The 54,091-nt window shown below is 71.6% G+C and carries 60 protein-coding genes and 1 pseudogene (1 of these 61 cut by a window edge); 33 read left to right on the top strand and 28 right to left on the bottom strand.

Features of this window, described 5'->3' with window-relative positions; genetic code table 11:
- On the bottom strand, positions 1-185 hold the 5' portion of the coding sequence (locus ACZ7EC_RS18490) for an RsiG family protein (protein WP_471063745.1). Its footprint begins 442 nt before the window's first position; only the first 185 of its 627 coding nucleotides appear in the window; its start codon is at positions 183-185; its stop codon lies off the left edge, out of view.
- A 157-nt stretch (positions 186-342) separates the two neighbouring features.
- Between ACZ7EC_RS18490 and dtd the strand changes: the two genes are divergently transcribed.
- A complete protein-coding gene (dtd, locus tag ACZ7EC_RS18485) occupies positions 343-768 on the top strand; it encodes a D-aminoacyl-tRNA deacylase (protein ID WP_471064257.1) in 426 nt (141 codons plus the stop codon).
- A gap of 22 nt (positions 769-790) precedes the next feature.
- Here dtd and ygfZ read toward each other — a convergent pair whose 3' ends face one another.
- The 7 genes from ygfZ to ACZ7EC_RS18450 all read right to left on the bottom strand — a co-directional run bounded on the left by ygfZ (position 791) and on the right by ACZ7EC_RS18450 (position 5,496).
- On the bottom strand, positions 791-1,756 hold the full coding sequence (ygfZ, locus tag ACZ7EC_RS18480; RefSeq protein ID WP_471063743.1) for a CAF17-like 4Fe-4S cluster assembly/insertion protein YgfZ: 966 nt from the start codon (positions 1,754-1,756) through the stop codon (positions 791-793).
- 10 nt (positions 1,757-1,766) lie between these two features.
- Positions 1,767-2,204, bottom strand: a complete 438-nt coding sequence (locus ACZ7EC_RS18475; protein WP_145485803.1) for a Fur family transcriptional regulator — start codon at positions 2,202-2,204, stop codon at positions 1,767-1,769.
- A gap of 69 nt (positions 2,205-2,273) precedes the next feature.
- Entirely contained in the window at positions 2,274-2,849 is a 576-nt protein-coding gene (locus tag ACZ7EC_RS18470) for a heme-binding beta-barrel domain-containing protein (protein ID WP_471063741.1), read from the bottom strand.
- A 327-nt stretch (positions 2,850-3,176) separates the two neighbouring features.
- Positions 3,177-3,464, bottom strand: coding sequence for a DUF1416 domain-containing protein (locus ACZ7EC_RS18465; protein ID WP_397985257.1), 288 nt, complete (start codon positions 3,462-3,464; stop codon positions 3,177-3,179).
- Positions 3,465-3,494: 30 nt separating this feature from the next.
- Positions 3,495-4,340: a sulfurtransferase gene (locus ACZ7EC_RS18460; protein WP_471063739.1), complete on the bottom strand. Its 846-nt coding sequence runs from the start codon at positions 4,338-4,340 to the stop codon at positions 3,495-3,497.
- 122 nt (positions 4,341-4,462) lie between these two features.
- Positions 4,463-4,543, bottom strand: a complete 81-nt coding sequence (locus ACZ7EC_RS18455) for an Ms5788A family Cys-rich leader peptide (RefSeq protein ID WP_350751515.1) — start codon at positions 4,541-4,543, stop codon at positions 4,463-4,465.
- A gap of 206 nt (positions 4,544-4,749) precedes the next feature.
- Positions 4,750-5,496 (bottom strand): LmeA family phospholipid-binding protein, encoded by a 747-nt coding sequence (locus ACZ7EC_RS18450; protein ID WP_471063737.1) that lies wholly within the window; start codon positions 5,494-5,496, stop codon positions 4,750-4,752.
- Between the two features lie 365 nt (positions 5,497-5,861).
- On the opposite strand from ACZ7EC_RS18450, the gene ACZ7EC_RS18445 reads away from it, so the two are divergent.
- Positions 5,862-6,125: a DUF3099 domain-containing protein gene (locus ACZ7EC_RS18445; protein ID WP_471063735.1), complete on the top strand. Its 264-nt coding sequence runs from the start codon at positions 5,862-5,864 to the stop codon at positions 6,123-6,125.
- 10 nt (positions 6,126-6,135) lie between these two features.
- Here ACZ7EC_RS18445 and ACZ7EC_RS18440 read toward each other — a convergent pair whose 3' ends face one another.
- Genes ACZ7EC_RS18440 through ACZ7EC_RS18430 form a run of 3 tightly spaced genes read right to left on the bottom strand, consistent with a single transcriptional unit; the run spans position 6,136 to position 7,051 of the window.
- Positions 6,136-6,498: a DsrE family protein gene (locus ACZ7EC_RS18440; RefSeq protein WP_397985253.1), complete on the bottom strand. Its 363-nt coding sequence runs from the start codon at positions 6,496-6,498 to the stop codon at positions 6,136-6,138.
- Positions 6,499-6,530: 32 nt separating this feature from the next.
- Positions 6,531-6,782, bottom strand: a complete 252-nt coding sequence (locus ACZ7EC_RS18435) for a hypothetical protein (protein ID WP_471063733.1) — start codon at positions 6,780-6,782, stop codon at positions 6,531-6,533.
- On the bottom strand, positions 6,779-7,051 hold the full coding sequence (locus tag ACZ7EC_RS18430) for a hypothetical protein (protein WP_471063731.1): 273 nt from the start codon (positions 7,049-7,051) through the stop codon (positions 6,779-6,781). Before ACZ7EC_RS18430 ends, ACZ7EC_RS18435 begins: the two co-directional genes overlap by 4 nt.
- Positions 7,052-7,225: 174 nt before the next feature.
- On the opposite strand from ACZ7EC_RS18430, the gene ACZ7EC_RS18425 reads away from it, so the two are divergent.
- From ACZ7EC_RS18425 to ACZ7EC_RS18415, 3 genes and pseudogenes are all read left to right on the top strand, one after another.
- A complete protein-coding gene (locus ACZ7EC_RS18425) occupies positions 7,226-8,068 on the top strand; it encodes a helix-turn-helix domain-containing protein (protein ID WP_471063729.1) in 843 nt (280 codons plus the stop codon).
- Positions 8,050-8,325, top strand: a complete 276-nt coding sequence (locus ACZ7EC_RS18420) for a DUF397 domain-containing protein (protein ID WP_471063727.1) — start codon at positions 8,050-8,052, stop codon at positions 8,323-8,325. The genes ACZ7EC_RS18425 and ACZ7EC_RS18420 overlap by 19 nt, the downstream gene beginning before the upstream one ends.
- Positions 8,326-8,344: 19 nt before the next feature.
- A pseudogene (locus ACZ7EC_RS18415) lies at positions 8,345-9,036 on the top strand (methyltransferase domain-containing protein); the annotation flags it as partial.
- Between the two features lie 52 nt (positions 9,037-9,088).
- On the opposite strand, the gene ACZ7EC_RS18410 reads toward ACZ7EC_RS18415, so the two are convergent.
- From ACZ7EC_RS18410 to ACZ7EC_RS18400, 3 genes are read right to left on the bottom strand one after another with little or no spacing between them, the layout of a single operon-like run.
- Positions 9,089-10,321: a hypothetical protein gene (locus ACZ7EC_RS18410; RefSeq protein WP_471063725.1), complete on the bottom strand. Its 1,233-nt coding sequence runs from the start codon at positions 10,319-10,321 to the stop codon at positions 9,089-9,091.
- A gap of 4 nt (positions 10,322-10,325) precedes the next feature.
- Positions 10,326-10,580 (bottom strand): MoaD/ThiS family protein, encoded by a 255-nt coding sequence (locus tag ACZ7EC_RS18405; protein ID WP_397985245.1) that lies wholly within the window; start codon positions 10,578-10,580, stop codon positions 10,326-10,328.
- Between the two features lie 51 nt (positions 10,581-10,631).
- On the bottom strand, positions 10,632-11,456 hold the full coding sequence (locus tag ACZ7EC_RS18400) for an alpha/beta hydrolase (protein ID WP_471063723.1): 825 nt from the start codon (positions 11,454-11,456) through the stop codon (positions 10,632-10,634).
- 178 nt (positions 11,457-11,634) lie between these two features.
- Between ACZ7EC_RS18400 and ACZ7EC_RS18395 the strand changes: the two genes are divergently transcribed.
- The 15 genes from ACZ7EC_RS18395 (at position 11,635) to ACZ7EC_RS18325 (ending at position 26,403) form a co-directional block, all read left to right on the top strand.
- Complete coding sequence (locus ACZ7EC_RS18395) at positions 11,635-12,414, top strand: winged helix-turn-helix transcriptional regulator (RefSeq protein ID WP_471063721.1); 780 nt, start codon at positions 11,635-11,637, stop codon at positions 12,412-12,414.
- Between the two features lie 86 nt (positions 12,415-12,500).
- The gene (locus ACZ7EC_RS18390; RefSeq protein ID WP_471063719.1) at positions 12,501-13,526 is read left to right on the top strand and encodes a LacI family DNA-binding transcriptional regulator; all 1,026 of its coding nucleotides are present in this window, start codon (positions 12,501-12,503) and stop codon (positions 13,524-13,526) included.
- 145 nt (positions 13,527-13,671) lie between these two features.
- Complete coding sequence (locus ACZ7EC_RS18385; RefSeq protein ID WP_471063717.1) at positions 13,672-14,730, top strand: S1C family serine protease; 1,059 nt, start codon at positions 13,672-13,674, stop codon at positions 14,728-14,730.
- Positions 14,731-14,846: 116 nt separating this feature from the next.
- Positions 14,847-15,095, top strand: a complete 249-nt coding sequence (locus ACZ7EC_RS18380; RefSeq protein ID WP_471063715.1) for a hypothetical protein — start codon at positions 14,847-14,849, stop codon at positions 15,093-15,095.
- 95 nt (positions 15,096-15,190) lie between these two features.
- Entirely contained in the window at positions 15,191-15,925 is a 735-nt protein-coding gene (locus tag ACZ7EC_RS18375; RefSeq protein ID WP_391743141.1) for a response regulator transcription factor, read from the top strand.
- Positions 15,922-17,382: a HAMP domain-containing sensor histidine kinase gene (locus tag ACZ7EC_RS18370; protein WP_471063713.1), complete on the top strand. Its 1,461-nt coding sequence runs from the start codon at positions 15,922-15,924 to the stop codon at positions 17,380-17,382. The genes ACZ7EC_RS18375 and ACZ7EC_RS18370 overlap by 4 nt, the downstream gene beginning before the upstream one ends.
- Positions 17,383-17,495: 113 nt before the next feature.
- Positions 17,496-18,422, top strand: a complete 927-nt coding sequence (gene mshD, locus ACZ7EC_RS18365) for a mycothiol synthase (RefSeq protein WP_471063711.1) — start codon at positions 17,496-17,498, stop codon at positions 18,420-18,422.
- Between the two features lie 100 nt (positions 18,423-18,522).
- Positions 18,523-18,909: a GntR family transcriptional regulator gene (locus ACZ7EC_RS18360; protein WP_471063710.1), complete on the top strand. Its 387-nt coding sequence runs from the start codon at positions 18,523-18,525 to the stop codon at positions 18,907-18,909.
- Positions 18,906-19,784: an ABC transporter ATP-binding protein gene (locus ACZ7EC_RS18355; RefSeq protein WP_471063708.1), complete on the top strand. Its 879-nt coding sequence runs from the start codon at positions 18,906-18,908 to the stop codon at positions 19,782-19,784. Before ACZ7EC_RS18360 ends, ACZ7EC_RS18355 begins: the two co-directional genes overlap by 4 nt.
- A complete protein-coding gene (locus tag ACZ7EC_RS18350; RefSeq protein ID WP_471063707.1) occupies positions 19,781-20,776 on the top strand; it encodes an ABC transporter permease in 996 nt (331 codons plus the stop codon). The genes ACZ7EC_RS18355 and ACZ7EC_RS18350 overlap by 4 nt, the downstream gene beginning before the upstream one ends.
- Positions 20,777-20,983: 207 nt before the next feature.
- Positions 20,984-23,338 (top strand): RNA degradosome polyphosphate kinase, encoded by a 2,355-nt coding sequence (locus ACZ7EC_RS18345; protein WP_471063705.1) that lies wholly within the window; start codon positions 20,984-20,986, stop codon positions 23,336-23,338.
- Entirely contained in the window at positions 23,319-24,356 is a 1,038-nt protein-coding gene (locus ACZ7EC_RS18340; RefSeq protein WP_471063703.1) for a CHAD domain-containing protein, read from the top strand. The genes ACZ7EC_RS18345 and ACZ7EC_RS18340 overlap by 20 nt, the downstream gene beginning before the upstream one ends.
- Positions 24,353-24,772, top strand: a complete 420-nt coding sequence (locus ACZ7EC_RS18335) for an NUDIX hydrolase (RefSeq protein ID WP_471063701.1) — start codon at positions 24,353-24,355, stop codon at positions 24,770-24,772. The genes ACZ7EC_RS18340 and ACZ7EC_RS18335 overlap by 4 nt, the downstream gene beginning before the upstream one ends.
- 98 nt (positions 24,773-24,870) lie before the next feature.
- Positions 24,871-25,494, top strand: coding sequence for a TetR/AcrR family transcriptional regulator (locus tag ACZ7EC_RS18330; RefSeq protein ID WP_471063699.1), 624 nt, complete (start codon positions 24,871-24,873; stop codon positions 25,492-25,494).
- 51 nt (positions 25,495-25,545) lie between these two features.
- Positions 25,546-26,403, top strand: a complete 858-nt coding sequence (locus ACZ7EC_RS18325) for an NmrA family NAD(P)-binding protein (protein WP_471063697.1) — start codon at positions 25,546-25,548, stop codon at positions 26,401-26,403.
- A gap of 151 nt (positions 26,404-26,554) precedes the next feature.
- On the opposite strand, the gene ACZ7EC_RS18320 is transcribed toward ACZ7EC_RS18325, so the two are convergent.
- A complete protein-coding gene (locus ACZ7EC_RS18320) occupies positions 26,555-27,553 on the bottom strand; it encodes an inorganic phosphate transporter (RefSeq protein WP_471063696.1) in 999 nt (332 codons plus the stop codon).
- A gap of 7 nt (positions 27,554-27,560) precedes the next feature.
- Positions 27,561-28,181: a DUF47 domain-containing protein gene (locus ACZ7EC_RS18315; protein ID WP_015493282.1), complete on the bottom strand. Its 621-nt coding sequence runs from the start codon at positions 28,179-28,181 to the stop codon at positions 27,561-27,563.
- Between the two features lie 233 nt (positions 28,182-28,414).
- Here ACZ7EC_RS18315 and ACZ7EC_RS18310 point away from each other — a divergent pair, with 233 nt between their 5' ends.
- The gene (locus ACZ7EC_RS18310; protein WP_397985229.1) at positions 28,415-28,759 is read left to right on the top strand and encodes a metal-sensitive transcriptional regulator; all 345 of its coding nucleotides are present in this window, start codon (positions 28,415-28,417) and stop codon (positions 28,757-28,759) included.
- A gap of 15 nt (positions 28,760-28,774) precedes the next feature.
- Here ACZ7EC_RS18310 and ACZ7EC_RS18305 read toward each other — a convergent pair whose 3' ends face one another.
- Together ACZ7EC_RS18305 and ACZ7EC_RS18300 are read right to left on the bottom strand one after the other, a co-directional pair.
- Positions 28,775-28,936, bottom strand: a complete 162-nt coding sequence (locus ACZ7EC_RS18305; RefSeq protein ID WP_471064283.1) for a hypothetical protein — start codon at positions 28,934-28,936, stop codon at positions 28,775-28,777.
- A gap of 129 nt (positions 28,937-29,065) precedes the next feature.
- On the bottom strand, positions 29,066-29,932 hold the full coding sequence (locus ACZ7EC_RS18300) for an SCO4651 family lipoprotein (protein WP_471063693.1): 867 nt from the start codon (positions 29,930-29,932) through the stop codon (positions 29,066-29,068).
- A 114-nt stretch (positions 29,933-30,046) separates the two neighbouring features.
- Here ACZ7EC_RS18300 and ACZ7EC_RS18295 point away from each other — a divergent pair, with 114 nt between their 5' ends.
- On the top strand, positions 30,047-30,205 hold the full coding sequence (locus ACZ7EC_RS18295; RefSeq protein ID WP_471063691.1) for a hypothetical protein: 159 nt from the start codon (positions 30,047-30,049) through the stop codon (positions 30,203-30,205).
- A 156-nt stretch (positions 30,206-30,361) separates the two neighbouring features.
- Here ACZ7EC_RS18295 and pstB read toward each other — a convergent pair whose 3' ends face one another.
- The 4 genes from pstB to pstS form a co-directional block, all read right to left on the bottom strand.
- Positions 30,362-31,138 carry a phosphate ABC transporter ATP-binding protein PstB gene (pstB, locus tag ACZ7EC_RS18290; protein ID WP_471063689.1) on the bottom strand — a complete coding sequence of 259 codons (777 nt, stop codon included), beginning with the start codon at positions 31,136-31,138 and terminating at the stop codon, positions 30,362-30,364.
- Positions 31,139-31,213: 75 nt separating this feature from the next.
- A complete protein-coding gene (pstA, locus tag ACZ7EC_RS18285) occupies positions 31,214-32,266 on the bottom strand; it encodes a phosphate ABC transporter permease PstA (RefSeq protein WP_471063688.1) in 1,053 nt (350 codons plus the stop codon).
- Positions 32,263-33,267 carry a phosphate ABC transporter permease subunit PstC gene (gene pstC / locus ACZ7EC_RS18280; RefSeq protein ID WP_471063686.1) on the bottom strand — a complete coding sequence of 335 codons (1,005 nt, stop codon included), beginning with the start codon at positions 33,265-33,267 and terminating at the stop codon, positions 32,263-32,265. The genes pstA and pstC overlap by 4 nt, the downstream gene beginning before the upstream one ends.
- A 125-nt stretch (positions 33,268-33,392) precedes the next feature.
- Positions 33,393-34,523: a phosphate ABC transporter substrate-binding protein PstS gene (gene pstS, locus ACZ7EC_RS18275; RefSeq protein ID WP_471063684.1), complete on the bottom strand. Its 1,131-nt coding sequence runs from the start codon at positions 34,521-34,523 to the stop codon at positions 33,393-33,395.
- 331 nt (positions 34,524-34,854) lie between these two features.
- Here pstS and ACZ7EC_RS18270 point away from each other — a divergent pair, with 331 nt between their 5' ends.
- A complete protein-coding gene (locus ACZ7EC_RS18270) occupies positions 34,855-36,432 on the top strand; it encodes an FAD-binding oxidoreductase (protein ID WP_471063682.1) in 1,578 nt (525 codons plus the stop codon).
- A 76-nt stretch (positions 36,433-36,508) separates the two neighbouring features.
- Here ACZ7EC_RS18270 and ACZ7EC_RS18265 read toward each other — a convergent pair whose 3' ends face one another.
- The 5 genes from ACZ7EC_RS18265 to ACZ7EC_RS18245 all read right to left on the bottom strand — a co-directional run bounded on the left by ACZ7EC_RS18265 (position 36,509) and on the right by ACZ7EC_RS18245 (position 41,294).
- Positions 36,509-37,213, bottom strand: a complete 705-nt coding sequence (locus ACZ7EC_RS18265; protein WP_471063680.1) for a phosphatase PAP2 family protein — start codon at positions 37,211-37,213, stop codon at positions 36,509-36,511.
- A 175-nt stretch (positions 37,214-37,388) separates the two neighbouring features.
- The gene (locus ACZ7EC_RS18260; RefSeq protein WP_471063678.1) at positions 37,389-38,396 is read right to left on the bottom strand and encodes a bifunctional lytic transglycosylase/C40 family peptidase; all 1,008 of its coding nucleotides are present in this window, start codon (positions 38,394-38,396) and stop codon (positions 37,389-37,391) included.
- A 117-nt stretch (positions 38,397-38,513) separates the two neighbouring features.
- Complete coding sequence (locus ACZ7EC_RS18255) at positions 38,514-39,284, bottom strand: trypsin-like serine peptidase (RefSeq protein ID WP_471063676.1); 771 nt, start codon at positions 39,282-39,284, stop codon at positions 38,514-38,516.
- A 139-nt stretch (positions 39,285-39,423) separates the two neighbouring features.
- Positions 39,424-40,251 (bottom strand): SDR family oxidoreductase, encoded by an 828-nt coding sequence (locus ACZ7EC_RS18250; RefSeq protein WP_471063675.1) that lies wholly within the window; start codon positions 40,249-40,251, stop codon positions 39,424-39,426.
- Between the two features lie 122 nt (positions 40,252-40,373).
- A complete protein-coding gene (locus ACZ7EC_RS18245) occupies positions 40,374-41,294 on the bottom strand; it encodes an oxidoreductase (RefSeq protein ID WP_471063673.1) in 921 nt (306 codons plus the stop codon).
- A 154-nt stretch (positions 41,295-41,448) separates the two neighbouring features.
- Here ACZ7EC_RS18245 and ACZ7EC_RS18240 point away from each other — a divergent pair, with 154 nt between their 5' ends.
- The 9 genes from ACZ7EC_RS18240 (at position 41,449) to ACZ7EC_RS18200 (ending at position 52,820) form a co-directional block, all read left to right on the top strand.
- Positions 41,449-42,051 (top strand): TetR/AcrR family transcriptional regulator, encoded by a 603-nt coding sequence (locus ACZ7EC_RS18240; protein WP_471063671.1) that lies wholly within the window; start codon positions 41,449-41,451, stop codon positions 42,049-42,051.
- Positions 42,052-42,308: 257 nt separating this feature from the next.
- Positions 42,309-43,658, top strand: a complete 1,350-nt coding sequence (locus tag ACZ7EC_RS18235) for a S53 family peptidase (RefSeq protein ID WP_471063669.1) — start codon at positions 42,309-42,311, stop codon at positions 43,656-43,658.
- A 348-nt stretch (positions 43,659-44,006) separates the two neighbouring features.
- The gene (locus tag ACZ7EC_RS18230) at positions 44,007-45,302 is read left to right on the top strand and encodes a S53 family peptidase (protein WP_471063668.1); all 1,296 of its coding nucleotides are present in this window, start codon (positions 44,007-44,009) and stop codon (positions 45,300-45,302) included.
- Positions 45,303-45,663: 361 nt separating this feature from the next.
- Positions 45,664-45,972 carry a hypothetical protein gene (locus tag ACZ7EC_RS18225; protein ID WP_014673544.1) on the top strand — a complete coding sequence of 103 codons (309 nt, stop codon included), beginning with the start codon at positions 45,664-45,666 and terminating at the stop codon, positions 45,970-45,972.
- A 125-nt stretch (positions 45,973-46,097) separates the two neighbouring features.
- On the top strand, positions 46,098-46,925 hold the full coding sequence (locus ACZ7EC_RS18220) for a DUF8175 domain-containg protein (protein ID WP_471063666.1): 828 nt from the start codon (positions 46,098-46,100) through the stop codon (positions 46,923-46,925).
- Positions 46,915-48,246, top strand: a complete 1,332-nt coding sequence (locus tag ACZ7EC_RS18215; protein WP_471063664.1) for a hypothetical protein — start codon at positions 46,915-46,917, stop codon at positions 48,244-48,246. The genes ACZ7EC_RS18220 and ACZ7EC_RS18215 overlap by 11 nt, the downstream gene beginning before the upstream one ends.
- Positions 48,243-49,802 (top strand): SCO6880 family protein, encoded by a 1,560-nt coding sequence (locus ACZ7EC_RS18210; protein WP_471063662.1) that lies wholly within the window; start codon positions 48,243-48,245, stop codon positions 49,800-49,802. The genes ACZ7EC_RS18215 and ACZ7EC_RS18210 overlap by 4 nt, the downstream gene beginning before the upstream one ends.
- A 14-nt stretch (positions 49,803-49,816) precedes the next feature.
- On the top strand, positions 49,817-51,229 hold the full coding sequence (locus ACZ7EC_RS18205) for an ATP-binding protein (protein WP_471063660.1): 1,413 nt from the start codon (positions 49,817-49,819) through the stop codon (positions 51,227-51,229).
- A gap of 13 nt (positions 51,230-51,242) precedes the next feature.
- On the top strand, positions 51,243-52,820 hold the full coding sequence (locus ACZ7EC_RS18200; RefSeq protein ID WP_471063658.1) for a P-loop NTPase family protein: 1,578 nt from the start codon (positions 51,243-51,245) through the stop codon (positions 52,818-52,820).
- Here ACZ7EC_RS18200 and ACZ7EC_RS18195 read toward each other — a convergent pair.
- Positions 52,809-53,369, bottom strand: coding sequence for a GNAT family N-acetyltransferase (locus tag ACZ7EC_RS18195; RefSeq protein WP_471063657.1), 561 nt, complete (start codon positions 53,367-53,369; stop codon positions 52,809-52,811). The two genes, ACZ7EC_RS18200 and ACZ7EC_RS18195, sit on opposite strands and share 12 nt — an antisense overlap.
- Positions 53,370-53,421: 52 nt before the next feature.
- Here ACZ7EC_RS18195 and ACZ7EC_RS18190 point away from each other — a divergent pair, with 52 nt between their 5' ends.
- A complete protein-coding gene (locus ACZ7EC_RS18190) occupies positions 53,422-53,970 on the top strand; it encodes a cysteine hydrolase family protein (protein ID WP_471063655.1) in 549 nt (182 codons plus the stop codon).
- The last annotated feature ends 121 nt before the right edge of the window (positions 53,971-54,091 follow it).

Here is a 54,091-nt window from a genome sequence, read left to right as displayed (position 1 = left end):
TCGCGGCGCAGCGCGCGCAGTTCGGGCAGGCTCAGCCGGGACAGCTCGGGCAGGTCCGGCCGGGACGGTTCGGGCGCCGCCTGCCGCACCGGCGCCGGTGCGATCACGGGCTCGTCGGCCCGCTGCACGGGCGGCCGGTACGTCCCCTGCGGGATGGGCAGCTCGCTGGTGCTGGATGTGCTCATGTGGTTCGACCGTCCCCTCGACCGGCGTGTGACAGCATCGTGCCACCCCCGGCGCACCGTATGTGACCGAGTGCCCCCGAACGGCCCCGGATGGGCGGTAAGGGTTCCATAAGGGCCGCCGGTGATCGCCACCCGCGTACCCGGCATCATGGTCCGCATGCGAGCGGTGGTGCAGAGAGTGGACGGCGCGAGCGTCGTCGTGGACGGCGAGACGGTGGGCGCGATCGAGGGCGAGGGCCTGTGCGTCCTGGTCGGGGTGACCCACGAGGACACCAAGGAGAAGGCGGCGCAGCTGGCCCGCAAGCTCTGGTCGGTGCGGATGCTGTCCGGGGAGCGCTCGTGCAGCGACGTCGACGCCCCGCTGCTCGTCGTCAGCCAGTTCACCCTCTACGGCGACGCCCGCAAGGGCCGCCGCCCCACCTGGAACGCGGCGGCCCCCGGCGACGTCGCCGAACCGCTGGTGGACGAGGTCGTGGCCCAGCTGCGGGCACTGGGCGCGACCGTGGCGACGGGACGGTTCGGCGCGAAGATGCGGGTGTCCCTGACGAACGACGGGCCGTTCACCGTACTGCTGGAGATGTAGCCGGCCCGGCCCGCCCAGGGCGCTACGGCTCGACCACGACCTCCTGCGCCGCCGCCGTCTCCCCGGCCAGGAGCCCCGCGTCGACCGGCACGTTCCGCTTGACCAGCGCGAGCGCCACCGGTCCCAGCTCGTGGTGGCGCACCGACGACGTCACGAAGCCGATCTTGCGGCCCTCGGGCCCCTCCTCGGCGAGCCGGATCTCCGTGCCCGGCGTCGGCAGGTGCACATCGCTGCCGTCGAGGTGCAGGAAGACGAGCCGGCGCGGCGGCTTGCCGAGGTTCTGCACGCGGGCGACGGTCTCCTGCCCCCGGTAGCAGCCCTTCTGGAGGTGCACGGCCGTGCCGATCCAGCCCAGCTCGTGCGGGATCGTCCGGTGATCGGTCTCGAAACCGAGCCGCGGCCGGTGCTGCTCCACCCGCAGCGCCTCGTGCGCGAGCAGCCCCGCCGCGGGCCCGTGCGCCGCCGCGAAGGACTCCAGCTCCGCGCGCGGCAGGAAGAGATCACGGCCGTACGGCGTCTCGCGTACGACGACGCCCTCGGGCGCCTCGGCGATGGACCCGGCGGGCAGGTAGACCACCGCGAACTCGTCGGTGCGGTCGGCGACTTCCACCCGGTAGAAGAACTTCATCGACTCCAGGTAGGCGACCAGCGCCTGCCGCGTGCCGGGCTCGACGTGCGCCCAGACCGTCGTACCGTCGTCCACCAGGTACAGCACGTGCTCGATGTGCCCGTTGGCCGAGAGGATCAGCGCCTCGGTCGCCTGGCCGACCGGCAGATCGCTGACGTGCTGGGTGAGCAGCAGGTGCAGCCAGCTCAGCCGGTCCTCGCCGGTGACGGTGACGACACCGCGGTGCGAGAGGTCGACGAATCCGGTGCCCTCGGCGAGGGCGCGCTGCTCGCGGAACAGATCGCCGTAGTGGGCGGCGACGCCTTCGTCCACGCCCTCGGCGGGGACGGCGCCGGGCAGGGACAGCAGGGGGCTTTTCATACGGGCAAGCCTACGACGTGGTAGTTGAACTCTTCAGGGAGCAGTCCTTGCAGCGGCCGAAGATCGCGAAGTGCTTCATGTCGGTGTCGAAGCCGAACTGCCGCCGCAGCTTGTCGGTGAACTCCGCCGCCACGCTCACGTCCGCCTCGATCACGTTCTCGCAGTCGCGGCACACCAGGTGCAGGTGGTGGTGCCGGTCGGCGAGGTGGTATGTCGGCGCGCCGTGCCCCAGATGGGCATGGCTGACCAGGCCCAGCTCCTCCAGCAGCTCCAGGGTGCGGTAGACGGTGGAAATGTTGACCCCCGACGCCGTCTTCCTCACTTCCACGAGGATGTCGTCGGGGGTCGCGTGTTCCAGGGTGTCCACGGCTTCGAGGACAAGCTGGCGCTGCGGGGTCAGCCGGTAACCGCGCTGCCTGAGGTCACTCTTCCAGTCGGTGCTCACCACACCGACGAGTCTAGAGTCTTCCGCTTGGATCCGGCCGGACCAGAGAGAGCCGTGACGTACCCCGCGGGCCTACTTGAAGAAGGCGATGCCGTCGTCCGGCATGTCGTCCGGGAGGGCCTTGGCCCAGCGTTCGACGTCCTCGGGGGTGACGACCTTCTTCAGGTGGGCGGACATGTAGGGGCGCAGCTCGACCTCGGGGGTCTGCTTCTCGCCGACCCACATGAGATCGCTCTTGACGTAGCCGTACAGCCGCTTGCCGCCGGTGTAGGGGCGGGCGGCGGCGGTCCGGGCGACGGCGTCGGTGACCAGGTCGATCTGAGGCTTCTTGGCGGCCATCTCGCCGTACCAGATCTCGATGGTGCCGTCGTCACGGGTCATGGTGACCTCGACCTTGCGGTCGCCGTCGATCCGCCAGAAGCCGGACTCGGTCTCCAGCGGGCGGACCTTGTTGCCGTCGTTGTCCAGCACCCAGGTGCGGGAGTGGTACTCCAGGAAGTCCCGGCCGTCGTGGGTGAAGGTGACTTCCTGGCCGAAGTTGCACTTCTCCGAGCCGGGGAAGTCGTGCACGCCAGCGCCGGCCCAGTCGCCGAGGAGGAAGGCGAGCGGGACGAGGTCCTTGTGCAGGTCGGACGGGATCTCGATCATGAGCGGAGCTTTCCTGGTGGGAGGGTCAGCGCTGGCCCTGGTACAGCTTCTTCACGGTCAGGTAGGCGAAGGCGAGCACGCCGACGCAGACCAGGACCAGCAGGGTTTCGAAGAAGATCTCCACGGGTGCTCCTTGAGCGAGGGTGGGCATACGACAGAGCCGGGCCCCAGCTTACGCGGCCGTGCCCCGGCTCTCCTTCCGAGGTGGGCCCCGGCCGTTCCCCGGCGGTCCGGGGCGGCCCGGCCGGGCGGTCCGCTCCGGCACGCCGAAGGGCCGCACCCCCGCCGGCGTCCAACCCAGGGGGTGCGGCCCTCGCGCGCTGCCGGTCAGACGGCGATGGCGACCTCCGCGAGCCCGCCCTGCTGTGCGACGACCGTGCGGTCGGCGGAGCCGCCGGGCACCAGGGCGCGCACGGTCCACGTCCCCTCGGCCGCGTAGAAGCGGAACTGGCCGGTCGCCGAGGTCGGCACCTCCGCGGTGAACTCGCCGGTCGAGTCGAGCAGCCGGACGTAACCCGTCACCGGCTCGCCGTCGCGGGTCACCTGGCCCTGGATCGTGGTCTCACCGGGCTTGATCGCCGAGGCGTCGGGGCCGCCGGCCTTCGCTCCGCACATGCTGTTTCTCCAGAGGTCGCTTGGGGTCGCTTACTTGTTGGCGCCGAGCTCGATCGGCACGCCGACGAGCGAGCCGTACTCGGTCCAGGAGCCGTCGTAGTTCTTGACGTTCTCCACGCCGAGCAGCTCGTGCAGCACGAACCAGGTCAGGGCGGAGCGCTCACCGATGCGGCAGTAGGCGATCGTGTCCTTGGCGAGGTCCACGTTCTCCGCGGTGTACAGCTCCTTGAGCTCCTCGTCCGACTTGAACGTGCCGTCGTCGTTGGCGTTCTTCGACCACGGGATGTTGCGCGCGCTCGGGACGTGGCCCGGACGCTGCGACTGCTCCTGCGGCAGGTGGGCCGGGGCGAGCAGCTTGCCGGAGAACTCGTCGGGGGATCGCACGTCGACCAGGTTCTGGACGCCGATGGCCTTGACGACGTCGTCGCGGAAGGCGCGGATCGCGGTGTTCTGCGGCTTGGCCTTGTACGTGGTCTCCGGGCGCTCGGGGACCTCGTCGCCGGCGACCAGCTCGCGGGCGTCCAGCTCCCACTTCTTGCGGCCGCCGTCGAGGAGCTTGACGTTCTCGTGGCCGTACAGCTTGAAGTACCAGTAGGCGTAGGAGGCGAACCAGTTGTTGTTGCCGCCGTAGAGGATCACCGTGTGGTCGTTGGCGATGCCCTTCTGCGACAGGAGCTTCTCGAAGCCCTCCTGGTCGATGAAGTCACGGCGCACCGGGTCCTGGAGGTCCTTCGTCCAGTCGATGCGGATCGCGTTCTTGATGTGGTTCTTCTCGTAGGCGGACGTGTCCTCGTCCACCTCGACGATCGCGATGGTCGGGTCGTCCAGGTGCTCCTGCAGCCAGTCGGCGTCGACCAGGACGTCGCTGCGACTCATGCTTTCTCCTCCGGGGCAGTTACGGCGGGGCGTGCGTGTGCGAAGGGGCGCGCGCTCGGGGTGCGGGCGGCGCACGGGTGCCCAGCGGGGCAGGGGGGATGACGCGGAAGCGGGGCTCCCGCTCAGAAGGGGCGACAGAGCATGGCGGCTACGCGGCACAGGTCGACTGCCCGCCGCTTCGTGAGATCCGCCTGACGCTTCATGGCCTCGATCGTAGGTACGCGGAGGCGCGCGTGTCACCGGTGTGTCGTATGGCGAGACAGGATCGTCCGAATGGCGGGATGAAGAAAGCGCCCGGCGGCCGTGGAAGGGGCCTTCGGGCGCTCGGGTGCGCTCTCACATCTGCGGTACGGACGTCACCGTCTCGACTGCCGGACGTACGGTGCCCATCCGGGCCGTTTCGCGGCTTCTACCCCGCCAGCTTGACGTCGGAACCCTTCACGCTGATCCGCACGCCGTTCCGGGCGGCCTCCACTTTGTCCAGCTTGATACCGCCGGGCAGCTGGTCGACGACCTGCTGGAAGTCGGTGATCGTGCGGACGCGGTCCTCGGCGAGCCCGAGCCCGGCGACCGAGGGGAGGGAGTCGGCGTGCACCTCGACCTTGTTGTTGACGACGCTGACGGTGCTCAGGACGGAGACCGTGCGGTCGACGGGGATGGCACCGGCGATGGTGCCGTTCACCTTGACGGCGACCTTGATCTTGCCGTTGCCGCCGTCGGAGAGGCCGACGACCTTGGCCTGGATGCCGAGGCCGATGTCGGTGGGCTGCGACTTGGCGGTCTTCAGGAGTTCGCCGTACGAGATGGTCGCGGTGCCGGTGGCGCTGGAGGCGGTGGCGGAACTGTAGTCGCCGGAGAAGGAGACGCCCTTCATGTCCGCCTTGAGGTCGTCGACGCGGATCGTCTGCCCCGCCTGCCCGGTGGCCGCGTCGTAGCTCTTGATCCCGACCTCGACGTCGTCCAGCGAGCCGCCGGCGACCTGGGTGAGGAAGGGGAAGCCCTTGATGTCCACGCTCGGCGTCGTCGGCAGGTTCTCCGAGGACTTCAGCTTGTCCGCGGCCTCCCCCTGGGCGAAGTGCACCGCCACCCGGTCCGCGATCACGAACAGGCCGCCCAGGATCACGACGACGATCAGCAGTATTCGCAGGGCGCGCATGTGGTGTTTCCCCCCGGTCGACGTAGGTCACGGCTACGCAACGGTAACGCCGCGCGGCTTCGGGCAGGGTAAATGTCGATCATCTGTGACAGGGCAGGCAGCCGCAGGCGCCGAACCCGTATGCGACGGCGGCGCCGAGCGAGGCGACTCGGCCTACCCTGGAAGCATGTACGCACGGCGACGTCACGTGACCCCTCCCTGACGCGGCCCTCGCACTGCTCCGCAGGCTTCGGGACCGCTGCGCCGGACTCCGTCCGCCGTCTCCCCGCGGCCCACGCCGCGTGTTCCCCTCACGCCGGGAGCCTGCCCCCACGGGCCGTGCCCGCGGTGGCGCTGAACCGGGCCACCCGCCCTACCCTGGAAGCATGTACGCACGGCGACGTCACGTGTACTTCGCCATGATGGGGGTCTGTATCGGCCTCTTCGTCCTGGCGTGGGGGGTCGTACGGATCTGGTCCGTCCCGGCGGCCGTCGGCATGTGTGTCGTCGCCATGGTGATCCCGCCGGTCGCGGCGATGATCGCGAACCGCCGGGGGCCGGAGGACCGCTGGTGGGACGACCCCTCCGGCGATCCCAAGTCCGACGAGTGGTGGGACGAACTGGACGGCAAGAAGCGCCCGCGCCCCTGAACCACTTGTCCTAGTAGACGAGCGCCTGCGCGTCGTCGGCCAGCGCCTCCTGCACGAAGACCTGCGCGCCCGCGATGCGCACGCCCTCCAGCACGTCCTTCTCCGTGATCTCCCGCCGGGCCGCGCACTGGGTGCACAGCGTGACGCGGCCGGCCGCGAGGACGGAATCGATCAGATCGGGCAGCGGAGCGGCGTGCGGCAGCTCGAACTCCGCGGCCCGCCCCGGCAGTGCGAACCAGGACGACTCCCCGGTCAGCCACAGCGAGACGTCGACCCCGCTGGCCACGGCCACCGCCGCCACCGTGAACGCCTGCGAGCAGCGCTCAGGGGCATCGGCCCCGGCCGTCACCTTGATCACGAGCTTCTTCGCCATGCGGGAAGCGTAGCCCGCGGCGCGAGTGCGGCTCAGACCGCCACCACGGCGATCGTCACCAGCAGGCTCGCCAGGCTGAGCACGGTCAGCGCACCGCTCACGAACGTGCCGTCGACTTTCCGGGCGCGGTGGCGACGGCGCGGTACGGCCTCGGGGGCGGGTGCCGCGGGCGGCAGCGGCCAGTGCGCCGGCGACCGGGGCGTCGGCGGGAACAGCGGCGGCGGGATCGCGTAGCCGGGGTTCAGCGGGGCGCGGTCCTCATTGCGCGTCGTGGGCCTGGTCACGGGCGGTGCTCCGCCCTCTGGTGCCGGCGCAGCAGCACGTTCGCGTCCGCCTCCGCGCTGCGGTCGCACTCCGTCCGCGCCACCTCGCGCCGCTCCGCGAGCGCCAGGCACGCCGAGCAGCCCGGCACCGGGCGGGGCGGCCGGCTCAGGTCGTCCGGGTCCGGCGGCGCCGCCAGCGCACGCTCGTTCGCGATCCGCACCTCGGCGCTGAGGCGTGCGCGGTCGTAGAGGTCGGCTCGGGCCGCCGGGGTGACCGGATTCGTACTCACCTGATTTACTCCTTTGCTCCAACTTCTATACGGAATGAGCCGGTTGCACTACTCTGCGTATTCCTGGCCTGATACGAGGATGGCCCAGCGCGACGGCGGAAACGCATGGAACGGCGCCTTGTGCCAGGCCGCGCGGGCCATGTGCCACAAATTCCACAAACCGGGGAGGGTGCGGTGCCGCAGCGACGGGCGACCACGGGTCGCAGCCAGGAGCCGAGGGCTCGCTTCATCGAGGAACTGCGGTTACTCCGGGACGAACGCCAGTTGACCTTCCGGGCGTTGGCCGCGCAGGTGGGCTGGGACCCGACCCTCTTCAGCAAGATGGAGAAGGGCCAGTCGCTCGGCGGCCCGGAGACGGTGGCCGCGCTGGACACGTTCTACGGCACGGGCGACAAGCTGCTCACACTGTGGGAGCTGGCGAAGGCGGACCCGAAGCAGTTCAAGGAGCGGTACTGGCAGTACATGTCGCTGGAGGCCAGGGCGGTCAGCATGTGGCAGTTCGCGCCGTGCATCGTCCCTGGCCTGCTGCAAACCGCGGAGTACGCGACGGAACTGCTCAAGCAGGGCGGGCAGGGCGGAACGGAACTGGAGACGCAAGTGACGGCTCGCATGGGGCGCCGCGAACTGCTGCTCGCGGACGACGGGCCGCAGTTCAGGGCGATCATCGCCGAGACCGTGCTGCGCAGCCCGCTTCGTGATTCGAATGCGTGGCGTACGCAATTGAGCCATCTTCAGGCGATGGGACAGCGCTCCAACGTCATCGTCCAGGTGCTACCGCTGCCGATCGGCCTGCATGCGCTGACGAACACGCACACCATGTTCCTGCGAGGCGCTGAGGGGCGGACCGTCGCTTGGGTCGAGACGGGTTACTCGGGCGAACTCGTCGAAGAGGCAACAGCTGTTGAGTCACTCCAGTTCCGATACGATCGAGTTCGCGATTTGGCCCTATCTCCGGACGAATCGCGCGAGTTCATCAAGCGGATGCTGGAGGAAGCGCCATGCGAGCCATCGATCTGAGCACCGTCACGTGGCGTAAGAGCAGCTACAGCAACCAGGACGGCGGCGCCTGCGTCGAGGTCTCCGACGATCTCCTCCACGGCGCCGACTGGCGCAAGAGTTCCTACAGCAACCAGGACGGCGGCGAGTGCCTGGAGTTCGCCGACAACCTCCCCCTCGTCCCCGTCCGCGACAGCAAGGACACCACCCGCGCCCCCCTCCTCTTCACCGCCCCCGCCTGGAAGGCGTTCGTGAGCGGGGTCAAGGGCGAGCAGTAAGTAGCTCCGGGTACGGACCGCCGCGGCCGACGACAATGTCCCGATCGTCACCCAGTGGGACGACGGCGCGCACCGGGGGACCGGGCCGGGCAGGCTGTCCACCAGTTCCTCGTCCATGCCGTCCGTTGTCTACGGCCGGCGCGCTGACGCACCGTCTCGGTCGCCGTCACGTCACGACCGTCGACGTGGACAGGGCCGTCTCCGCGGCGGCCCGCGACCGGTTGTACCGGCAGGGGCTGTACCCGGAGGTGATCGTCGGCGACGGGTACGCGGGGCATGCGGGCCGGGCGCCGTACGGATGCGTCCTCGCCACGGTCGGCATCCGCCCCGTCCCCCCCCGGCCTGGACCCGGCGGGGTGATCCTCGCGCCCTGGGGCACCGCCTACGGCAACGCGGACGCCGTGGCCCGGCTGACGGTCGGGGGCGAGACCGCCGGGGGTCGCTTCACACGGTCCGTGGAGTTCATGCCGGCAGGCCGTCGCGGACGAACGCGACGGCGCACGGCCCGTCTGGTTCTACGGCCTGTCCGACCTGTCCTGGGCGTGCGTCCTGTTCCGCGACGGGCAGCGGGACGCCTCCGTCTGGCAGTCGGGGCCCCGGCGCCTGTGGGGCGAGGTGAGCGCGGCCTACCGGTGGTGGCGGGAGCGAGGGTCGCCGGACGTGTCCCGGTTCGGGCTCACGGCCGACGCCCTGGGCGGACAGCGGGCGTAGCTGGACGACCCGGCGTACGAGACCTACGTGTGAGGGCGCCCCGACCGCGTGCTCAGCCCAGCACCCGCCCCAGCGCCCACACCACCGGTGCCGCCGCCGACAGGGGGAGGGCGACGCCCGCGGTGAAGTGGACGAAGCGGGAGGGGTAGTCGTAGCTGGCGACGCGGTGGCCGACCAGGGCGCAGGCGCCGGCCAGCGCGCCGAGGAGGGCGCCCCGGGTGCCGAGGCCGGTCATGCCGCCCACCGCGATGCCCGCGCCCGCCGCGGCGAGCAGCGCGACCACGACCGACGCGGGGGTCGGCAGGGGCAGCGCACGCGCCAGCGCGGCGACCGCCACCGCGGCCGCGCCCACCGAGGTCGCGTGCGGGTCGGCGCCCAGGTAGCCGGTGGCCAGGATCGCCAGGGCCGCGGAGGCGACCGTCGCCATCAGGCCGTACATCCGCTCGTCCGGCGAGGCGTGCGAGCGGAGCTGGAGGACCAGGGAGAGCAGGACCCACACACCGAGGGTGCCCAGGATCGCGGCAGGGGCGTTGCCGCGGCCCGCGGCCAGGACCGCCACGTCGGCCGCCAGACCGCCCGCGAACGCCAGCGCGATGCCCTGCCGGGCCGGCCACATGCCGTTCAGCCGGAACCAGCCCGCCGCCGTCACCGCCTGGAGCAGCACCAGCGGGACGGCCAGCGCGTACGAGCCGAGGCCCGCCGCCGCGGCCAGCAGCAGGCCGAGCAGCGCGGTGAGCAGCGCCGGCTGCATGCCGGGCTCGATGATCGGCGAACGGCCCTCCAGGCGGGCCCGCTGCGCGTCGGTGATCCGGGAGTTGCCGGCGAGTGTCGCGGGGCCGTACGAGGGCTCGTCGCCCGACGGCTCCCCGGCGGCCCCGGCCGGGGACTCGGGCGCGGAGACCGGCGCGGCCTGCGCGGGGCCCGCCACCGGCTGCGGCTGCGGCTGCGGCTGCGGCTGCGGCTGCGGCTGCGGCCCAGGCTGCCCCACCTGCTGCTGCCCCGCCCACTGATGCTGCGGCTGCGTCCCCTGCCCGCCCTGCTGGTACCCCTGGCCCTGGTCCGGTCCCGGATAGCCCGTCACCGGTGGCAGGTACGCCGTCGCCTCCGCCGCCTGGACCGGTGCGTGGGTCTGGGTCTCCCAGGTCTGGCCCTGCCAGGTCTGGGTCTGCTGGGGGTCGTAGCCGCCCGGGGGGGCGGGGTGGCCCGGCCAGTCCTGTGGGGGTGTCGGCTGCTGGTAGGCGTCGTAGCCCTCGTAGGGGCCGCCCTGATACGGCTGGTCGGTCATCGACTCACCCTCCTGCGAACGGCGGGAGCACCTCGACCGTGCCGCCCTCGGCCAGCCGTACCGTCTCATGCGCGCGCGTGCCGACGGGGTCGCCGTCGATCAGGTAGGAGCAGCGCTGGAGCACGCGGGTGAGTTCACCGGGGTGCCGGGTGCGGACGGCGGAGAGCGCGTCGGCGAGGGTGGCCGCGTCGTACGGCTCCTCGGCGACACCGGCCGCGGCCTTGGCGGCGGCCCAGTAGCGCACCGTGACCTTGGGCATCTGGTTCCTCAATCGACGGCTGGTAAAAGTCAGTAAGTAACGGAAGCCAGGCTAGCCGCAGCGGCGGGCGGCCCAGTCCCCGATGCGGTCCACCAGGGCGTCGTCCGCGGCGTGCTCGGCGTGGCCCATGCCCGGCTCCAGCCACAGTTCGGCGTGGCCGCCGGAGGCGTCGGCGAGCATCCGCGGGTGGTCGAGCGGGAAGTAGCCGTCCCGGTCGCCGTGCACGATCAGCAGCGGGGTGGGGGCGATCCGGGGGACCGCCTCGACGGGGGAGAGCGGTATGGGGTCCCAGTCGCGGTGGTGGATGCGGGTGCGCAGGCCGTAGCGGCCGACCAGGCGGCCCTCGGGGCGGGTGACCAGCCAGTGCAGCCGGCGCATCGGGGCGGTGCCCCGGTAGTACCAGCGGGCCGGCGAGCTGACCGCGACCACCGCGTCCACCGTGCCCGGACAAAGGGCCGCGTGCCGCAGCACCACCGAGGCGCCCATGGAGAAGCCGACGGTCGCCAGGCGCCCGTGCCCGAAGCCGCGCGCCCAGGCGACGGCGGCGGCCAGGTCGAGGACCTCCTTGTCGCCGACCGTGGAGCGTCCGCCCGAACGCCCGTGGCCCCGGAAGGAGAACGTCACGACGGCGCCGTGACGGGCGAGCCCGGCCGCCACCCTTCGCACATGCGGACGGTCCACGTCCCCCGTGAAACCGTGCGCGATCACCAGGACCGGGGCACCGGGGTCGTATACGGCCGCGCCCGCGTCGTATACGACCTCGACCGGGACGCCGTCCGCCGTGCGCAGGAATGTCCGGACAGGGCCTGGTCTGCCTGTCTCGGCATCCGGACGTACGGTGGAACCTGCCACATCTCCTGCCGGGCGATTGCTCATGTGGGCTATTCTGCTGGGCAGAGGACTCGGGCAGCGTCGCCACCGGGTCCTTTTGTGCTTTCGGAAGCGTTGTATACGGAGTGGCCCCTTCGGGTGCCCCCCGGTGTACGGGCCTTCGGGAACGCAGAGCAGTGCCCGTCCGCACAGTTCTCGCAGGGACCGAGGAGGAACCAGACGTATGAGTTCTCTGCTGCTCCTGACCAACGCCCTCCAGCCGTCGACGGAGGTCCTGCCGGCCCTCGGCCTGCTCCTGCACAACGTGCGGGTCGCCCCCGCCGAGGGCCCCGCCCTGGTCGACACCCCCGGCGCCGACGTCATCCTGATCGACGGCCGGCGCGACCTGCCGCAGGTGCGCAGCCTGTGCCAGCTGCTGCGCTCCACCGGCCCCGGCTGTCCCCTGCTGCTCGTGGTCACCGAGGGCGGGCTCGCCGCCGTCACGGCCGACTGGGGCGTGGACGACGTGCTCCTCGACACCGCGGGCCCGGCCGAGGTGGAGGCGCGGCTGCGGCTCGCCATGGGCCGCCAGCAGCTCACGCACGACGACTCGCCGATGGAGATCCGCAACGGCGACCTCTCCGTGGACGAGGCGACGTACTCCGCCAAGCTCAAGGGCCGGGTGCTCGACCTGACCTTCAAGGAGTTCGAGCTGCTGAAGTACCTCGCCCAGCATCCGGGCCGGGTCTTCACCCGCGCGCAGCTGCTCCAGGAGGTGTGGGGCTACGACTACTTCGGCGGCACCCGGACCGTCGACGTGCACGTACGGCGGCTGCGGGCCAAGCTCGGCCCGGAGCACGAGTCGCTGATCGGCACCGTACGGAACGTCGGCTACCGGTTCGTCACCCCCGAGAAGGGCGACCGCGGCGGGGACGAGGCCAAGGCGAAGGCGAACCGGGCCAAGGCGGACGAGGCGGACGCGTCCGGCGCCCCGGCCGAGACCGAGGTCCACGCGGACGCCTGATCCTCCACACCCTCCGACGGTTTCCCGCGCACAGCCGGGTGTGGAACACCCTGCCCGAGCTGGGTCAATCCGCGTAGACTCCGCGCGTGGCCAAGGTGACTCGGGATGATGTGGCGCGGCTGGCGGGGACTTCCACCGCCGTCGTCAGTTATGTCATCAACAATGGACCCCGGCCGGTCGCACCGGCCACGCGCGAGCGTGTCCTCGCCGCGATCAAGGAGCTGGGGTACCGCCCGGACCGGGTCGCCCAGGCGATGGCGTCCCGGCGCACCGACCTGATAGGGCTGATCATCCCGGACGCCCGCCAGCCCTTCTTCGGGGAGATGGCGCACGCCGTGGAACAGGCCGCCTCCGAGCGCGGCAAGATGGTGCTCGTCGGCAACACCGACTACATCGCCGAGCGCGAGGTCCACTATCTGCGGGCCTTCCTCGGGATGCGGGTCTCCGGTCTGATCCTGGTCAGCCACGCGCTGAACGACCTCGCCGCCGCCGAGATCGACGCCTGGGACGCCCGCGTGGTGCTGCTGCACGAGCGGCCGGAGGCCATCGACGACGTCGCCGTGGTGACGGACGACCTCGGCGGCGCCCAGCTCGCCGTGCGCCACCTGCTCGAACACGGCCACCCGTACGTCGCCTGCATGGGCGGCACCGCGGACACCCCGGCCGTCGGCGACCCGGTCTCCGACCACGTGGAGGGCTGGAAGCGGGCCATGGCCGAGGCGGGCCTGAGCACCGAGGGCCGGCTGTTCGAGGCACCGTACAACCGGTACGACGCCTACCGCGCGGCCCTCGGCATCCTGTCCGGGCCGCAGCGGCCGCCGGCGATGTTCTGCTCCACCGACGACCAGGCGATCGGTGTGCTGCGGGCCGCCCGCGAGCTGCGCATCGACGTGCCCGGCGAGCTGGCCGTGGCCGGCTTCGACGACATCAAGGAGGCCGCGTTCGCCGACCCGCCGCTGACCACGGTCGCCTCCGACCGCTCGGCGATGGCGCGGGCGGCGGTCGACCTGGTGCTGGACGACGGGCTGCGGGTGGCCGGGTCCCGGCGCGAGCGGCTGAAGACGTACCCCTCCCGGCTGGTGGTGCGCCCCTCCTGCGGCTGCGTGCACTGACAACGTCGTCGTCGCGCCTTCTGAGAGGCCGGTGAGAGCCGTCGCCGCGCGCCGAGGGGCGTCTTTATATCGGGCAAACGAGGTTCTGCCGGGCTTCTCAGCACGCACTCAGGAAGCTCTCATGGTCGCCGGGGAGGCTTCTTCCATGACCGAGAGCTTCCGCCGCAGCGGCGAGTACGACTACGACCCGCAGGGTCCGCACAGTCAGAGTCACGGCTACTCCGCTCCCGTGAACCCGCAGTGGCCGCCTCCGCCGGCGTACGAGCCGGCGGCCACGGCCACCTCGCCCCTGCCGCCCGCCGGACCGCAGGGGGCGCCGGAGCCGGGGCGCAAGCGGGCCCGCGGTTCCGTGGCCCTGCTCGCGGCGGTCGCGCTCGTCGCGGCGGCGGTCGGCGGCGCCACCGCGTACGGTTTCCAGGAGCTGGCGGGCAAGAGCGACGCGACCGCCACCGGGACCAGCACCGCCGTGGTGCCGGCCGGCAAGAAGGGCAACGTCGCCGCGATCGCGGCCGCGGTCAGCCCGAGTGTGGTGGAGATCAACGCCACCCTCGCCGACGGCTCCTCCACCGGTTCCGGCGTGGTCATCTCGTCCAAGGGCGAGATCATCACCAACAACCACGTCATCGCGGGCGCGCAGTCGGTCAAGGTGCGCACCAGCGACGGGCACAGCTACACCGCCGACGTGGTGGGCACCGACCGCTCCAAGGACCTCGCGCTGATCAGGCTGGAGGGCGCCTCGGGGCTGCGGGCGGCGAGCCTCGGCAACTCGGACAGCGTGCAGGTCGGCGACTCGGTGGTGGCGATCGGCTCGCCCGAGGGCCTGACCGGCACCGTCACCAGCGGCATCGTCTCGGCGCTCGGCCGGGATGTCACGGTGCCCACGGACGAGAGCCAGGGGCAGGGCCAGGGCGGCGACGGGAGCTGGCCGTTCCAGTTCGGCGGACGCGAGTTCAACGGCGACACCGGCTCGTCCACCACCACCTACAAGGCGATCCAGACGGACGCCTCCCTCAACCCCGGCAACTCCGGCGGCGCGCTGATCGACGCGGCCGGCAACATCATCGGCATCAACTCCGCGATGTACTCGTCGAGCCAGCAGGCGTCCTCGTCCTCGGACGCGGGCAGCATCGGCCTCGGCTTCGCGATCCCCGTCAACACGGTCAAGTCCGACCTGGCCAAGCTGCGGTCGGGCGGGCGGAACTAGGGCCCCACCGGGGCCTCACGTGGGCCCCTCGGGCCCGCACACCGGTCCCACCGGGACCGCACACACCGGTCCCACCGGGGCCGTCCAGCGTCACTCGGGGTGTCTGGAGGAACATCATGATCCAGCTGACTTTCCACCGGGAAGCGGGCCTCTGCCCGGCCGACCTCACCCTCGCCCTCGCCGTGGCACGCCGGCTGCACGCGCCGGCCGCCCCCGAGCCCCGCGCCGCGGAGATCGCCCCGGCGCACGTCCCCCAGCTGATGGGACTGCGCCGCAGCGCCGCGGACCGGCACCACCGCCGGGGCCACAAGGTGCCGCTGCACCGGCTGACCGCGATGCGCAATCTCGCCGCCCTCACGGCCTGACCTCCGGCATCCGTGCCGCCCGGCCCGGCACCATGGCAGGCTGGAGGACAGCTCACCATCCACCACAGAACCCATCCCCCCGAGGAATCGCGAGCATGAGCCCCGCCGAAGGCGACCGTGACACCCAGCGCATCCTGATCGTCGACGACGAGCCGGCCGTACGCGAGGCGCTCCAGCGCTCCCTCGCCTTCGAGGGGTACGACACCGAGGTCGCCGTCGACGGCGCGGACGCGCTGGAGAAGGCCGCGGCGTACCAGCCGGACCTGGTCGTCCTGGACATCCAGATGCCCCGGATGGACGGTCTGACGGCGGCCCGCCGCATCCGGGGCGGCGGGGACACCCTGCCGATCCTCATGCTCACCGCCCGCGACACGGTCGGCGACCGGGTGACCGGCCTGGACGCGGGCGCCGACGACTACCTCGTCAAGCCGTTCGAGCTGGACGAGCTGTTCGCCCGGATCCGCGCCCTGCTGCGGCGCAGCTCGTACGCGGCGGCCGTCTCCCCGGCGGCCCAGGCGGACGAGGCCCTCGCCTTCGGCGATCTGCGCATGGACCTCGCGACCCGCGAGGTCACGCGGGGCGGCCGGCAGGTCGAGCTGACCCGCACCGAGTTCACGCTCCTGGAGATGTTCATGGCGCACCCGCGCCAGGTCCTCACCCGCGAGCAGATCCTCAAGGCGGTCTGGGGCTTCGACTTCGAGCCGTCCTCCAACTCGCTGGACGTGTACGTGATGTATCTGCGGCGCAAGACCGAGGCGGGCGGGGAGCCCCGGCTGGTGCACACCGTGCGGGGCGTCGGCTATGTGCTGCGGCAGGGCGGCGCCGAGTGAACAAGGTCGTACGGCGCTACCGTTCGCTGCCGATCAGGGCCCGGCTGGCCGTCCTGGTCGCGGCGGCGGTGGCGTTCGCGGTCGCGGCGGTGTCGGTGTCGTGCTGGTTCATCGTGGAGAAGAAGCTCTACGACGAGGTGGACAACCGGCTGATGAGCATAAGGCCGTTCTCCCCCGACTACGCCACCACGCTGCTGGCCGCCTGCCCGCAGGCCCCGGCCACCATGGTCGGCCGCTCCCCGGCCTTCGTGTACCTCCAGATGGTGACGGTCGACGGCAAGTTCTGCGTCGTGCCGGACTCCGACGGCGTGGTGAAGGTGACGGCGACGGACAGGAACGCGGCGAAGGGCATGGACTTCCGCAAGCGCCTCTTCTACGACAGCTCCGACAGCGCCGGAAACGACGTGCGGGTCATGGACATGGCCATCCCGACGGGGCCGGGCGAGACCTACCCCGGCATCGTCGTGGTGGCCGCCATCTCCCTGAAGGACACCCAGAAGACGCTGGACGACCTCGCGCTCATCCTGCTCCTCGTCTCCGGCGTCGGCGTGCTGGGAGCGGGCGCCGCCGGTCTCGCCGTGGCCCGCGCGGGCCTGCGCCCGGTCGACCGGCTGACGGAGGCCGTGGAGCAGCTGGCCCGTACCGAGGACCTGACCATCCGCATCCCCGTGGAGGACGACAGCGACGACGAGGTGGCCCGGCTGTCGCGGTCGTTCAACTCGATGACCTCCTCGCTGGCCGGGTCGCGCGTGATGCAGCAGCAGCTGATCGCGGACGCCGGGCACGAGCTGCGCACCCCGCTGACCTCGCTGCGCACCAACATCGAACTGCTCACCCGCAGCGAGGAGACCGGCCGTCCGCTCCCGCCGGAGGACCGCAAGGACCTGCTCGCCTCGGTGACGGCGCAGGTGACCGAACTGGCGTCGCTGATCGGCGACTTGCAGGAGCTGTCCCGGCCGCAGGGGCAGGGCGGCGAGCAGACCCAGATCACCTCGTTCCAGGACATCGTGGAGGCCGCCCTGCGCCGGGCCCGGCTACGCGGCCCGGAGCTGACCATCACGGCGGACCTGGAGCCCTGGTACGTGTACGGGGAGCCGTCCGCGCTGGAGCGCGCCGTGGTCAACATCCTGGACAACGCGGTGAAGTTCAGCCCCGAGGGCGGCACCATCGAGGTCCGGCTGACCGGGGGCGTGCTCACCGTGCGCGACCACGGTCCCGGTGTCCCCGCGGACGAACTCCCCCACGTCTTCGACCGGTTCTGGCGCTCCCCCGGCGCCCGCGCGCTGCCCGGCTCCGGCCTCGGCCTGTCCATCGTCGCCCGTACGGTCCAGCAGTGCGGCGGCGAGGTCGCGCTGGCCCCGGCACCGGGCGGCGGCACGGTGGCGACCGTACGGCTGCCGGGGGCGCCGGTGCCCCCGCCGGAACCGGCCGCGAGCGAGACGGCCGGGCAGCCGTAACCGGCCCCGGCGGCTCCCGGAGCGCCTTCCCGCGACCCTCGGGACGAACACCGGGGCGGACCGCCGGCCGGTGTTCTCGGCGGCGCCCGTGACCGCCCCGTACTCTCGTACGCATGAGCAGCGACGACACCGTACGGGCCTTTCCCGCCCGCTCCATCGAGACCCTTTCCGCGCTCACCCCGGACCAGGCCGAGGCCGTGCTCACCCTGCTCGGCGAGGCCGCGCGGGCCGACGGGCAGCAGCCGGTGTCCGAGCAGGGCCGCCTGCAACTGCGCGGGGGCGCCCGCGAGGGCGTCGCGCACCTGCTGCTGACCGTCGACGGGCAACTCGTCGGTTACGCCCAGCTGGAGGACACCGACCCGGTGGAGGCGCCGGCCGCCGAACTCGTCATCCACCCCGCGCACCGCGGCCACGGACACGGCCGCGCGCTCGGCACGGCCCTGCTCGCCGCCTCCGGCAAGCGCCTGCGGGTGTGGGCGCACGGCGGACACCCGGCCGCCCGCCATCTCGCCCAGGTGCTCGGTCTGACCCTGTTCCGCGAACTGCGCCAGATGCGGCGGGCGTTGACCGGTCTGGAGCTGCCGGAGCCGCAGCTGCCCGAGGGCGTGGGCGTGCGCGCCTTCGAGCCCGGCAAGGACGACGCCGCGTGGCTCGCGGTCAACGCGGGCGCGTTCGCCCACCATCCCGAGCAGGGCTCGCTGACCCAGCGCGACCTGGACGACCGCAAGGCCCAGCCGTGGTTCGACCCGGCCGGGTTCTTCCTCGCCGAGCGGCGCGGGGAGCTGATCGGCTTCCACTGGACCAAGGTGCACGCGGAGGAGGGCCTCGGCGAGGTCTACGTGCTCGGGGTGCGCCCCGGCGAGCAGGGCGGCGGCCTGGGCAAGGCGCTCACCACCATCGGCCTGCGCCATCTCGCCGCACAGGGCCTGCCGACGGCGATGCTCTACGTCGACGCGGACAACAAGGCCGCGGTCGCGGTGTACGAGCGGCTGGGATTCCGTACGTACGAGACGGACCTGATGTACCGCACCGAGACGTGACATAAGGGTCACCAGGCCCCTCAAGGGGCGGCCGCCTTGACGGCCGCCCCTTCTTTGCACCACCCTTTCACTACTCAATTAGTGAAAGGGTGGTGCACGCGTGGTCGATTACCGCATCGACCGGCACAGCGGTGTCGCCACGTACGTCCAGATCGTCCAGCAGACCAAGCAGGCCCTGCGCCTCGGTCTGCTGCGCCCCGGCGACCGGCTGCCGACGGCCCGCGAGGTCGTCGAGGCCACCGCCATCAACCCCAACACCGTCCTCAAGGCCTACCGCGAGCTGGAGCGGGAGGGCCTGGTCGAGGCGCGGCGGGGGCTCGGCACCTTCGTGCGCCGAGCGCTGGGCACCGCGCCCGCCGACTCCCCGCTCCGTGCGGAGCTGGAGGACTGGGCCCGCCGCGCCGGCGCGGCCGGTCTGGAGCGGGATGACGTGGCCGCGATCTTCACCGCCGTACTCGACAAGCACTTCCAGGGAGATCCGTCATGAGCAGCGACACGGCCCTGCGGGCCGACGCTCTGGGCAAACGGTTCGGCCGCCGGGGCGGCGGCTGGGCCCTGCGGGACTGCGCGTTCCGCCTGCCGACGGGGCGCGTGTGCGCCGTCGTGGGCCCCAACGGGGCGGGCAAGTCCACCCTGCTGACCCTCGCCGCCGGGCTCACGGCCCCCACCGAGGGCGCCCTCACCGTCCTCGGCACCACCCCGGCCGAGGCCCGCCCGCGGGTCGGCTACGTCGCCCAGGACAAGCCCCTGTACCCGCAGCTCACCGTCGCGGAGACGCTGCGGATGGGCGCCGACCTCAACCCCGGACGCTGGGACGCGGACCTCGCCGGGCACATCGTCGAGAACCTGGACGCGACCGCCCGGATCCGCACCCTCTCCGGCGGCCAGCGCACCCGCGTCGCGCTCGCCCTCGCCCTCGGCAAGCGGCCCGAACTGCTGCTCCTGGACGAGCCGATGGCCGACCTGGACCCGGTGGCCCGGCACGAGCTGATGGGCACGCTGATGGGCCAGGCCGCGCTGCACGGCACCACGATCGTGCTCTCCTCGCACGTCATCGCGGAGCTGGAGGAGTCCTGCGACCATCTGCTGCTGGTCGCGGGCGGCCGGGTCCGGCTGGCCGGCGAGATCGACGAGCTGCTCGCCGGCCATCTGCGGATCAGCGGCGCCGCCGCAGACGCCGACCTCGGCCCGCACACCGTCGTCGAGTCCCGCGTCACCGGCCGCCAGCTCACCGCGCTGATCCGCCCGGCCGGACCGCTCGCCGGCGACTGGCGCACCACCGCGCCCTCCCTGGAGGAGCTCGTCCTCGCCCACCTGCGGGGCGCCGGCGCACCGAACACCACGAAGGAGCGTGCCGCGTGAGCGCCGTGACCCTGACCGCCGCACCCGCCGACCGGCCCCGGCAGACCCGCTGGCTGCTGCGCCTGCACCGGCCCGCGCTGTACACCTGGGGCGTGCTGTGGCTCGCCCTGGCCGCCCTGCTGATCGCCCTCTCCGGCCCGCTCGCGGACGCGGCGGCCGAGGGCTGGCGCCAGTACGACGCCTGCGGCATGAGCGAGCGGTGCAGCTACGACCAGGCCGCGATCATGCGCTACAAGGACTACTACAACTACGCCACCATCGCCCTGAACGTGCTGCCCTTCCTGGTGGCCGCCTGGGCGGGCGCCGCGCTGACCGGCCGGGAGCTGGAGTCCGGCACCGCCCGCCTCGCCTGGACCCAGGCCACCTCCCCGGCGCGCTGGCTCGCGGTGCGCCTCGCCGTGCCGGCGCTCGGCATCGCCGTCTGCACCGGGCTGCTGGCCTGGCTGCACCACCGCGCCTGGGCCGCCGGGCAGGGCCGGATCGACTCCGCCAAGGACTGGTACGACCGCTTCACCCTGCACGCCAACGGCCCCGTCGTGGTGGCCCTGGCCCTCGCCGGGCTCGCGGCCGGCGCCCTGGCCGGGCTGCTGCTGCGCCGGACACTGCTCTCGCTGGTCGTCGGGGTGGCGGCGAGCGGGGGGCTGCTGGGGCTGGCGTACCAGGCGCTGCCGTACCTGTGGCCGGCGGTCACCCGCGAGAGCCCGGTGAACCACGGCTTCGCCGGCCGCGGGCTGGTGGTCGACGAGGGCATGGTGACCCGCTCCGGCGCCCATGTGCCGATTCCGTCGTGCGACACCCCCGCGTCGTGCGAGACCGCGTACGCGGGCTTCACCGGCCGCTACAGCACCTACCACCCCGCCTCCCACTTCTGGGGGCTCCAGCTCAGCACCAGCGCGCTGGTGCTGGCCGTCGCCGCGCTGCTGGTCACCGGCTGCTTCCTGGTGCTGCGCCGGCAGACCGGGACGCTGCGCACCGCGCGGGCCGCCGCCTGACGCCTTCGCCCACCGGGTGCGGGACCACCCATCGCCGTACGGTCCCGCACCCGCGCTTCCGGACCCGTACGAGCGGGTACGACCGCGCCCGGACCGCCGCGGAATCCGTCGCGTCCGCGACGCCGGCCCCCTGGGAGCCGCCCCGCGCTATCCCGCACGTCATGTCTCCGTAACCATCGATTCAGACGGGCTTGCGACGCTCGGCCAATGAAACCCGTCGTGCCAGAGTCTTCGCCGCCCCCCGAGGGGCCCGCGGGGAACGGGACCGTGACGCTCCCGCCCGCGCGTTCCGACGCGCCTGTCGCCCCGGTCGCGCGGAAGAATGGGTTCATGAGTCAGCAAGACGCCCCGGCAGAGGTTCAGCACCCGCAGCCCCCGGTGGGCTCCATCGCGGCGCACCGGCCGCACACCGTGACCCCCGCGGTCTCCGACCTGGAACCCGACATCGACGCGGATCTCGACGCGTACGAGGACTCCCGGACCGACGGCGCCCCGCTGCCCCGTGGCCGGTTCCTCGACCGGGAGCGCAGCTGGCTCGCGTTCAACGAACGCGTCCTCGAACTGGCCGAGGACCCGAACACGCCCCTGCTGGAGCGGGCCAACTTCCTCGCGATCTTCGCCAGCAACCTGGACGAGTTCTTCATGGTCCGGGTCGCCGGACTCAAGCGCCGCATCGCCACCGGCGTGGCCACCCGCTCCGCCTCCGGGCTCCAGCCGCGCGAGGTCCTGGAGATGATCTGGGCCCGCTCGCGCGAGCTGATGGCCCGGCACGCCGCCTGCTACCACGAGGACGTCGCCCCCGCGCTCGCGGAGGAGGGCATCCACCTGGTGCGCTGGAGCGAGCTGACGGACAAGGAGCAGGCCCGCCTGTTCACGCTGTTCCGGCACCAGATCTTCCCGGTGCTCACCCCGCTGGCCGTCGACCCCGCGCACCCCTTCCCGTACATCTCCGGCCTGTCCCTGAACCTGGCCGTCGTCGTGCGCAACCCGGTCAGCGGCCACAAGCACTTCGCGCGCGTGAAGGTGCCGCCGCTGCTCTCCCGCTTCCTGGAGTCCAGCCCCGGCCGGTACGTCCCCGTCGAGGACGTCATCGCCGCGCACCTGGAGGAGCTGTTTCCGGGCATGGAGGTGCTGGAGCACCACGCCTTCCGGCTCACCCGCAACGAGGACCTGGAGGTCGAGGAGGACGACGCGGAGAACCTCCTCCAGGCCCTGGAGAAGGAACTGATGCGGCGCCGCTTCGGGCCGCCGGTGCGCCTGGAGGTCGAGGAGTCCATCGACCGCGAGGTGCTCGACCTGCTGGTGCGCGAGCTGAAGATCTCCGAGGCCGAGGTCTACCCGCTGCCCGGCCCGCTCGACCTGACGGGGCTGTTCCGCATCCACGGTCTGGACCGGTCCGAGCTGAAGTACCGCAAGTTCATCGCCGGCACCCATCGCGACCTGGCCGAGGTCGAGTCGGCCTCCCCGCCCGACATCTTCGCCGCGCTGCGCCAGCGGGACGTGCTGCTGCACCACCCGTACGACAGCTTCTCCACCTCCGTGCAGGCCTTCCTCCAGCAGGCCGCCGACGACCCGGACGTCCTCGCGATCAAGCAGACCCTGTACCGCACCTCGGGCGACTCCCCGATCGTGGACGCGCTGATAGACGCCGCCGAGTCCGGCAAGCAGGTCCTGGTGCTGGTGGAGATCAAGGCCCGCTTCGACGAGCACGCCAACATCAAGTGGGCGAAGAAGCTGGAGGAGGCCGGCTGCCACGTCGTCTACGGACTGGTCGGCCTGAAGACGCACTGCAAGCTGTCGCTGGTGGTCCGCCAGGAGGGCGAGACCCTGCGCCGCTACAGCCACGTCGGCACCGGCAACTACCACCCGAAGACCGCCCGGCTCTACGAGGACCTCGGCCTGCTCACCGCGGACCCGCAGGTCGGCGCGGACCTCTCCGACCTGTTCAACCGGCTCTCCGGCTACTCCCGCCGGGAGACCTACCGCCGGCTGCTGGTCGCCCCCAAGTCGCTGCGGGACGGCCTGATATCGCGGATCACCAAGGAGATCCAGCACCATCGCGCGGGCCGCCCGGCGTTCATCCGCATCAAGGTCAACTCGATGGTGGACGAGGCCGTCATCGACGCCCTCTACCGGGCCGCCCAGGCGGGCGTGCCGGTGGACGTCTGGGTCCGCGGCATCTGCGCGATCCGGCCCGGCGTGCCGGGGCTCTCGGAGAACATCCGGGTCCGCTCGATCCTCGGCCGCTTCCTGGAGCACTCCCGCGTGTTCGCCTTCGGCAACGGCGGCGAGCCCGAGGTGTGGATCGGCAGCGCCGACATGATGCACCGCAACCTCGACCGGCGGATCGAGGCCCTGGTGCGGGTCGTGGACCCCGGCCACCGCGCGGCCATCAACCGGCTGCTGGACACCGGCATGTCCGACACCACCGCGTCCTGGCACCTCGGCGCGGACGGCGAGTGGACGCGGCACGCGGTGGACGCGGACGGCCAGCCCCTGCGCAACATCCAGGAGATGCTCATAGACGCCCGGAGGCGCCGGCGTGGCACAGCGACACCTTGACCCGACGGACCCCACGGCCGAGGTGGTGACGGGGGACGACCTCGCGGGCTATCTGCGCGCGCGGGCAACGGAGTTCCTGCGCGCCCTGCGGCTGCACCGGGAGACGGGGGGCGCCACGGGCTCCGGCGAGGAATCCGTCGACGCGGCCCGCGCCCTGCGCCGCTCGGCCCGGCGCATCAGCGGCAGCCTGCACACCTACCGGCCGCTGCTCGACCCCGCCTGGTCGGAGTCGATGCGGCCCGAACTGGCCTGGATTTCGGGGACACTGGCCCTGGAGCACGCGTACGAGGCCCGGCTGGAGCGGCTGTTGCAGGCGCTGCACCGGCTGTCGGGGGCGGCGTCCTTCCCCGAGCAGGTGGCGGTGTCCGGCGGCCCCGCGACCGCTCCGCCGGAGCGCGGCAACCTGACGGTGGGCGCGGCGAAGGCGGGCGCCCTGCTGGACCGCCAGCTCACCCTCGCCCGGACCCGTGCCCACTCCACCGCCCTCCAGGCGCTCGGCTCCAGCCGCTTCCACGCGGTCGCCGACAAGATCGCCGTGCTGGCCAGCGAGGTCCCGCTCATCCCCGCCGCCGCCACCACCGACCTGCGCCCGCTGGCCGGCGCCGCGCGCGAGCGGCTCACCGATGCCATCGCCGCGCTGCCGCTGCTCACCGCGGGCCACCCGTACAACGCGGAGGCCCTGATCCACGGCCTGTCCCCGGATCCGTCCCCGCACCCCCAGGACGGTCCCTGGCACCAGGTACGGCTGCTGCTGCGCCTGCACCGCTACGCCCGCGAGGTGCTGGACCCCGGTACCGCCGCCGACGTCCGCCTGCTGACGGCGGGCCAGGCCCTGAACCGGCACCGCGACGCCGCCGAGGCGGCCGCCGCCGCGGCCCAGGCCGCCCGCACCCCCCGCATCGCCCCCGCCACGGCCTACGCCCTCGGCGTCCTGCACGCGGACCAGCGGCACGAGGTGGAGGCGGCCCGGTTCGCCTTCCAGCGGGCCTGGCAGCGGGAGGCGGTGGAGACGGTATGACCGAGCCCCCCGTACGGGCCGCGGGCTGCGTCCTGTGGCGCCGCTCCCCCACCGGTGACATCGAACTCGCCCTGGTCTACCGCCCCAAGTGGGCCGACTGGTCCTGGCCCAAGGGCAAGCTGAAGCGGGGCGAGACGCCGCGGGCGGCGGCACTGCGCGAGGTCCAGGAGGAGACCGGTCACACCTGCCGGCTCGGCGCGCCCCTGCCGACCGCCCGCTACACCGACCACGCGGGCCGCCCGAAGGAGGTCACCTACTGGGCCGCCGAGTCCACGGGCGGCACCTTCACCCCCAACGCCGAGGTCACCGCCCTCCGCTGGCTCCCCCCACCCGAGGCCCGCACCCAGCTGACCCACCCCCGCGACAGGGACCTGATCCCGGCGGCCCTGACGGCGATCACGAAGTTGCCCGGCTAGGGCCTGTCGCCTCGATCCGGCGAGCCCGAGTTGCCACAGGTCCGCCTTCCGGGCTACTTTCGATACGCAACCGTAGCGTATCGAAAGTAGGGGCAGGCGTGACCGGCACATCGAGTGACTCGGCAAGCGGCGGTACGGCCGGGCCCCCCGTCATGGGACGCCCGCGTGATGCCAGTCGCGACCTGGCCATTCTTGATGCCACGCTGGCACTGCTGACCGAAGTGGGCTACGAGCAGCTGTCCATGGAGGCGGTGGCGAGCCGTTCCGGGGCAGCGAAGACGACGATCTACCGTCGCTACCGCGACAAGGCCGCGCTGGTCGCGGCCGCGGTCGAGCATCGCTCGCACGCCACGCCTCCCGAGCCTGCCGCAGGCGACCTGCGAGGAGACCTGCTCGGGCTGGTCGCCTGGCTGGGCCGGCAGATCGCCGAGCAGGAGATCGGCCTGCTGGGGGCGTTGTTCGCCGGTATGCGCAGCGACGCGCGCCTGGCGGAGGAGATGCGCCGCATTCTGCGTCGGGACGAGAAGGCGATGACCGACGAGCCGCTGCGCAAGGCCATCCGGCACGGAGAACAGCTGTCTGTCCGGGCTGCCGAACTGTTCGCCGAGGTCGCCCCGGCCGTCATCGTCCACCGCATCGTGATCGCGGGCGAGCCGTGCGACGAGGCGTTCATCGAGCACCTCGTCGACGACATCCTCCTGCCGCTCCTGCGCAGCCACTGACACCACCCCGCCTGCGCCCGGCGCACCGCCGAAACGAAAGGGAACACCCTCGTGATCGTCATCACCGGAGCGACCGGCGCCCTGAACGGCACCACCGTCGAGCACCTCCTCAAGCGCATGCCCGCCGACCGGATCGGCGTCAGCGTCCGCGATGTCGCCAAGGCTCGGCACTTCGCCGACCGCGGCGTGCGAGTCCGCCAGGGCTCCTACGAAGACCCGGCCGCCCTGCGGCACTCCTTCGAGGGTGCCGAGCAGGTCCTGCTCGTCTCCTCCAACGATCCGCACGCCGATGCCGTCGCCTTGCACCGTGTCGGCATCGAGGCCGCCGTGGCAGCCGGAGCCGGGCGCATCCTCTACACCAGCCACCAGGGCGCCGGTGCCGACAGCCCCTTCCACCCGGCGCGTGATCACGCCGCCACCGAACAGCTCCTGGCCGACTCGGGCGTCGCCTGGACCGCGCTGCGCAACGGCTTCTACGCCCACAGCCTCGCCTGGCTGCTGGGCCCCTGGCGGCAGACCGGCACCATCGCCGCCCCGGCCGACGGGCCGGTCTCCTGGACCGACCGCGCCGATGCCGCCGAAGCGGCAGCGGTCATCCTGGCCGGTGAGCGGGCCTTCGACGGTCCGGTCACGCTCACCGCCCGGCAGGCGGTGACGTACGACGAAGTCGCCGCGATGGCATCGGCGGCCAGTGGCCGTGAGGTCACCCGCGTGACGCTGGACGACGAGGCATGGGTCGCGGACCGGGTCGCCGCCGGCTCTCCGGAGGCGATGGCGCGGATGACGCTCACCACTTTCCAGGCCGCCCGGCAGGGCCGCTTCGCGGGCGTCGATCCGTTGCTCGCCGAGCTCCTGGGCCGGGAGCCCCGCAGCGTCGCCGACCAACTCGCGGATGCGGACGCCGCCTGAGAGTGGCGGCGGTGGCGTGCCCAGCGGGGGGATCTCACCCGGCCGTCAGGGCAAAAGAAAGCCCACCCGTTCAGGACAGAAGAAAGCCCACCCGTCTCGTCGGCCGTGCGGCCGAGCGGGATGGGTGGGCGAGGGGGCGGGAGGGGGGCGGTCAGAGGACCGTCAGCTTCACCACGCCGAAGGCCAGCGCCGCGACCAGGGCGGCCGCCGGCATCGTGATGAACCAGCCCAGGACGATGTTCTTGGCCACGCCCCAGCGGACCGCGTTCACCCGCTTCGTCGCGCCGACGCCCATGATGGCCGAGGTGATGACGTGGGTCGTGGAGATCGGCGCCTTGAAGAGGTACGCCGTACCGAACATGATCGACGCACCGGTCGCCTCCGCGGCGAACCCCTGCGGCGGATCCAGCTCGATGATCTTCCGCCCGAGGGTCCGCATGATGCGCCAGCCGCCCGCGTACGTGCCGAGCGACAGCATCATCGCCGAGACCAGCTTCACCCAGACCGGGATCGGGTCCTCGTAGGTCGCGTGCCCGGCGATGACCAGGGCCATCACCACGACGCCCATCGTCTTCTGGGCGTCCTGGAGGCCGTGGCCGAGCGCCATGCCCGCCGCGGAGACCGTCTGCGCGATGCGGAAGCCCCGCTTGGCCTTGTGCGGGTTGGCGCGGCGGAACAGCCACATGATCAGCAGCATCACGAGGTAGCCGACGACCAGGCCGACGACGGGGGACAGGAACATCGGCACGATGATCTTGTCGACCACGCCGCCCCAGTGGACCGCCGTACCGCCCGCGAGCGCCGCCCCCACCAGGCCGCCGAACAGGGCGTGCGAGGAGGACGAGGGCAGGCCGAAGTACCAGGTGACCAGGTTCCAGGCGATCGCGCCGAGCAGCGCGGCGAAGAGGATGCCCATCCCCGTGCCGCCCGACGGCGTCTCGATCAGCCCCTCGCTGACCGTCTTGGCGACGCCGGAGCCGAGGAATGCGCCGGCGAGGTTCATCACGGCGGCCATCGCCAGCGCCGCCCGCGGGGTCAGCGCCCGCGTGGAGACCGAGGTGGCGATCGCGTTCGCCGAGTCGTGGAAGCCGTTGGTGTACGTGAACAGGAGCGCGACCGCTACGGTCACGATCAGAGCCAGGGTGTCCATCGACGCCTCAGGACTCCTTGACGGCGATGGTCTCCACCGTGTTCGCCACGTGCTCGAACGCGTCCGCCGCCTCTTCCAGCACGTCCACGATCTGCTTGAGCTTCAGCACCTCGATCGCGTCGTACTTGCCGTTGAAGAGGTGCGCCAGCAGCTTGCGGTGGATCTGGTCGGCCTGGTTCTCCAGCCGGTTGACCTCGATCCAGTACTCGGTGAGGTTGTCCATGGTGCGGAGGTTCGGCATCGCCTCCGCGGTCAGCTCGGCCGCGCGGGCCAGCACCTCGATCTGCTGCTCGACGCCCTTGGGCAGTTCCTCGACGTTGTAGAGGACGACGAGGTCGACGGCCTCCTCCATGAAGTCCATGATGTCGTCCAGGGAACCGGCGAGGGCGTAGATGTCCTCGCGGTCGAACGGCGTGATGAACGAGGAGTTCAGCTGGTGGAAGATCGCGTGCGTGGCGTCGTCACCTGCGTGTTCCGCTGCCCGCATACGCTCTGCGATCTCGGCTCGGGCGGAGGAGTCCGCCCCGAGCAGTTCCATCAGGAGTTTCGAGCCGGTGACGATGTTGTCCGCGGAGGCGGCGAACATGTCGTAGAAGCTCGTCTCCCTGGGGGTCAGACGAAAGCGCACGTGGGGTCCTCGGGGTGCTTCGGTTTCGGTCAGGCTGATGCTAGGCGCATCATCCGGCCACGGCTATCGGGCCGCCCTCCAGTGTCGCCCATCGGGCAGAGCGATCATCACAGGGGCGTACCAAGGCCGCCCTACCCAGCAAAATTCGGTACCATATACCCAGTAGGGGTATGCCGGGCGATATGTCCCCCGGAGTGTGACCGAGAACACCCGTCCCGAGATGGAGGCCCGCTATGACGACCACCGAGGCCGGCGCCACGGCAGCCTCCGGGCAGACGGACCGCGCCGAGCACGCCACGCACGGTTACCACAAGCAGAAGGACGAGCACCTCAAGCGGCTGCGCCGGATCGAGGGGCAGATCCGGGGGCTTCAGCGGATGGTGGACGAGGACACCTACTGCATCGACATACTCACCCAGGTCTCGGCCTCCACGAAGGCGCTCCAGTCCTTCGCGCTCCAGCTGCTGGAGGAGCACCTGCGGCACTGCGTGGCGGACGCGGCGCTCAAGGGCGGGGACGAAATCGACGCGAAGGTGGACGAGGCGACGAAGGCGATCGGCCGGCTGCTGCGCACCTGAGGACCGCCCAGCGCCTCAGTCGTCCCGTTCCCGCCGCTCCACCCGCAGCACCTCGTCGATGCACTCCAGGCTGAGCCGGTCCTCGGCGGCCGAGGCCGCGATGATCAGCTCGCCGCACAACTCGATCTCGGCGAGGGCCACATGGTCCTGAACCGCCGTACCGCCGGCCGCCGCCACCCGCCTCACCTCTTCTCCGACGTCACCGAACTCCTAGGGTAGGAGGCGGTTTACCTACCGCGCATGGCACGGACGGGCTACTTCCGAGGTGGCGTCAAGGGACTAGTGCGGCACCGGGAGTGGCCGGATTCAGGCCCCGCCGGCACCCGTGTCCTCCGCGATCCGGCCGGCGTAGATGTCCCGTGCGCGCGGCAGCGCGACGACGGCGGGGGCGCCGAAGTCGTACAGCAGGAGGGTCGAGGTGACGGCGACGGGGGTGCGCCGGCGGCCGTTGACGAAGCTGAAGCGCTGGCGCAGCTTGCGCAGCCGGCCCTGGTCGTCCAGGTAGGCGTCGAAGGGCACCTGGGCCGTGGCGAACCCTTTTGCCGCCGCGGCCAGGGAGTTGCGGACGTCCGCCGGGGCGTACCGGGCGGCGTGGGCGAGGTCCGCGGTGCCCCGGTAGTGCCGCACCGGAATGCCGCCGACCTCGGTGCGGCCGACGTAGCTCGCCCGCCGGGTGCCGCGCAGCACCTCGGCCGCGGTGTACGGGTCGGTGACGCCGCCGGTGACCAGATTGCCGTCGGAGAGCGTGGCCGTCTCCACCCGCACCCACTTGTCGGCGGGCACCCCCGCTCCCCGGTTCTTCATGAACAGGGCGCCCGGTGCGAGGAGTTCGGTGAGCGGCTGGTGCTCGGCGGCGCCCACCGGGTCCTCCGGGAGCACGACGGTCAGCCGGCCGAGCCGGTGGACGTAGTCGTAGACCCCGGTGCCGCGGATGGTGACGCGGGTGCCGCCCGTGGCCATCTCCATGGCGGTGCCGGCCTTGGAGCTGCCCGCGCCGGTCAGGGCGCCGGCCGCGCCGGTCAGCAGGGTGATCGGGTCGCCCGTGCCGCTGCTGACGTCCTCGGCGGGGAGCCCGAGGTCCGAGCAGCCGCCCGCGCCCGCGCCCAGCGCGAGCGCGAGGCCCAGCGCGCCGGCCGTCCTGCCCGCGCGCCGTCTGTACTGCCGCCGTTCCATCGCCCTGCCTTCCCCCAGCCGGTACGTCCGTTACGGCCCCCCTGTCCTCCGGTTAACGACGAGTAGGGGACCGCCGTCACGCTCTGCCCTGGGCTGCTCGGTACGGTGGACGGCGTGGCGGAGCAGGACACGCGGGACCCGGAACATCTGACGACGACGACCGAACAGGGCCGCTTCTGCGTGGCCCGCTGCACCTGCGGCTGGCGCGGTCCGGCCCGCAGGGCGCGCAGCCAGGCGAGAACCGACGCGACCGAGCACGGGGACGGCCGCTGACGGCGGTACGGCACGGCCGCCGCCGCGGGACCGCCCGGTTTCCGGCCCGCAGCGGCCGGAGGCGAACGCAGTGGGCCCGCCCCCGGAGTCCGGGGGCGGGCCCTTCCGCATCCTCGTGGTGGCACCGCCATGCAGCACCGCGAGGAAATCGGGGGATCAGCCGAAGCGGCCGGAGATGTAGTCCTCCGTCGCCTGCACGGACGGGTTGGAGAAGATCCGCTCCGTGTCGTCGATCTCGATCAGCCGGCCGGGCTGGCCGACCGCCGCGAGGTTGAAGAAGGCCGTGCGGTCGGAGACCCGCGCCGCCTGCTGCATGTTGTGCGTGACGATGACGATCGTGAACCGTTCCTTCAGCTCACCGATCAGGTCCTCGATCGCGAGCGTGGAGATCGGGTCGAGCGCGGAGCACGGCTCGTCCATGAGCAGCACCTTCGGCTCGACCGCGATCGCGCGGGCGATGCACAGCCGCTGCTGCTGGCCGCCGGAGAGCCCGGCGCCCGGCTTGTTCAGGCGGTCCTTGACCTCGTTCCAGAGGTTCGCGCCCTTGAGCGACTTCTCGACGATGTCGTTCAGCTCGCTCTTGCGGTAGTTGCCGTTCAGCCGCAGACCGGCGGCCACATTGTCGAAGATCGACATCGTGGGGAACGGGTTCGGGCGCTGGAAGACCATGCCCACCTCGCGCCGCACCGACACCGGGTCGACCCCGTTGCCGTACAGGTCCTCGTCGTCGAGCAGCACCTTGCCCTCGACCCGGCCGCCCGGCGTGACCTCGTGCATGCGGTTCAGGGTGCGCAGGAACGTCGACTTGCCGCAGCCGGAGGGGCCGATGAACGCCGTCACCGAGCGCGGCTCGACGCTCATCGAGATGTCCTCGATCGCCTTGTGGGAGCCGTAGTACGCGGTCAGTCCGCTTACGTCGATTCGCTTGGCCATGACTACTTCACTACTTCCGTCAGTCGCTGTGGGGCCGCGATCGGCGACCAACCACGCGGCGGTAGCCGCACATTGTCAGCGGGGGGCCTTCCAGCGGGCGATGCCGCGGGCCGCCAGGTTGAGGATCATCACGAAGGCGATGAGCGTGAGCGAGGCCGCCCAGGCGCGGTCGTACGCCGCCGTGGAACCGGAGCTCTGCGAGTACTGCTGGTAGATGTACAGCGGCAGCGCCTGCTGGGCACCCGAGAACGGGTTGTTGTTGATGAAGGAGTTGCCCCACACCAGCAGCAGGACCGGCGCCGTCTCACCCGCGATACGGGCGATGGCCAGCATGATGCCCGTGGTGATGCCGCCGATGGAGGTCGGCAGGACCACCTTGAGGATGGTGCGCCACTTGGGCACACCGAGCGCCAGGGACGCCTCGCGCAGCTCGTTCGGGACGAGCTTGAGCATCTCCTCCGTGGAGCGGACCACGACCGGCATCATCAGGATGGCCAGCGCCAGCGAGCCGGCGAAGCCGAAGGGCTGCATGTCCGCCATCAGCATCAGGCTGAGGATGAACAGGCCCGCGACGATCGACGGGATGCCCGTCATGACGTCGACGAAGAAGGTGACCGCGCGGGCGAGACCGCCGCGGCCGTACTCCACCAGGTAGATCGCGGTGAGCACGCCGACCGGCGCGCCGATCAGGGTGGCGAGGCCGACCTGCTCCAGGCTGCCGATGATCGCGTGGTAGATGCCGCCGCCCGGCTCGGAGTCGGCGACGACGCCCATGGAGTGCGTCAGGAAGTAGGGGTCGAGGACCTTCACACCGCGCTTGACGGTGGTCCAGATCAGCGAGACCAGCGGGACCACCGCGAGCAGGAAGGCGACCCACACCAGCGAGGTGGCGATCCGGTCCTTGGCCTGGCGGCGGCCCTCCACCGCGGAGGTGATGACGTAGGTGCCGAGGACGAACAGCAGCGCGGCGATCAGGCCCCACTGGATGTGGCTGGTCAGGCCGGCGCCCTCGCCGATGCCCACCGCGACCACGATCGAGCCCGCGGCGATCGCCCACGGCGACCACTTCGGCAGGCTGGCGCTGCGCAGCGAGCCGCTGCGCTTGTCGGTGACGGCTGCGGTGCTCATGCGTTGGCCCCCGAGTACTCCTTGCGGCGGGCGATGATCGCGCGGGCCGCGCCGTTGACCAGCAGGGTGATGACGAACAGGACCAGACCGGAGGCGATCAGCGCGTCCCGGCCGTCCTGGGTCGCCTCGCCGAACTTGCTGGCGATGTTCTGGGCGAAGGTGCCGCCGCCCGGATCGAGCAGGCTGGTCTGGATGTCGAAGGTCGGGGAGAGGACCGTGGCGACGGCCATCGTCTCGCCGAGCGCGCGGCCGAGGCCGAGCATCGAGGCGGAGATCACGCCGGAACGCCCGAAGGGCAGCACCGACATGCGGATGACTTCCCAGCGGGTGGCGCCGAGGGCCAGCGCGGCCTCCTCGTGCATCCGCGGGACCTGCCGGAAGACCTCGCGGCTCACGTTGGTGATGATCGGCAGGATCATGATCGCGAGCAGGATGCCCACGGTGAGCATCGAGCGGGGCGCGCCGCCCTGCCAGGAGAAGATCCCGGTCCAGCCGAGGTACTCGTCGAGCCAGCCGAACAGGCCGTTCAGGTGCGGTACGAGGATCAGGGCGCCCCACAGGCCGTACACGATGGACGGCACCGCGGCGAGCAGGTCGATCACGTAGGCGACCGGGCCGCTCATCCTGCGGGGGGCGTAGTGGGTGAGGAACAGCGCGATGGCGACCGCGACGGGCACGGCCAGGACCATGGCGATGACCGAGGAGACCACCGTGCCGAAGGCGAGCACCGCGATGCCGAACGACGGCGGCATCAGGTTGGTGTTCCACTCGAAGGTGGTCAGGAAGTTGCCGTGGTCCTTGCTGATCGCGAGGGACGCGCGGTAGGTGAGGAAGACCGCGATCGCGGCCATGATCACCAGGAGCAGGATGCCGGAGCCGCGGGACAGGCCGAGGAAGACGCGGTCACCGGCGCGGGTGGCGCTGCGGTTCGCGGTCTTCTCCGGGCGGGTGGCCGGCTGGGATGCGGGGGGTGGTGCGTCGGTTGTCTTCGTTATGTCCATCGGGTTCTCCGGTCTGCGGAGCCGTTCGCCCCGGTGGGGGCGCCCGGCTCGTGGCGGCGGTGCACCGGACGGTGCGGCCCGGCCCGCGGGGAGGCCGTGGGACCGGGCCGCACTCTCGGATCAGGTCAGCTCAGGCCCGCGATGGTGGAGCGGACCTTGCCGATGATCGCGTCGGGCATCGGCGCGTAGTCGATGCCGCTGAGCAGCTTCTGGCCGTCCTCGGACGCCATGTAGTTGAGGAACGCCTTGACGGTGGGCAGCGTGTCGGCCTTGTTGCCCTTGTCGCAGGCGATCTCGTACGTCACCAGGGTGATCGGGTAGGCGCCGTCGGCCTTGGTGTTGTAGTTCAGCTGGAGCGACAGGTCGCTGCCGGTGCCGACGACCTTGGCGTCGGCGATGGCCTTGGTGGCGCTCTCGGTGCTGGGGGCGACCGGCTGGGCGGCACCGGTGTCGATGCTCACGGCCTTGACGCCGTCGCCGACGTACGACAGCTCGAAGTAGCCGATGGCGCCGTTGGTCTGCTTGACCTGCTGGGCGACGCCGGAGGACTGCGCGGCGGACTGACCGCCCTTGGCCTGCCAGGTCTTGCCGCCCGAGTACTTCCAGTTGTCGGGGGTGGCGGCCTTCAGGTACTTGGTGAAGTTGTCCGTGGTGCCGGAGTCGTCCGAGCGGTGGAAGGCCTGGATCTTCAGGTCGGGAAGCTTCGCCGAGGGGTTCAGCTTCTTGATCGCGGCGTCGTTCCAGTTGGTGATCTTGCCGTCGAAGATCTTGGCGAGCGTCGGGGCGTCCAGGACCAGGTTGTCCACGCCGTTCAGGTTGTAGCCGATGGCGATCGGGCCGCCGACCATCGGGAGGTCGATGCCCTGGCCCCCGGAGCAGACCTTCTTGGACGCGGCGACATCCTCGGGCTTGAGCGCCGAGTCGGAGCCCGCCCACGGGATCTGGCCCTGGGTGAAGGAGGTCACGCCCGCGCCGGAGCCGCCGGCCTTGTAGTTGATCTGCACGCCGCAGGCCTGCGAGAAGTTCTTGACCCAGGCGTCGATCGCGTTCTTCTGCGCGGAAGATCCGTCCGAGAGCAGCTGGCCCTTGGCGCCGTCGCACTTGATGGAAGAGGCGTTGGCCGCCGATGCGCCGCCCGAGGGCTTGGAACCGCCGCCGTTGTCGTCGGAGCCGCACGCCGTCAGGGCCAGGGCGCCGGAGACGGCGAGAGCACCGAGGGTCACGGCGCGCAGCCGGTTCTTGCGCTGAAGCTTCACGTTCGGGAGTTCCTTCCAGGAGCCGCCGCGGTCGGCGGCGTGCGAAGTCGTGGGTGCGGGGAGCGCATCCGAACCGCACTCCGCACCGGGTAAGGCCGAAATTAGGCAGATCAGGTGAAGCCGCCGAAGGCCGTACATGAACGACGGGTGAACCCCTGCCGTCGGCCCGGTGAGGTCACGGAATGCTCACGGGGAGGGCACGCGCCGATCCCGGCGAGCGGGGCGGACGCACACATTTGCGATGTCCGCCACCCGTACGGGGGAACCCTTGTGGACACACCGTCGTCTCGTCTCCCGGAGGCCACTCAGGCCGCGGAAAGGCGACGGAGACATGGAACGGCGTACGTTCATCTCGGGCGGCGCGGCCGCGCTGGCGACGACGGCACTGACCGCGTGCGGTACGGGCGGGGGCCACTCCGCCGCGGCCCGGACCCGGCCCTCGGGCGTGACCGGGGCTTCTTCGGCCTCGCTCACGGCGATGACGACCACCAGCGCGGGCAGCGCGGGCGACTGGGCCGCCCTCGGCCGGGACCTCGACGGCTCCCTGGTGCGGCCCGAAGACGCCCAGTGGAAGACCGCGCACCAGCTGTACAACACCCGCTTCGACGGCCTGAAGCCCGCCGCGGTCGCCTACGTCGCGCACGCCGCCGACATCCGCACCGTCCTGTCGTACGCGAGAAGCCGGCACATACGGGTGGCGATACGCAACGGCGGCCACTCCTACGCGGGGTACTCCTCCGGCGACGACCGGCTGATCGTCGACGTCTCGCGGCTCGACCGGATACGGGTCAGCGGCAGCGAGGCGGTGGTCGGCGCCGGCGCGAAGCTGATCGACGTCTACCGGGGTCTGGCCGCGAAGGGCGTGACCATACCGGCGGGCTCCTGCCCCACGGTCGGCATCTCCGGCCTGGTGCTCGGCGGCGGCCACGGGGTCGTCTCCCGCGCGTACGGGCTGACCTGCGACAACCTCACCCAGGCGACCCTGGTCACCGCCGACGGCAAGCAGCTCACCGCGGACGCCACCCAGCACTCCGACCTCTTCTGGGCGCTGCGCGGCGGGGGCAACGGCAACTTCGGTGTCGTCACCGAGCTGCGCTTCCGCACCCACCCGGCGCCGCAGGCGGTCACCGCGTATCTGTCCTGGCCGTGGTCGAAGGCGGCGGCGGTGCTCAAGGCGTGGCAGGAGTGGGGGCCGACGCAGCCGGACGAGATCTGGTCCTCCCTGCACCTGGCGTGCGTGCCGGGCCGGACGCCGACGATCTCCGTCTCCTGCTTCTCCATCGGCACCTACGGTGAGCTGAAGAACGCGGTGGACCGCCTCGCCCACCAGGCCGGCGCCAACGCCACCTCCGTCTCGCTGCACCGGCGGGGCTACGAGGAGGCGATGGAGATCTACGCCGGATGCTCCTCCTTCTCCGCCGGGGCCCAGTGCCATCTGCCGGGCAGCACGCCGGGCCGCTCGGCGCAGGGGGCGCTCGGGCGGGAGACGTACGCGGCCCGCTCCGACTTCTTCGACCGGTCCCTGTCCGCGGCGGGCATCCAGACGGTGCTGCGGCAGATCGCGGGGGTGCGGGGCGGCGGGGGCAGCATCGCGTTCACGGCGCTGGGCGGTGCGGTGAACCGGGTGGCGCCGACGGCGACGGCGTTCGTGCACCGGCGCTCGCGGATGCTGGCGCAGTACATCGCGTCCTGGTCCGCGGGGGCGTCCGGGGGCACGGCGCAGTCGTGGCTTACCTCGGCGCATCGCGCGATGGCGCCCTACGCGTCCGGCGCGGCGTACCAGAACTACACGGACCCGACGCTGACGGACTGGCGGAAGGCGTACTACGGGGACGCGGCGGCGCGGCTGGCGAAGGTGAAGCAGCAGTACGACCCGTCGAGGTTCTTCTCGTACGCGCAGGGGGTGTAGGGGCGGGTCCGGGGGATCGGCGGGTCCGGGGGCGTCGGCTGAGCGGCGTTCCCGGCCGCGGGAGCGCCGTGGCCGGTTACGCCGCCAGGTCCCGTTCCTCCGAGTCCAGCGGCTCGACCGGCCGTCGGGCGCCCGGTACCAGCGGCACGTCGACGGCCGTCCGGCGGCGCACCAGCCACGACACCCTCGGGGTCCGCTCCACCGCCTTCATCAGCGGGGTGAGCAGGGCGGAGGCCAGCGGGGCCAGCAGCAGGGTCACCGCGGTGCCGAGGGCGAAGCCGCCGATCACGTCCGTCGGGTAGTGCACGCCCATGTACACCCGGCAGAACCCCTCCAGCAGGGCCAGCCCGATCCCGGCGATGCCGAACCTGCGGTTGGCGACGAACAGCCCCACGCCGAGCGCCATCGTCAAGGTCGCGTGATCGCTGACGAAGGAGAAGTCGGTCTTGCCGGAGACGAGGACGTCGAGCCCCTGATGGTCCACGAAGGGCCGCGGCCGGGACACGAATCCCCGGATCGGGATGTTCACCAGCACCGCGATCCCGGCGGCGAGCGGCGCCCACACCAGCGCGGCCACGGAGGTCGCCGCGTCCTGTCCGCCCCGGCGGCGCACGGACCACCAGCACCACACCACGAGCAGCACCATCGCGAGCAGCAGGCCGTACTCGCCCACGAACTCCATGATCCGGTCGAACCAGTGCGGCGCGCTTCTGGCCAGACCATTGATGTCGTAAAGCAGTTCGACGTCGGGGTTCGATCCGGATTCGGCGAGTACAGCCATGGTGCTGCGGCCCCTTCGTCGTCTTCCCGGACGCACCTCGTGTGCGTCGCACCGACCCCCGTCAACAGGAACGCACAGTCACCACCCATGCGTTCCACTCTCCACCGAAAGATCACGCAGACGTTATCGAAGAGAGACTCATCATCGCAGCTCAGGGGGTAGGTTCACGCGCGGTTTACACCGTCGTGGGGAGCGCTTTTGCGCCATCTTCGGTCACCCGAGTGGCGCCGAAATAATCCGCTCCGTCGATCGGGTCGAACCGGATCACCGCCCCCGTGCGCGGCGCGTCGATCATGTACCCGCCGCCGACGTAGATACCCACGTGGTGGATGGCCCGCGAGTCGTTGGGGTCGTGGGAGAAGAACACCAGGTCGCCGGGGAGCAGCTGGCTGCGCGAGGGATGCGGGCCCGCGTTGTACTGGTCGTTCGCCACCCGCGGCAGCTTGATCCCGACGCTCGCGTACGCCGCCTGCGTCAGCCCCGAGCAGTCGAAGCGCCCGCCCTGCGCCGCCGTGCCCTCGCCGCCCCACAGATAGGGCGTACCGAGCTTCTGCTGCGCGAAGTTGATCGCGCCGGCCGCCTGCCGGGTGGGGTCGAGCCGGCTGGGCGGCGCGGCGAAGCTCTCCGCGAGGCTGTTGATGCGCCGCACGTAGTTCTGCGTCTCGCTGATGCCCGGCACCCCGCCGGCCTGGATGACCCGGTACGCCCCGGCGTTGTACGCGGCGAGCATGTTGTCGGAGACGTTGCCCGGAACGTCCTTGACGTACTTGGCCAGTTCGCAGTCGTACGACGCCGCCGACGGAATCGCGTCGTTCGGGTCCCAGATGTCGCGCTTGCCGTCGCCGTTGCCGTCGATGCCGTGGGTCGCCCAGGTGCTCGGGATGAACTGCGCGATGCCCTTGGCGTCGGCCGGGCTCACCACGGTGGGGTTCCAGCCGCTCTCCTGGTACAGCTGCGCCGCGAGCAGCGCCGGGGTCAGCGCGGGACACAGGTTCCCCCACTTCTGCACCAGTTGCTGGTACGCCGCCGGTACCGCGCCCTTCGCCAGCGCCCGCCCGCCCGCGGTCAGGCCCCCCACGAGGTTCCCGGCGACCAGGTACACCGCGACCACGAGCACCATGACGAAACTCAGGCCGCCCGCCACGAGGGCACCACCGACGATCCACGCCTTACGCACCGTCAACCGCCCCTCACCGCAGCCCAGTCCGCCGAGTGCAGTGTAGGAGCCGCGGCGCCCGAGCACGAGAACGCCCGTCCGAACACGGGAAGTTGGACTCCCCCGTCACCCCGGCGGGCGGCCTCAGTCCGCCGTCGTCGCGTCCTGGTACAGCTCCGCCGCCTGAGCGCCCAGCGCCACGCTGTACGACACGTCGTCCGTGGAGCCGCCCTCCTCGTGGCCGCCGAGGACGCCGACGACCTGGTGGTCGCCGTTGATCCAGGGGCTTCCGCTGGTGCCGGCGGTGAAGGAGGGGCAGTAGATGCGCTGCTGGGTGGCGCTCTGGCGGCGGGGCTTGTTGGTGCAGCGGATGGGCTGTTCGCGGGAGTCGGGGTAACCGGTGACCGTCACCGCGGTCGCGCCGGTCGTCGCACCGGTGACGAAGCGGTTGCCGCCGACCGCCTGTTCGATCGTGCGCCCGTCGAGATCGGCCACGGTGACGAGGGCGACATCGCTGTCCTCGTCCTGGTCCCGCGTCCAGCCGTCGGGCAGGAAGCGCCGGGTCACCCGCCACACCCCGTGCGGCGCCTGCCCGTTGCGGTAGCCCGGTATGAAGACCAGGTCCCGGTCCGGGGCGCTCACACAGTGCGCGGCGGTGGCGATGAGGTCGCCCCGCGGGCTGTGCACCACCGAGGCCGTGCAGAAGTGGTTGCCGGTCGGCCGGCCCGCCCCGTCCGCGGCGGACAGCACGCCGATCCGGGCGTCGCGCACGGAGGCGACCGCGTCCGCGGTGACCCCGAGGGGTCCCGGCCCGTCGTCGGCGGACGCCACGGACGCCGAGGTCAGGGCGAGCATCACCACGGCCCCGAGCAACGCGGGACGCGAGGTGACCGAGATGCGTGAGATGCGCTTCATCAGCCCTCACTCTGTCTCACGAAGGTGAGAAACCCGCCCCGACTTCGCTGAGAATTCCCGCAGAAACCTCCCGATGGCCGGTGCGGGCACCACGCTACTGTCCCCCCGCCGCACTCGCCTCCCCACCGCTCCCCCCGTGTCAGAACGTCGTCGTCATCCCGCCGTCCACCGCGATGGTCTGCCCCGTGATGAAGGACGCCGCGTCGCTCGCCAGGAAGACGACGATCCCGGCGATCTCCTCCGGCCGGCCCCAGCGCCCCAGCGCGGTACGGGTGCGCAGCCAGCGCTGCCAGTCGGGGTCCGCCACCAGTCGGGCGTTGACCTCGGTGGCGAAGGTGCCCGGCGCGACCGAGTTGACGGTCGTACCGCTCGGTCCGAGGTCCGCCGCGAGCGCGCGGGTCAGACCGTCCAGGCCCGCCTTCGCGGTGGCGTAGCCGACATCACCCGTACGGCCCAACTGCCCCACCACCGAGGAGACGTTGACGATGCGGCCCGGCACCCCGCGCGCGGCCAGCCCCCTGGCCACCGCCTGGCTCAGCGCGTACGCGGAGGTCAGGTCCGCGTCGAGCAGCGCGTTCAGGTCTCGGGGCGTCATCTCCGCCACACCCCGCCGGTCCCGGTGGCCCACGTTGTTGACCAGGATGTCGAGGTCGCCCAGCTCCTCGACCGCCGCCTGAGCGGCCGCCCGGTCCGTGACGTCGAACGCGGCGGTCGTGACGTCGTACCCGGCCTCTTCCCGCAGCCGCCCGGCCGCCGCGGAGAGGGCCGCCGGGTCACGGCCGTTGAGGACCACCCGCGCGCCCGCTCCGGCCAGACCGCGCGCCATCTCCAGGCCCAGGCCGCGCGCGGACCCCGTCACGAGGGCCGTACGGCCGTCGAGCCGGAAGGACACGGGGCCGCCGCCGAGCGCGGGGGCGCCGCCGTTCGCCGGGCCGGCGCTGCTGCCGCCCGTCTCTGCCGAGGTCATGGGGGTCGGTCTCGGTCCGTGGTGCGTGCTGACGATCCCCGGAAGGTTCCGGGAAATCCCTTACCCGCACCGTATCCCGTCCGCTACGGACTTCCCCTCCCGATCATCCGCCCCCGCTCCCCTCAGCCCTTCCCGGCCGCCGTCCACTCCACCCCCGTCAGCTCCTCCGACAGGGTCCACAGCCGCCGCGCCGCCTCCGGGTCGCTCGCCGCCGCGCTGCGGGCGACCAGGGTCGGCGCGCCACGGAACCCGCCGAGCCCGTCGGGGCCGACGTAGGACGCGCCGGGGATGTCCTCGGTCGCCGCGAACAGCGTGGGCAGGGCGCCGGCCCGGTCGCTCTGGGCGACGACCCGGTCGGCGACCGTCATGGCGGCACGCATCAGGGGGTTCGCGTGGTGGCTGGTGAGGTTGGTGGCCGCGTAGCCGGGGTGGGCGGCGAGCGCCCGCACCCCGGAGCCGGCCTCGGTCAGGCGGCGCTGGAGTTCCAGCGTGAACAGCAGGTTCGCCAGCTTGGACTGGCCGTAGGCGCGCATCGGGCTGTAGCGGTCGCGCAGGTTCACGTCCTCGGAGTGGATGCGCTGATCGCCCCAGCGATGCGCGTTGGAGGCCAGCGTCACCACGCGGTCCGTGACGTACGGCAGCAGGAGGTTCGTCAGCGCGAAGTGCCCGAGGTGGTTGGTGCCGAACTGCATCTCGAAGCCCTGCGCGGTGCGCTGCTCCGGCAGCATCATCACGCCCGCGTTGTTGATCAGCAGATCCAGCGGGCGGTCCCAGCCGGCGGCGAAGGCGCGCACCGAGTCCAGGTCGGCGAGGTCGAGCCGGCGCACCTCGGTGCTGCCGGCCACCCGCGCCGCGGCGGCGCCGCCCCGCGCGACGTCCCGCACGGCGAACACCACATGCGCGCCGGCCCGCGCCAGCGCCTCGGCGGTCACCAGGCCGAGGCCGCTGTTGGCCCCGGTGATCACGGCCGTGCGGCCGGTCTGGTCGGGGATGCGGTGCACGTTCCACTTGCGCGCCGAGCGCGCGCCGGTCGTCTCAGCCATGGAGTCAATGTAGACAGCGACTACAATGCTGTCAATGACAACACGGAGGCCCTCGCCCGGCCTCCCGCACCGGCCCGGACCGGCCCCGACCTGCCACTATCCGCCCCGGCGCGAGCCGGACCGGCCATGATGTCGCCGCCTACATCGGGATACGATGGCGCACATGCCCGCAAGCCGCCCCTACCACCACGGAGACCTGCGCGCCGCGCTGCTGCGGAGCGCCGAGCGCACCCTGCGGGAGAAGGGGGCCGGGGCCCTGTCGCTGCGCGAACTGGCCCGCGACACCGGCGTCAGCCACGCGGCGCCGGGCCGGCACTTCAAGGACAAGCAGGCCCTGCTCGACGCCCTGGCGATGGAGGGGTACGAGCGGCTGGAACGCGCCCTCACGGAGGCGTCCGGCGCGGGACCGGACTTCGAGCGGCGCATGGTGGCGATCGCCCGCGCCTACCTGGGCTTCGCCGTCGACCATCCCGAGCTGCTGGAGCTGATGTTCACGCGCAAGCACCGCCCCGACAGCTCCGCCCAGCTCATCGCGGCGGTCGACCGCACCCTCGGCTCGCTCCCCCGGCTGTTCGCGGACGCCCAGGCGAGCGGCGAGATCACCGCGGGCGACCCCGAGCGCATCGCGCTGGCCGCCGCCGCCAGTCTGCACGGCCTGGCCGCTCTCATCGCCGGCTGCGCACTGGACGCGGACGAGGCCATGGCCGGTCTGGACGAACACGTCCATCTGCTGCTGTACGGCCTCAAGCCCCGCTGAACAGCGCCCGCTTGACCAATTCACGTCCCGTGCAACCCATTTGACCTGCCTGTTCGGTCATCTCCTCGCCATCGCACCGTCATTGGCCGGTAAGCCGGGCACCCCATTCGGGTAACGCGGAAGTCAGTATTCCGAAAGCCTCTTGTTGTCGCGTACCCAACAAGCGAAGGTCGTCGCGGGCCGCCGCCCCCATCGGCGAACACGCCGCTGGACCCCCACCGCAGGCCTCTGCCCCACCACTTCCAGGAGGCTGTACCTTGCGTACGCACAACTCCCCCCACATATCCGGCAGATGGCGTCGCGCCGGTTCCGCCGCCGCTGCCGCCACCGCGCTCGCCCTGGCCGGCTTGGGTGCCGCCGCCCAGGCGAACGCGGCCACTCCCCACCAGGTCAGCGCCCGGACGATCGCCACCCAGGTCGCCAAGGCCCATGTGCGGACCACGCACGCGTGTGCCGCGACCCCGAAGAAGGGCTACGCCTCCTGTGACGCGCTGCGCGTGACCGGTGGCACCACCGCCTTCATGGAGAAGCAGGCCGCGGTCAAGGGCGTCGCGCCCGCGACGATCGACCCCGACGCCTCCTCCGGCACCCCGACCGGCTACGGCCCCTCGGACCTCCAGTCGGCCTACGGCCTGGCCTCCGCCGCCGCCTCCAGGGGCGCCGGCGAGACCGTCGCCATCGTGGACGCCTACGACGACCCGAACGCCGCGGCCGACCTCGCGACGTACCGCTCGTACTACGGCCTGCCCGCCTGCACCACGGGCAACGGCTGCTTCAAGAAGGTCGGCCAGACGGGCTCGACCACCTCGCTGCCGTCCGCCGACAGCGGCTGGGCCGGTGAGATCTCGCTCGACCTCGACATGGTCAGCGCGGCCTGCCCGAACTGCAGCATCCTGCTGGTCGAGGCCAAGACCGCGTCGATGACCAACCTCGGCACCGCGGTCAACGAGGCCGTGAAGCTGGGCGCGAAGTACGTCTCCAACAGCTACGGCGGCTCGGAGTCCTCCGCCGACACCAGCTACGACTCCTCGTACTACAAGCACGCGGGCGTCGTCATCACGGCGAGCGCGGGCGACGAGGGCTACGGCGCCGAGTACCCGGCCGGCTCCCAGTACGTGACCGCCGTCGGCGGCACCGCGCTCACGAAGGCGTCCAACACCCGCGGCTGGTCGGAGTCGGTCTGGAACACCTCCAGCACCGAGGGCACCGGCTCCGGCTGCTCCGCCTACGACGCCAAGCCTTCCTGGCAGACCGACACGGGCTGCGCCAAGCGCATGATCGCGGACGTCTCCGCCGTGGCCGACCCGGCCACCGGCGTCTCCGTCTACGACAGCTACGGCGCCGACGGCACCGGCTGGAACACCTACGGCGGCACCAGCGCCAGCTCCCCGCTCATCGCCTCGGTCTACGCCCTGGCGGGCACCCCCAGCAGCGGCAGCTACCCGGCCGAGTTCCCGTACACCAAGGCCGGCACCTCCGCGCTGAACGACGTCACCAGCGGCAGCAACGGCTCCTGCTCCACGAGCTACTTCTGCACCGCCCGGTCCGGCTACGACGGTCCGACCGGTCTGGGCACCCCCGAGGGCGTCTCGGCCTTCACCGGCTGAGCAGGCGTCCCGAGGGCGCAATCACCCCGTCGGGTCACGGGGGCGCCGCCGCCCGGAGGGGGACGTGGGGTCCCCTCGGCGGCAGGGCGAGAAGGTGGGCGGATCACGGCAGCCGGCCGCGATCCGCCCACCGGCCGTTTCCGGCGGCGCCTCTTCCGGCCGTCGTTCCTGTGAGTCGGGTCAAGGCGGCGGCAACGTTCGGTAAGGCGGAAGCCAGGATTCCCACGGAACGGCCACCGCCCCCTTGTTGTCGCGTACTCAACAAGTCATCGTCTTCGCCGTACCACCGCACGCACCCGCAACGCCCCGGTTCCCTCCCCATATCCGGAACACCTGGAGGCTGCACTCATGCGTACGTCCCCCACCGCCGAACCCACGGCCGCCGGCCGCCGGCGCCGTATCGGCACCGCCTTCGCGGCCGCCGCCGCGCTGGCCCTCGCCGGGTTCGGCACCGCCGCCCAGGCCGGCGCAGCCACCGCCGCACCGGCCCAGGCGACCTGGGCCAAGACCCCCTGTGCGACCCCCAAGCACAAGGGTGAACTCGCCTGCGACTCGCTGCGGGTGACCGGCGGGCTCACCGCCTTCCAGAAGCAGCAGGCCGCCGACGGCATCACCCCCAAGGCCGCCACGCCCTCCGGCTACGGCCCCTCCGACCTCCAGTCGGCCTACGGCCTCACCTCCGCCGCCGCCTCCAAGGGCGCCGGCGAGACCATCGCGATCGTGGACGCCTACAACGACCCGAACGCCGAGGCCGACCTCGCCAAGTACCGCTCGTACTACGGCCTGCCCGCCTGCACCAAGGCCGGCGGCTGCTTCAAGCAGGTCAGCCAGACCGGCTCCACCACCTCGCTGCCCACCAGCGACTCCGGCTGGTCCGAGGAGATATCCCTGGACCTCGACATGGCCTCCGCGATCTGCCCGAACTGCAACATCCTGCTGGTCGAGGCCAAGTCGGCGACCATGGCCAACCTCGGCACCGCCGTCAACGAGGCGGTCTCGCTGGGCGCCAAGTACGTCTCCAACAGCTACGGCGGCTCGGAGTCCTCCGCCGACACCAGCTACGACTCCTCCTACTTCAGGCATCCGGGCGTCGCCATCACCGTCTCCGCGGGCGACGAGGGCTACGGCGCCGAGTACCCGGCCGCCTCCCAGTACGTGACCGCCGTCGGCGGCACCGCGCTCACGAAGGCGTCCAACACCCGCGGCTGGAGCGAGAGCGTCTGGAACACCTCCAGCACCGAGGGCACCGGCTCCGGCTGCTCCGCCTACGACGCCAAGCCTTCCTGGCAGACCGACACCGGCTGCGCCAAGCGCACCGTCGCGGACGTCTCCGCCGTGGCCGACCCCGCGACCGGCGTCTCGGTGTACGACTCCTACGGCGTCACCGCCGGCTTCTACACCTTCGGCGGCACCAGCGCCAGCTCCCCGATCATCGCCGCCGTCTACGCGCTGGCCGGCACCCCGAGCAGCGGCAGCTACCCGGCCGAGTTCCCGTACACCAAGGCCGGCACCTCCGCGCTGAACGACGTCACCAGCGGCAGCAACGGCTCCTGCTCCACGAGCTACCTGTGCACCGCCCGTTCGGGGTACGACGGCCCGACCGGCGTCGGCACCCCCGAGGGGACGTCGGCCTTCACCGGCTGACCGCTCGTCAACCCGCACGCCCGCAGGGCCCCGGTGGCATCCGCCGCCGGGGCCCTCGGCCGTTTTCCGCCGCCCGCGCGTGAGACCATCGAAACGGCCTCTCACCCGACCGGCCGTCAGAAACCGGGCGGGGGCGTAAAGGAGGTCAACGACGCAACCACGTGGCAGGTTCCGGTCGGATCTCGTTGCCCGTGGTGACCTGCCGTGATACACAGAGTGACCATACGAGGTATTCGTACGAAACCCAGCCGTCAATGACGTCAAGTCGACATACGACGGCGAGGTTGTCGGCGACAATGAAGCCTGGCCTCTGCACACCGCAGGGGACTCGCGGAACTACCCACCAGGGGCGGTGACTTACATGCTCTTTGCGGCCGACAAGGGAGACATCAACACCATCATCGGCGGGATCGCTCCGGACTGGGGGCCCTTCGGCAGCCTGGGCAACGAGGCCAAGGTGATGATCGAGGTGGTGATGGCGGTGGCCATCCTGCTCTGCCTCGGCATCGCGGTCTGGGGTGCGGCCAAACAGCGTATCGGGGCGACGGCGCTGCGCGACACCTTCAGCGCGGAACAGGGCAAGGGCCTCATCATCGCCGGACTCACCGGCGTCTTCATCATCGGCTCCCTGGGCACGCTGTTCACCATCGTCTACGGCATGGCGGTCTAGCGCACCCCCTGTTCCCCTCCCCTTAGAGGTCGCGTCTCCCTGATGTCGAGTCACCACACCGCGCCCGCGCGGGAACCAGCACGGCTACCGTCGTATGTCTACGAGGTGGAGGGGGCGTACACGGCATGAGTCACGGAGACGAGCAGGGCTACTCCGACTACGGCGACACGGGGCACACCCGTACCCGCCTGCCCGACCACGACCCCTACGGCGGCGCACCCCGCCGCCCCTCCCGCTCACCCTCCCGCGGACTCGTCACGGTCGTCGGGGTGGTCGTCCTCCTGATCGCGGCGATCGCCTTCGCGAACCGGGGAGACCACTCCTCCGCGAACGGCCCGACCCGAAAGACCTCCCTCCCCCAAACCTCCCCCACCTCCCCCACCGGCACCCACCCCGTCCAAACCAAAACCAACGGCATCCCCTCAAACTTCGCGCATACGGAACAGGGCGCGGAAAGCGCGGCGGCGAACTATGCCACGGCCTTGGGCTCTGACGGGATGTTCAGCACCGAACGGCGACATGCGATTGTGCAAGCCGTCGCGGATCCCAGCACGGTGAACGCCCTTCAGTCAGGATTCGACGCCGACTACTCGGCAGCTTTCCTGAAGAAGGCCGGTCTCAACGCTGACGGCAGTGCTCCCAAGGGCAGCACCTTCGTCAACCGCACGATGCCGGTCGGTACGAAGGTCGCGTCGTACAGCGACAGCGCTGCCACGGTAGAGGTCTGGTGCGATGGCCTGTTCGGCATCGCAGGTGACTCTTCGACCAACCCGGTGACCAGCAGTTGGTTCACCATGACCCTGAAGCTGAGCTGGAGCAACGGGGACTGGAAGGTCCTGGAATCGGCCCAGAAGACAGGTCCCACTCCGGTCGCGGGTGACAACCCTGTGTCCGGGGCCGACGAGATCAGCAAGGCGGTCCAGGAGTTCGGAGGCTTCACCTATGCCCGGTAGCAAGCACCGCACACTCAAGATCACCACCCTGCTGGCCGCCGTACAGACAACCGCTGTACTTCTGGCCACGCGCGCCGTTGCCGCCCCCTCCCCTTCGCCCTCCCCCAGCGGCGACCGCTGCTCACTGGTGACTGGGCCGGCCAAGAAGTTCTGCTCGAGCGGCAGCGGCAGCTCCAAAGGCGGCGACCTCACCGGATCCGGCTCCAACCCCCTCTCCGACACCCTCGACCCCCTCTCCTCGCTTGCGCAGGGTTGTGCCAAGGCGGCTTCCTGGACGGTCAACAAGCTCAGTTCCGCCGTCAAGGACACCGCCAACGTCGACTTCACCAATCAGAAGTTCCTCCAGCAGTACGCCATCGTCTTCGCCGCCTCGACCATCCTCACGCTCCTGCTCTGGCTCCTCGCCGTCGCCAAGCGCGCGGTCCGCGGCGTACCGCTGACGACCGCGATCTCCGAAGCCGTCGGGTTCCTGTGGCTGACGGTGATGGCCTCGGCGTTCACCCCGCTGATCCTGTACACCGTCGTCTCCGCCACCGACAGCGTGACCGACGTCCTCGCGAAGGCCACCGGCGACCAGGCGGACACCTTCTTCGGCACGTTCTCCGGCGCCCTGAGCAAGGGCACCGACATCGGCGGCGGCCCCATCATGCTGATCGTCGTCTCCCTGGTGAGCATCCTCGCCGCCGGCGTCCTCTGGCTGGAGCTCGTCATCCGCGCCGCCCTCCTCTACGTCGGCGCCCTCCTCGGCACCGTCGTCTACGCGGGCCTCGTCGACAAGAACATGTGGGGCCACGTCCGCCGCTGGGCCGGCATCATGATCGCCGTCATCCTGGTCAAACCGGTCATCGTGATCGTCCTCGGCCTGGCCGGCGCCCTCTCCTCCGGCAACGGCCCCGACGCCTTCTCCGCCGTCGTCTCCGGCCTCGCGATCATCCTGCTCGCCATCTTCGCCAGCGCCGCCATCTACCGCTTCGTCCCCGGCTTCGGCGACGAGATCGCGGCCGGCCGCAACAACCGCATCATGCAGGGCGCCGAGGGCAAGGCCGCCGCCGTCATCAGCTCCCCCGCCTCCCTCGTCGCCCAGGGCATCAAGACCCACAGCACCCGCGCCGACAGCAACGCGGCACAGAGCGGCGGCTCCAGCACCCCCCGCCCGGCCAACCCCGCCACCGGCGGCGTCGCCGCGCACAGCGGCCGTACCCCCAGCGGGGGCGGCGGAGCCGTCCCCTCCGCCACCCCCGCGCCGCGGGCACCCAGCCCGGTCAACACCCCGCACGCAGGCAACACCCGCAACAACCGCACGGGAGGTGAAGGGCGTTGACGACCGAGTCCCACCTGTCCCATCCGGTCACGCCCCGCCGTACGTATCTCATCGGTCGCGCCCGGCCGAACGCCATCGTCGGCCGCAACCGCGAGTCCGGCGAGATCGCGCTGATCATCGTGGGCGCGTTCCTCGGCATGATGTGCGGCCTCCTCGTGCCCACCCTCTCGCTGCGGATCGTGCTGCTGATGGGCTTCCCGCTGCTTGCGCTCGCCGCGGTGTACGTGCCGTACAAGCGCCGCACCTTCTACAAGTGGTTCGAGATCAACCGCAGTTACAAGCGCACCGTCAAGCGCGGCGCCACCTACCGCTCCGCCGTCATGGAGGCCGGCACCCGCCTCGACGGCCAGGAAGTGGAGATCGGGCCGCCGCCGGGCATCGGCCGCATCAGCTGGCTCGCCGCACCCTTCGGCCCGGACGAGATCGCCGTACTGCTGCACGCCGACCGCAAGACCGTCACCGCCGCCATCGAGATCGAGGGCCCCGGCGTCGGACTGCGCGACTCCGAGGACCAGGAGGCCCTGGTCGACCGGTTCGGCACCCTGCTCAAGCACGTCGCCAACGGCGACGGCTTCGTCACCCGGCTCCAGATGCTCGCCCGCACCCTGCCCGCCGACCCCGACGCGCACGCCAAGGACGTCGCCCAGCGCGGCGACGACCGCTCCCCGGCCTGGCTCCAGCACTCCTACGACCAGCTCCAGTCGATGGTGTCCACGAGCAGCGAGCAGCATCGTGCCTACCTCGTCGCCTGCATGCACTACAGCCGTGAACTGGCCGCCGAGGCCCAGGCGATGGCCCGCGCCGCCCGCCCCCAGTCCGGCCGCAAGCTCGACCGGGACGCCGGGCTCGCCGTCGTCATGGCCCGAGAGCTGACCGACATCTGCTCCCGCCTCCAGGAAGCCGACATCCGCGTCCGCCAGCCGCTCGGCCAGGGCCGGCTCGCCTCCCTGATCCACTCCATGTACGACCCGGACCACCCCATCGACCACATCCAGGCGATGACCCGGCGCAACGCCTGGCCGGCCGAGCTGGACGCCACCGAGCCGACGTTCCTCCAGGCCAAGACCCGCGAGTCCAGCACCCGCGCCCCCTGGTGCCACGCCACCGCCTGGGTCAAGGAGTGGCCGATGACCCCGGTCGGCGTGAACTTCCTGGCCCCGCTCCTGGTCCACACCCCGGACGTGATCCGCACCGTCGCCGTCACCATGGACCTCGAACCCACCGAGGTCGCCATCGAGCGCATGCTGACCGAGAAGACCAACGACGTGGCCGAGGCGTCCCGCGCCGCCAAGATGAACCGCACCGTCGACCCCCGCGACATCGCCGCGCACAACCGGCTCGACCAGCGCGGCGAGGACCTCGCGAGCGGCGCCGCGGGCGTCAACCTCGTCGGCTACATCACCGTCTCCGCCCGCACCCCGGAGGCCCTCGCCCGCGACAAGCGGACGATCAGGGCCTCGGCCGGAAAGTCGTACCTCAAGCTGGAGTGGTGCGACCGGGAGCACCACCGCGCCTTCGTGAACACACTTCCTTTCGCCACCGGCATCCGAAGGTAGGGGCTGATTCGCCGATGCGGGATCCGCTGACCGTCCTCACCGAGGCGTTCACCTCCTTCCTCTTCGGGAAGGTCGAGACGACCCGGCTGCCGGTGCGCACCTCCACGGGCCAGGCCCAGGCGGTCTACCTGCCCACCGCCGCGCCCGGACTCGGGGACTCCGGCGTCATCATCGGCCGCGAGGTCTACTCCGGAAAGGGTTACATCTACGACCCCTTCCAGCTCTACGGCCAGCAGCTCCCGGCCCCGCACTGGCTGGTCCTCGGCGAGTCCGGCAACGGCAAGTCGGCGCTGGAGAAGACGTACGTGCTGCGCCAGCTGCGCTTCCGCGACCGGCAGGTCGTCGTCCTGGACGCGCAGGGCGAGGACGGCGTCGGCGAGTGGAACCTCATCGCCGAGGAGCTGGGGATAACGCCGATCCGGCTGGACCCCACGGCCGCCCTGAACCACGGCATCCGCCTCAACCCGCTGGACCCGGCGATCACCACCACCGGCCAGCTGGCGCTGCTGCGCACCATCATCGAGGTGGCGCTGGGCCACGGCCTGGACGAGCGCTCCGGCTTCGCCCTCAAGGTCGCCCACTCCTACGTCAACGAGACCATCGTCGACCGCCAGCCGGTCCTCACCGACATCGTGGAGCAGCTACGGCACCCCGAGCCGGAGTCCGCCGAGGCGATGAACGTCGCCCTGGACGACGTACGGGCCTGGGGCCTGGACGTCGCGCTGGTCCTGGACCGGCTGGTCGACGGTGACCTGCGCGGCATGTTCGACGGCCCGACCACGGTCGGCATCGACCTCGACGCCCCGCTCATCGTCTTCGACCTCTCCCACATCGACCGCAACTCCATCGCCATGCCCATCCTGATGGCGATCGTCGGCGTGTGGCTGGAGCACACCTGGATCCGGCCCGACCGCAAGAAGCGCATCTTCCTGGTCGAAGAGGCCTGGCACATCATCAACAGCCCGTTCGTGGCCCAGCTGTTCCAGCGCCTGCTGAAGTTCGGCCGACGCCTCGGCCTGTCCTTCGTGGCGGTCGTCCACCATCTGTCCGACGTGGTGGACGGCGCGGCCGCGAAGGAGGCGGCGGCGATCCTGAAGATGGCCTCGACCAGGACGATCTACGCCCAGAAGGCCGACGAGGCGAGAGCCACCGGCCGCGTGCTCGGACTGCCGCGCTGGGCGGTGGAGATCATCCCGACGCTGTCACCGGGCATCGCGGTCTGGGACGTCAACGGCAATGTCCAGGTGGTCAAGCACCTCATCACCGAGTCCGAGCGCCCGCTGGTCTTCACCGACCGCGCGATGACCGAGTCCTCCACCGACCGCGCGCGGGACGACGCCCTGCGCGCCGCGGAGCTGGAGGCGGAGCAGCGGGCCGCGGCCTTCGTGGAACAGCACCTCGGCGACTCCGAGTCGACGGTGGCGTAGGGAGGCACGGCAGGTGAGACCGGACGCTCGCGCACCACGGGAAGACCGGCGGCCGCAGGACCGGCAGGGTCAGGGCGGCATCCCCGACGGGCTGCTGCTCGGCCTCCTCGCCTTCCTGCTCGGCATCACCGTCCTGGTGTGGACGGCCACGGGCCTGTCGGCACTCTTCGCCCAGGGTGCCTGGCCGCCGGGCGTCACCTTCCTGCGCACCCCGCTGGCCATGCGCCATCTGATCAGCAGACCGCACGACCTCGCCGGCGCCTGGCCGGACACCCCCGCCTCCCGGCTCTCCGGCTGGGGGCTGTTCTGGGGCCTGTTCATCGCCCAGCTGATGGTCCTGTTCGTCGCCACCGTGTTCGTGCTCGGGACGGTGGCGCGTTGGCGGGCGGGTCGGGCACGGGCGCGGGCGGGCAGGCCCGCGGCGGAGCGGGTGTCCCCGGCCCCGGTATCTCCGGCCCCGATGTCCACGACCCCGACGTCCGCGGCCCCGCTGGTCGTGCCGCCTGCTCAGATGCCGCCGAGGTACGACGTCCCGGTGCAGCGGCACGAGATGCCGCAGCCGCCCGCCGCCGTCGAACAGCCCCCCGCCGAGGCGCCGTCGGCCCCCCTCCCCACTGCCGCCGGGCAGCCGGTGGCGGGGAGGGCGAAGATCCTGATCGCGCCTGCGGACACCCGCCGCTCGGCCGCCGCCCAAGCGGTACGGGACGCGGCGGGGCCCGTCCTCGTCGTCACCTCGGACCCGTCCCTGTGGGCGGAGACCAAGGACGCCAGGGCCAAGCTGGGTCCCACCCACCTCTACGACCCGGCCCATCGCTGCGACACCCCGGCCCGCCTCCACTGGTCTCCCACGGCCGGCTGCGCGGACAAGCAGACCGCGCTCCAGCGGGCGACCGCGATCCTCGCCCCCGTGCGGCCCACCGCCCGCATCGACCAGGCCGTGGTGGACACCGCGACCATCCTGCTGCGCAGCTATCTGCACGCCGCCGCGCTGGAGAACCGCACGGTCCGCCATGTGCACCGCTGGTCCCAGGGCAGCCAGGTACAGGACGCCGTACGCACCCTGCGCACGCATCCCAAGGCAGCCGCCGGTGCCGCCGGCGAGCTGGAGGCCGCCCTCACCGCGCATCCCGAACGCCGGGACGTCGCCCAGGAGTTGACCGGCAGAGCGCTCGCGGCGCTCTCGACGGTCAACATCCGCGAGGCGTGCACTCCCAACCGAACTGATGCGCTCGCCTTGGATTCCTTCGCCGACGAAGGGGGCACGCTTTACGTAGTCGGTGAATCCATCGAGGACCCGAGGAGCACGCCGGGCGCGATGCCCCTGCTGACGGCCCTCGTCTCCAGCGTGGTCGAGCACGGCCGGCGCATGGCCGCAGGGTCATCCTCCGGTCGGCTCGACCCACCACTGGCCCTGGTCCTGGACGACATCGCCGCGGTCGCCCCCTTCCCCCAGCTCCCGGAGCTGCTGGAGCGCGGGGACGAACAGGGTCTGCCGACGCTCGCCCTGTTCCGCTCGCGCGAGCAGGCCCGCGCCCGCTGGCCGCACCAGGAGCTGCCGGGCCTGCCCGGACTGCCGGGGCTAACGGTCTAGGACGAACTCCAGCTCGTCCTGCGTCGCGTCCCTGAAGAAGGGCATGCGCGCCCCGCTCGGCACGAACCCCGCCTTGCGATAGGCGCCCTGGGCCCGCTCGTTGTCCTCGTGCACCAGCAGCCGCACCCGCTCGGCGCCGCGCTCCCACGCCCAGGTCACGCCCGCGTCGAACAGGGCCTTGATCAGCCCGTTCCCCCGGTGTTCGGGCCGCACGTACACGCCGACGACATGTCCCTGACGGCATTCCACCGGGAGCCCGGCCCAGTCCTCGGTGCCGGCCTCCTCCATCAGCACGGTCAGCGAACCGGCCCACGAGCCGTCGGGCAGCTCGGCGACGAACTGCCGCGCCGTCGCCGATCCTTCGCCCGAGCCGATGGCCCGGTCCTGCCAGAAGACATCGTCCTTCGCGGCCGCCTCCTCGTATCCCTCCAGGAAGGCGAGCGGCGCGGCCGGGTCCCGCAACGCGTCCAGCCGCAGGCTCCTCACCTTCTCCCACTCCGCGGGACGTATGGCGCGTACGGTGTAATCCTGGCTGGTCAACCTGGTCATGCCCGCCACCGTAGTGCTGCGGCAGGCACTCGGCATCCCATAATCTCGTCGCATGACCACTCTTCAGGAACGACCCCACACCGCTGTCCTCGTCATCGACGTCCAGAACGGCGTCGTCGCCGGCTCCCCCGGCCTGGACGATGTCCTGTCGAACATCGACACCTTGATCGGCCGGGCCCGCTCGGCGGGCGTCCCGGTGGTGTGGGTGCAGCACCAGGACGCGGACCTGGTGCCCGGTACGGAGAACTGGGAGATCGTCCCCCAGTTGAAGCGGCTGGACAACGAGCCCCTGGTCGCCAAGAGCTACCACGACTCCTTCGAGGACACCGACTTGGAGTCCGTCCTCGCCGAGCATGGGGTGGGACGGGTGTTCGTCGCGGGCGCCCAGACCGATTTCTGCGTCCGCTCCACGCTGCACGGCGCCCTGGTACGGGGCTACGACACGATGCTGGTCGCCGACGCACACACGACGGAGGACCTCACGGAGTACGGCGCCCCGGCCCCGGAGCAGGTGATCGCGCACACCAATCTGTACTGGAGCAACCAGTCCGCACCGGGACGCGAGGCCGGCACGGTGAAGACGGCCGATGTGACGTTCTGAGACCCGCCTGGAATTCGCCCGCAAGGGCCCTGAACGCAGAAAACCCCCGCACCATACGGTGCGGGGGTTCCCCGGAATAATTGTTCGGCGGCGTCCTACTCTCCCACAGGGTCCCCCCTGC

This window comes from Streptomyces sp. NPDC037203 (genome assembly GCF_055605065.1).
This window is presented reverse-complemented; position numbering and strand designations above follow the sequence as displayed.

What these genes read in the sequence shown, in the direction of transcription:
- ACZ7EC_RS18460 (WP_471063739.1), bottom strand. Translation starts at nt 4,340, where the DNA reads ATGAGTCGCAGCGACGTCCTGGTCGACGCCGACTGGCTGCAGGAGCAC.
- ACZ7EC_RS18310 (WP_397985229.1), top strand. Translation starts at nt 28,415, where the DNA reads ATGACGACCACCGAGGCCGGCGCCACGGCAGCCTCCGGGCAGACGGAC.
- pstC (WP_471063686.1), bottom strand. Translation starts at nt 33,267, where the DNA reads ATGGACATAACGAAGACAACCGACGCACCACCCCCCGCATCCCAGCCG.
- ACZ7EC_RS18270 (WP_471063682.1), top strand. Translation starts at nt 34,855, where the DNA reads ATGGAACGGCGTACGTTCATCTCGGGCGGCGCGGCCGCGCTGGCGACG.
- ACZ7EC_RS18345 (WP_471063705.1), top strand. Translation starts at nt 20,984, where the DNA reads ATGAAACCCGTCGTGCCAGAGTCTTCGCCGCCCCCCGAGGGGCCCGCG.
- ACZ7EC_RS18240 (WP_471063671.1), top strand. Translation starts at nt 41,449, where the DNA reads ATGGCGCACATGCCCGCAAGCCGCCCCTACCACCACGGAGACCTGCGC.
- ACZ7EC_RS18410 (WP_471063725.1), bottom strand. Translation starts at nt 10,321, where the DNA reads ATGACCGACCAGCCGTATCAGGGCGGCCCCTACGAGGGCTACGACGCC.
- pstA (WP_471063688.1), bottom strand. Translation starts at nt 32,266, where the DNA reads ATGAGCACCGCAGCCGTCACCGACAAGCGCAGCGGCTCGCTGCGCAGC.
- ACZ7EC_RS18420 (WP_471063727.1), top strand. Translation starts at nt 8,050, where the DNA reads ATGCGAGCCATCGATCTGAGCACCGTCACGTGGCGTAAGAGCAGCTAC.
- ACZ7EC_RS18255 (WP_471063676.1), bottom strand. Translation starts at nt 39,284, where the DNA reads ATGAAGCGCATCTCACGCATCTCGGTCACCTCGCGTCCCGCGTTGCTC.
- ACZ7EC_RS18205 (WP_471063660.1), top strand. Translation starts at nt 49,817, where the DNA reads ATGCGGGATCCGCTGACCGTCCTCACCGAGGCGTTCACCTCCTTCCTC.
- ACZ7EC_RS18250 (WP_471063675.1), bottom strand. Translation starts at nt 40,251, where the DNA reads ATGACCTCGGCAGAGACGGGCGGCAGCAGCGCCGGCCCGGCGAACGGC.
- dtd (WP_471064257.1), top strand. Translation starts at nt 343, where the DNA reads ATGCGAGCGGTGGTGCAGAGAGTGGACGGCGCGAGCGTCGTCGTGGAC.
- mshD (WP_471063711.1), top strand. Translation starts at nt 17,496, where the DNA reads ATGAGCAGCGACGACACCGTACGGGCCTTTCCCGCCCGCTCCATCGAG.
- ACZ7EC_RS18465 (WP_397985257.1), bottom strand. Translation starts at nt 3,464, where the DNA reads ATGTGCGGAGCGAAGGCCGGCGGCCCCGACGCCTCGGCGATCAAGCCC.
- ACZ7EC_RS18215 (WP_471063664.1), top strand. Translation starts at nt 46,915, where the DNA reads ATGCCCGGTAGCAAGCACCGCACACTCAAGATCACCACCCTGCTGGCC.
- ACZ7EC_RS18375 (WP_391743141.1), top strand. Translation starts at nt 15,191, where the DNA reads ATGAGCCCCGCCGAAGGCGACCGTGACACCCAGCGCATCCTGATCGTC.
- pstB (WP_471063689.1), bottom strand. Translation starts at nt 31,138, where the DNA reads ATGGCCAAGCGAATCGACGTAAGCGGACTGACCGCGTACTACGGCTCC.
- ACZ7EC_RS18380 (WP_471063715.1), top strand. Translation starts at nt 14,847, where the DNA reads ATGATCCAGCTGACTTTCCACCGGGAAGCGGGCCTCTGCCCGGCCGAC.
- ACZ7EC_RS18190 (WP_471063655.1), top strand. Translation starts at nt 53,422, where the DNA reads ATGACCACTCTTCAGGAACGACCCCACACCGCTGTCCTCGTCATCGAC.
- ACZ7EC_RS18400 (WP_471063723.1), bottom strand. Translation starts at nt 11,456, where the DNA reads ATGAGCAATCGCCCGGCAGGAGATGTGGCAGGTTCCACCGTACGTCCG.
- ACZ7EC_RS18320 (WP_471063696.1), bottom strand. Translation starts at nt 27,553, where the DNA reads ATGGACACCCTGGCTCTGATCGTGACCGTAGCGGTCGCGCTCCTGTTC.
- ACZ7EC_RS18455 (WP_350751515.1), bottom strand. Translation starts at nt 4,543, where the DNA reads ATGAAGCGTCAGGCGGATCTCACGAAGCGGCGGGCAGTCGACCTGTGC.
- ACZ7EC_RS18195 (WP_471063657.1), bottom strand. Translation starts at nt 53,369, where the DNA reads ATGACCAGGTTGACCAGCCAGGATTACACCGTACGCGCCATACGTCCC.
- ACZ7EC_RS18225 (WP_014673544.1), top strand. Translation starts at nt 45,664, where the DNA reads ATGCTCTTTGCGGCCGACAAGGGAGACATCAACACCATCATCGGCGGG.
- ACZ7EC_RS18355 (WP_471063708.1), top strand. Translation starts at nt 18,906, where the DNA reads ATGAGCAGCGACACGGCCCTGCGGGCCGACGCTCTGGGCAAACGGTTC.
- ACZ7EC_RS18450 (WP_471063737.1), bottom strand. Translation starts at nt 5,496, where the DNA reads ATGCGCGCCCTGCGAATACTGCTGATCGTCGTCGTGATCCTGGGCGGC.
- ACZ7EC_RS18230 (WP_471063668.1), top strand. Translation starts at nt 44,007, where the DNA reads ATGCGTACGTCCCCCACCGCCGAACCCACGGCCGCCGGCCGCCGGCGC.
- ACZ7EC_RS18220 (WP_471063666.1), top strand. Translation starts at nt 46,098, where the DNA reads ATGAGTCACGGAGACGAGCAGGGCTACTCCGACTACGGCGACACGGGG.
- ACZ7EC_RS18335 (WP_471063701.1), top strand. Translation starts at nt 24,353, where the DNA reads ATGACCGAGCCCCCCGTACGGGCCGCGGGCTGCGTCCTGTGGCGCCGC.
- ACZ7EC_RS18300 (WP_471063693.1), bottom strand. Translation starts at nt 29,932, where the DNA reads ATGGAACGGCGGCAGTACAGACGGCGCGCGGGCAGGACGGCCGGCGCG.
- ACZ7EC_RS18265 (WP_471063680.1), bottom strand. Translation starts at nt 37,213, where the DNA reads ATGGCTGTACTCGCCGAATCCGGATCGAACCCCGACGTCGAACTGCTT.
- ACZ7EC_RS18445 (WP_471063735.1), top strand. Translation starts at nt 5,862, where the DNA reads ATGTACGCACGGCGACGTCACGTGTACTTCGCCATGATGGGGGTCTGT.
- ACZ7EC_RS18440 (WP_397985253.1), bottom strand. Translation starts at nt 6,498, where the DNA reads ATGGCGAAGAAGCTCGTGATCAAGGTGACGGCCGGGGCCGATGCCCCT.
- ACZ7EC_RS18385 (WP_471063717.1), top strand. Translation starts at nt 13,672, where the DNA reads ATGACCGAGAGCTTCCGCCGCAGCGGCGAGTACGACTACGACCCGCAG.
- ACZ7EC_RS18395 (WP_471063721.1), top strand. Translation starts at nt 11,635, where the DNA reads ATGAGTTCTCTGCTGCTCCTGACCAACGCCCTCCAGCCGTCGACGGAG.
- ACZ7EC_RS18470 (WP_471063741.1), bottom strand. Translation starts at nt 2,849, where the DNA reads ATGATCGAGATCCCGTCCGACCTGCACAAGGACCTCGTCCCGCTCGCC.
- ACZ7EC_RS18245 (WP_471063673.1), bottom strand. Translation starts at nt 41,294, where the DNA reads ATGGCTGAGACGACCGGCGCGCGCTCGGCGCGCAAGTGGAACGTGCAC.
- ygfZ (WP_471063743.1), bottom strand. Translation starts at nt 1,756, where the DNA reads ATGAAAAGCCCCCTGCTGTCCCTGCCCGGCGCCGTCCCCGCCGAGGGC.
- ACZ7EC_RS18405 (WP_397985245.1), bottom strand. Translation starts at nt 10,580, where the DNA reads ATGCCCAAGGTCACGGTGCGCTACTGGGCCGCCGCCAAGGCCGCGGCC.